The organism is Novosphingobium sp. FW305-C-30-35 (assembly GCF_058783135.1).
This window is the reverse complement of the sequence record NZ_JBYSYJ010000003.1, coordinates 282147-326599: the sequence shown is the minus strand read 5'-3', so window position 1 is coordinate 326599 and position 44453 is coordinate 282147. Positions and strand designations below refer to the sequence as shown.

The 44453-nt window shown below is 61.1% G+C and carries 40 protein-coding genes and 6 pseudogenes (1 of these 46 only partly in view); 32 read left to right on the top strand and 14 right to left on the bottom strand.

The genetic code is table 11. From position 1 onward, the window contains the following. The coding region (gene istA, locus AC3WLM_RS21100; protein WP_492478660.1) for an IS21 family transposase at nucleotides 1–1501 on the bottom strand (1501 nt) is incomplete at its 3' end. Between the two features lie 408 nt (nucleotides 1502–1909). Between istA (AC3WLM_RS21100) and AC3WLM_RS21095 the strand changes: the two genes are divergently transcribed. The 3 genes from AC3WLM_RS21095 to AC3WLM_RS21085 are packed head-to-tail and all read left to right on the top strand — an operon-like array spanning nucleotide 1910 to nucleotide 3765. Beyond that, the gene (locus AC3WLM_RS21095) at nucleotides 1910–2527 is read left to right on the top strand and encodes a ribonuclease D (RefSeq protein WP_118075535.1); all 618 of its coding nucleotides are present in this window, start codon (nucleotides 1910–1912) and stop codon (nucleotides 2525–2527) included. A 24-nt stretch (nucleotides 2528–2551) separates the two neighbouring features. Further along, complete coding sequence (gene lptC, locus AC3WLM_RS21090) at nucleotides 2552–3196, top strand: LPS export ABC transporter periplasmic protein LptC (RefSeq protein WP_492478655.1); 645 nt, start codon at nucleotides 2552–2554, stop codon at nucleotides 3194–3196. A gap of 26 nt (nucleotides 3197–3222) precedes the next feature. Further along, on the top strand, nucleotides 3223–3765 hold the full coding sequence (locus tag AC3WLM_RS21085; RefSeq protein WP_205525354.1) for an LptA/OstA family protein: 543 nt from the start codon (nucleotides 3223–3225) through the stop codon (nucleotides 3763–3765). A gap of 160 nt (nucleotides 3766–3925) precedes the next feature. On the opposite strand, the gene AC3WLM_RS21080 is transcribed toward AC3WLM_RS21085, so the two are convergent. Then, complete coding sequence (locus tag AC3WLM_RS21080) at nucleotides 3926–7294, bottom strand: SNF2-related protein (protein WP_492478654.1); 3369 nt, start codon at nucleotides 7292–7294, stop codon at nucleotides 3926–3928. A gap of 135 nt (nucleotides 7295–7429) precedes the next feature. Here AC3WLM_RS21080 and AC3WLM_RS21075 point away from each other — a divergent pair. From AC3WLM_RS21075 to rfbB, 5 genes and pseudogenes are all read left to right on the top strand, one after another. Further along, nucleotides 7430–7736, top strand: a pseudogene (locus tag AC3WLM_RS21075) (IS1380 family transposase); the annotation flags it as partial. A gap of 4 nt (nucleotides 7737–7740) precedes the next feature. Further along, on the top strand, nucleotides 7741–8628 hold the full coding sequence (locus AC3WLM_RS21070; protein WP_492478653.1) for a Hint domain-containing protein: 888 nt from the start codon (nucleotides 7741–7743) through the stop codon (nucleotides 8626–8628). Between the two features lie 81 nt (nucleotides 8629–8709). After that, a complete protein-coding gene (locus AC3WLM_RS21065) occupies nucleotides 8710–9063 on the top strand; it encodes a type II toxin-antitoxin system RelE/ParE family toxin (RefSeq protein WP_492478652.1) in 354 nt (117 codons plus the stop codon). Nucleotides 9064–9068: 5 nt separating this feature from the next. Further along, nucleotides 9069–9404, top strand: a complete 336-nt coding sequence (locus AC3WLM_RS21060; RefSeq protein WP_118076017.1) for an XRE family transcriptional regulator — start codon at nucleotides 9069–9071, stop codon at nucleotides 9402–9404. A gap of 593 nt (nucleotides 9405–9997) precedes the next feature. Beyond that, entirely contained in the window at nucleotides 9998–11071 is a 1074-nt protein-coding gene (gene rfbB / locus AC3WLM_RS21055; protein WP_492478651.1) for a dTDP-glucose 4,6-dehydratase, read from the top strand. A 498-nt stretch (nucleotides 11072–11569) separates the two neighbouring features. Here the strand turns inward: rfbB and AC3WLM_RS21050 are convergent, their stop codons facing one another. Beyond that, entirely contained in the window at nucleotides 11570–12043 is a 474-nt protein-coding gene (locus tag AC3WLM_RS21050) for a Ros/MucR family transcriptional regulator (protein WP_118075551.1), read from the bottom strand. A 698-nt stretch (nucleotides 12044–12741) separates the two neighbouring features. On the opposite strand from AC3WLM_RS21050, the gene AC3WLM_RS21045 reads away from it, so the two are divergent. From AC3WLM_RS21045 to AC3WLM_RS21020, 6 genes and pseudogenes are all read left to right on the top strand, one after another. Next, nucleotides 12742–13938 carry an IS256 family transposase gene (locus tag AC3WLM_RS21045; RefSeq protein WP_004207098.1) on the top strand — a complete coding sequence of 399 codons (1197 nt, stop codon included), beginning with the start codon at nucleotides 12742–12744 and terminating at the stop codon, nucleotides 13936–13938. Between the two features lie 417 nt (nucleotides 13939–14355). After that, on the top strand, nucleotides 14356–14925 hold the full coding sequence (locus tag AC3WLM_RS21040; RefSeq protein ID WP_492478650.1) for an outer membrane beta-barrel protein: 570 nt from the start codon (nucleotides 14356–14358) through the stop codon (nucleotides 14923–14925). 141 nt (nucleotides 14926–15066) lie between these two features. Continuing rightward, nucleotides 15067–15264, top strand: a complete 198-nt coding sequence (locus AC3WLM_RS21035; RefSeq protein WP_118075553.1) for a hypothetical protein — start codon at nucleotides 15067–15069, stop codon at nucleotides 15262–15264. An 815-nt stretch (nucleotides 15265–16079) separates the two neighbouring features. Further along, nucleotides 16080–17594: an IS21 family transposase gene (istA, locus tag AC3WLM_RS21030; RefSeq protein WP_492478074.1), complete on the top strand. Its 1515-nt coding sequence runs from the start codon at nucleotides 16080–16082 to the stop codon at nucleotides 17592–17594. Beyond that, on the top strand, nucleotides 17581–18309 hold the full coding sequence (gene istB, locus AC3WLM_RS21025) for an IS21-like element helper ATPase IstB (RefSeq protein WP_492478075.1): 729 nt from the start codon (nucleotides 17581–17583) through the stop codon (nucleotides 18307–18309). The genes istA (AC3WLM_RS21030) and istB overlap by 14 nt, the downstream gene beginning before the upstream one ends. Nucleotides 18310–18516: 207 nt before the next feature. Further along, a pseudogene (locus AC3WLM_RS21020) lies at nucleotides 18517–19194 on the top strand (transposase); the annotation flags it as partial. 1385 nt (nucleotides 19195–20579) lie between these two features. On the opposite strand, the gene AC3WLM_RS21015 reads toward AC3WLM_RS21020, so the two are convergent. Continuing rightward, nucleotides 20580–20741, bottom strand: coding sequence for a hypothetical protein (locus AC3WLM_RS21015; RefSeq protein WP_492478649.1), 162 nt, complete (start codon nucleotides 20739–20741; stop codon nucleotides 20580–20582). Between the two features lie 62 nt (nucleotides 20742–20803). Further along, complete coding sequence (locus tag AC3WLM_RS21010; protein ID WP_492478648.1) at nucleotides 20804–21298, bottom strand: hypothetical protein; 495 nt, start codon at nucleotides 21296–21298, stop codon at nucleotides 20804–20806. A 128-nt stretch (nucleotides 21299–21426) separates the two neighbouring features. Here AC3WLM_RS21010 and AC3WLM_RS21005 point away from each other — a divergent pair, with 128 nt between their 5' ends. Further along, nucleotides 21427–21582, top strand: coding sequence for a hypothetical protein (locus tag AC3WLM_RS21005; RefSeq protein WP_492478647.1), 156 nt, complete (start codon nucleotides 21427–21429; stop codon nucleotides 21580–21582). Here AC3WLM_RS21005 and AC3WLM_RS21000 read toward each other — a convergent pair. From AC3WLM_RS21000 to AC3WLM_RS20990, 3 genes are all read right to left on the bottom strand, one after another. After that, entirely contained in the window at nucleotides 21565–21813 is a 249-nt protein-coding gene (locus tag AC3WLM_RS21000; RefSeq protein WP_492478646.1) for a hypothetical protein, read from the bottom strand. The two genes, AC3WLM_RS21005 and AC3WLM_RS21000, sit on opposite strands and share 18 nt — an antisense overlap. Next, nucleotides 21798–21959, bottom strand: coding sequence for a hypothetical protein (locus tag AC3WLM_RS20995; RefSeq protein ID WP_156135919.1), 162 nt, complete (start codon nucleotides 21957–21959; stop codon nucleotides 21798–21800). The genes AC3WLM_RS21000 and AC3WLM_RS20995 overlap by 16 nt, the downstream gene beginning before the upstream one ends. A 275-nt stretch (nucleotides 21960–22234) precedes the next feature. Further along, a complete protein-coding gene (locus tag AC3WLM_RS20990; protein ID WP_492478645.1) occupies nucleotides 22235–22369 on the bottom strand; it encodes a hypothetical protein in 135 nt (44 codons plus the stop codon). Between the two features lie 51 nt (nucleotides 22370–22420). Here AC3WLM_RS20990 and AC3WLM_RS20985 point away from each other — a divergent pair, with 51 nt between their 5' ends. After that, the gene (locus AC3WLM_RS20985) at nucleotides 22421–22585 is read left to right on the top strand and encodes a helix-turn-helix domain-containing protein (RefSeq protein WP_231735508.1); all 165 of its coding nucleotides are present in this window, start codon (nucleotides 22421–22423) and stop codon (nucleotides 22583–22585) included. Between the two features lie 14 nt (nucleotides 22586–22599). Here the strand turns inward: AC3WLM_RS20985 and AC3WLM_RS20980 are convergent, their stop codons facing one another. Beyond that, nucleotides 22600–23436, bottom strand: coding sequence for an IS5 family transposase (locus tag AC3WLM_RS20980; protein WP_066554070.1), 837 nt, complete (start codon nucleotides 23434–23436; stop codon nucleotides 22600–22602). Between the two features lie 263 nt (nucleotides 23437–23699). Continuing rightward, a complete protein-coding gene (locus tag AC3WLM_RS20975; RefSeq protein ID WP_052242734.1) occupies nucleotides 23700–24404 on the bottom strand; it encodes an NUDIX hydrolase in 705 nt (234 codons plus the stop codon). A gap of 102 nt (nucleotides 24405–24506) precedes the next feature. Here AC3WLM_RS20975 and AC3WLM_RS20970 point away from each other — a divergent pair, with 102 nt between their 5' ends. The 14 genes and pseudogenes from AC3WLM_RS20970 (at nucleotide 24507) to AC3WLM_RS20905 (ending at nucleotide 38092) form a co-directional block, all read left to right on the top strand. Then, nucleotides 24507–25571, top strand: coding sequence for a bifunctional nicotinamide-nucleotide adenylyltransferase/Nudix hydroxylase (locus AC3WLM_RS20970; RefSeq protein WP_039338030.1), 1065 nt, complete (start codon nucleotides 24507–24509; stop codon nucleotides 25569–25571). Between the two features lie 59 nt (nucleotides 25572–25630). Then, entirely contained in the window at nucleotides 25631–27010 is a 1380-nt protein-coding gene (locus AC3WLM_RS20965; protein WP_039338029.1) for a nicotinate phosphoribosyltransferase, read from the top strand. A 354-nt stretch (nucleotides 27011–27364) separates the two neighbouring features. Next, the gene (locus AC3WLM_RS20960; RefSeq protein WP_156135956.1) at nucleotides 27365–28096 is read left to right on the top strand and encodes an alpha/beta hydrolase; all 732 of its coding nucleotides are present in this window, start codon (nucleotides 27365–27367) and stop codon (nucleotides 28094–28096) included. A gap of 613 nt (nucleotides 28097–28709) precedes the next feature. Then, nucleotides 28710–29252 carry a helix-turn-helix domain-containing protein gene (locus AC3WLM_RS20955; RefSeq protein ID WP_230487957.1) on the top strand — a complete coding sequence of 181 codons (543 nt, stop codon included), beginning with the start codon at nucleotides 28710–28712 and terminating at the stop codon, nucleotides 29250–29252. Beyond that, nucleotides 29249–30463, top strand: coding sequence for a type II toxin-antitoxin system HipA family toxin (locus AC3WLM_RS20950; RefSeq protein WP_039338718.1), 1215 nt, complete (start codon nucleotides 29249–29251; stop codon nucleotides 30461–30463). Before AC3WLM_RS20955 ends, AC3WLM_RS20950 begins: the two co-directional genes overlap by 4 nt. 159 nt (nucleotides 30464–30622) lie before the next feature. After that, nucleotides 30623–30892 (top strand): annotated as a pseudogene (locus AC3WLM_RS20945) (IS110 family transposase); the annotation flags it as partial. A gap of 157 nt (nucleotides 30893–31049) precedes the next feature. Further along, nucleotides 31050–32279 (top strand): site-specific integrase, encoded by a 1230-nt coding sequence (locus tag AC3WLM_RS20940; RefSeq protein ID WP_492478644.1) that lies wholly within the window; start codon nucleotides 31050–31052, stop codon nucleotides 32277–32279. Next, the gene (locus tag AC3WLM_RS20935; protein ID WP_039338740.1) at nucleotides 32276–33643 is read left to right on the top strand and encodes a tyrosine-type recombinase/integrase; all 1368 of its coding nucleotides are present in this window, start codon (nucleotides 32276–32278) and stop codon (nucleotides 33641–33643) included. Before AC3WLM_RS20940 ends, AC3WLM_RS20935 begins: the two co-directional genes overlap by 4 nt. Further along, nucleotides 33640–34644 (top strand): tyrosine-type recombinase/integrase, encoded by a 1005-nt coding sequence (locus tag AC3WLM_RS20930; RefSeq protein ID WP_039338739.1) that lies wholly within the window; start codon nucleotides 33640–33642, stop codon nucleotides 34642–34644. The genes AC3WLM_RS20935 and AC3WLM_RS20930 overlap by 4 nt, the downstream gene beginning before the upstream one ends. A gap of 84 nt (nucleotides 34645–34728) precedes the next feature. Then, nucleotides 34729–35526: pseudogene (locus AC3WLM_RS20925) on the top strand (IS110 family RNA-guided transposase); the annotation flags it as partial. A gap of 44 nt (nucleotides 35527–35570) precedes the next feature. Continuing rightward, nucleotides 35571–35816, top strand: a complete 246-nt coding sequence (locus AC3WLM_RS20920; protein WP_039338749.1) for a type II toxin-antitoxin system ParD family antitoxin — start codon at nucleotides 35571–35573, stop codon at nucleotides 35814–35816. A 2-nt stretch (nucleotides 35817–35818) separates the two neighbouring features. Beyond that, a complete protein-coding gene (locus AC3WLM_RS20915) occupies nucleotides 35819–36121 on the top strand; it encodes a type II toxin-antitoxin system RelE/ParE family toxin (RefSeq protein WP_039338748.1) in 303 nt (100 codons plus the stop codon). Nucleotides 36122–36695: 574 nt separating this feature from the next. After that, nucleotides 36696–37601, top strand: coding sequence for an alpha/beta fold hydrolase (locus AC3WLM_RS20910; RefSeq protein WP_066112287.1), 906 nt, complete (start codon nucleotides 36696–36698; stop codon nucleotides 37599–37601). Further along, nucleotides 37598–38092 (top strand): hotdog fold thioesterase, encoded by a 495-nt coding sequence (locus AC3WLM_RS20905; protein ID WP_082737004.1) that lies wholly within the window; start codon nucleotides 37598–37600, stop codon nucleotides 38090–38092. The genes AC3WLM_RS20910 and AC3WLM_RS20905 overlap by 4 nt, the downstream gene beginning before the upstream one ends. Here the strand turns inward: AC3WLM_RS20905 and AC3WLM_RS20900 are convergent. Genes AC3WLM_RS20900 through AC3WLM_RS20890 form a run of 3 tightly spaced genes read right to left on the bottom strand, consistent with a single transcriptional unit; the run spans nucleotide 38022 to nucleotide 42188 of the window. Further along, nucleotides 38022–39482 (bottom strand): efflux transporter outer membrane subunit, encoded by a 1461-nt coding sequence (locus tag AC3WLM_RS20900; protein ID WP_067512235.1) that lies wholly within the window; start codon nucleotides 39480–39482, stop codon nucleotides 38022–38024. The two genes, AC3WLM_RS20905 and AC3WLM_RS20900, sit on opposite strands and share 71 nt — an antisense overlap. 10 nt (nucleotides 39483–39492) lie before the next feature. Beyond that, nucleotides 39493–41064, bottom strand: coding sequence for an MDR family MFS transporter (locus AC3WLM_RS20895; RefSeq protein WP_051051489.1), 1572 nt, complete (start codon nucleotides 41062–41064; stop codon nucleotides 39493–39495). Then, nucleotides 41061–42188 (bottom strand): HlyD family secretion protein, encoded by a 1128-nt coding sequence (locus AC3WLM_RS20890; protein WP_066112284.1) that lies wholly within the window; start codon nucleotides 42186–42188, stop codon nucleotides 41061–41063. The genes AC3WLM_RS20895 and AC3WLM_RS20890 overlap by 4 nt, the downstream gene beginning before the upstream one ends. A gap of 102 nt (nucleotides 42189–42290) precedes the next feature. On the opposite strand from AC3WLM_RS20890, the pseudogene AC3WLM_RS20885 reads away from it, so the two are divergent. Continuing rightward, nucleotides 42291–42554, top strand: a pseudogene (locus AC3WLM_RS20885) (transposase); the annotation flags it as partial. 235 nt (nucleotides 42555–42789) lie between these two features. Here AC3WLM_RS20885 and AC3WLM_RS20880 read toward each other — a convergent pair. Then, nucleotides 42790–43842 (bottom strand): IS110 family RNA-guided transposase, encoded by a 1053-nt coding sequence (locus AC3WLM_RS20880; RefSeq protein ID WP_039338337.1) that lies wholly within the window; start codon nucleotides 43840–43842, stop codon nucleotides 42790–42792. A 60-nt stretch (nucleotides 43843–43902) separates the two neighbouring features. Here AC3WLM_RS20880 and AC3WLM_RS20875 point away from each other — a divergent pair. Next, nucleotides 43903–44453 (top strand): annotated as a pseudogene (locus AC3WLM_RS20875) (IS3 family transposase) (its annotated part continues 340 nt past the right edge of the window); the annotation flags it as partial.

Genomic DNA, 44453 nt, shown 5'->3' with positions numbered 1-44453 from the left:
CAAGGCCTCGCACCGTGTCGTAGCGCGCGCAGTCGGCAATGGGCGGATGCTTGAGCTTGAGGTCCACCACGACGTCGATGGGCTGCGCTACCTGCGGTTCGCGTCGGCGCGACAGGATATTGAGGACCACTTCGTCGTTGACCGCGCCTGCCGCCAAGGCTTCGCGTATCGCGCCCTCAACCGCGGCAAGGCCATCGTCGATCACGGCAGCCAGTACCCGCACAAAGCGCCGGTCGGCATCGTCGCTCCTGCCTAGCTTGCGACGCAGCTGTGCCAGTGCAGGCGGCAGCTCCCAGTCATGGAACGGCGCGCCGTTGCGCCAGGCGCCGGGCTTGCGCGCGAGCACTGGCAGATAATGCCAGGGATCCAGCACGGTCTGGTTGCGTCCGAACATGCGGGCATGCTCAGCGACCACCTTGCCGGCATGGCGGATCACGATCCGGTCGGCATAGGCGCGTACCTGCACCACCTGCCGAGCGGCACTGGCCATGACCGAGTAGCGGTTGCGATCGAAGCTGACGAGGCAGGTCGCGGTGGCAACATGTTCGCTCTCGAAGAACCCGTCGAACGGCACGGGCAGTGGCTGCAACATGGCGCGCTCCCTCTCCAGGGCCGCAGCGATGGTCGTGTCTTCCAGGTCCGGGTGGGCATAGCGCTCGGCCCAGCGCCGGCACTCGGCCTCCAGCCAGGCGTTCAACTCCTCGATAGTGGCAAAGCGCAGGCGAGGCTTGAACAGTCGCTCCCTGCCAGTCTGGACCTGGTTCTCGACCTGGCCCTTCTCCCACCCCGCCGCCGGACTGCAGGCCACAGGCTCCACGCCGTAGTGGTCGGTCATGATCAGGAACCGTCGGTTGAACATGCGCTCCTTGCCGGTGAACACGGTCGTCACCGCGGTCTTCATGTTGTCGTAGATGCCCCGGGTGGGCACACCGCCGAAGAAGGCAAAGCCGCGCACATGGGCATCGAACACCATCTCCTGCGTCTCGCGCGGATAGGCCCGTACGAACGGTGCGCGCGACCAGCACAGCCGCATATGGGCCACCTTCACCCGCATCGGCTTGCCTGCAATCTCGACGTCCTCGTGGCTCCAGTCGAACTGGTAGGCCTCGCCGGGGCGGAACAGCAGCGGGATGAACACCTTACTCATGTCCCCGGCATCCACCCGGCGTTCCCGCTTCCAGCGCGCCGCATACCGCCGGACCGCATCATAGGAACCGGTGAAGCCCTCCCGCTCCAGCAGATCGTGAAGCCGGGTCAACCGTAGCCGATCACGGCGGGGCCGTTCCTCGTTCTGTTCCAGTAACTCATCCAGGCGCTCCCGGAACGGGCCGGTCTGCGGACGTGGCTGCTCTCGCCGCTCATAACTGAACTGCGCCTCGGGTGCCCGGATCGCCTTGCGCACCGTATTGCGCGACAAATGCATATCCCGCGCGATCGCCTTGATCGGTTTACCCTGCCTCGCTTCTCGTCGGATCTTCGCCGTCGTCTCCACAATCAACATCCCCATCCCCCACCGCTTGGAAATCCCAAACGGCGGTGCCTCACACCCAGGAATGAAGGGGTCAATTTTAGACGCCGATCACCCCGCTATGGGGGTCAATTTTGCACGCCGCTCCACACACTTCCCGCTAGTCTGGCAAGCCTGCTCGCACACCATCGCAACCTGGTCATTGCGATCGATCAAAGTTGGCAAGGCACAGGATTGGCACGGCAAAAGGCCGGTACTGCGGCTGCGTGCCCGATGACGATCGCGAACCTGCCTCGCGCGCCGTGGCTAAATCTGTTCAAGCCCCGGACGACTTCCGCCCTTTGCCAGTTTCGTATTGGCGCAGCGTTGGCAGCGCGAGCAGGTGCCAGTGGGCTTCACACGTGACTTGCGAGAAGTTGACTTACCGCCTAAGCGACAGGAATGGCCGTTTATTTCCATGAAGAAGACCTACCCGAAGGCGTGCTTGCGCCCGGTGCCGTCGCCGTCGATACCGAGACGATGGGATTGATCACGCCGCGTGACCGCCTTTGCGTCGTGCAGATTTCGGACGGGCAGGGCGACGAACACCTCGTTCGCTTCTCCCCGGGCAGCAGCTATGCGGCGCCCAATCTGAAGGCTGTGCTCGCCGATCCTGCGCGGCTCAAGCTTTACCACTTTGCGCGGTTCGATCTGGCGGCGATCGAGCACTACCTTGGCGTGGTCGCCGCGCCCGTGTTCTGCACCAAGATCGCCTCGAAGCTGGTCCGGACCTATACCGATCGCCACGGTCTCAAGGACCTGGTGCGTGAACTGCTCGGAAAGGAAATCTCCAAGCAACAGCAGTCGAGCGACTGGGGCGGTCCGGTGCTGTCCGATGCGCAGCAGGAATACGCCGCATCCGACGTGCGTCACCTCCATGCCATGCACGCGATCCTCGTCGAGCGTCTGGAGCGCGAGGGCCGCACCGCAATGGCGCAGGCCTGCTTCGACTTCCTGCCGATGCGTGCGCGGCTCGACCTTGCCGGTTGGGCAGAGCGTGACGTGTTCAGCCACGAGTAAAGTGACAAGGGACAAGGGCGGGCGATGACTGTCGCGGCAGACACGATTCGCACACAGCGTCGCAGCTTTGCAGCGCCGGGCGGCTTCCATGACCGTCTCGTGCATTTTCTCGCGCGCGGCTTGCCAGCGCTGGTCGGGGCCCTGCTGGCGATCATGGTCATTACGCCGCTCTCGCCACGCGGCGAAATCAGTTTCCTGCTGGATCGTCGCAAGGTTGCCATGGTCAACGAACGCATGCAGGTTTCCAGTGCCATGTATCGCGGGCAGGACGATGAAGGTCGCAATTTTTCGATCACGGCAGGCTCGGCAGTCCAACGAACCAAGGCACAGCCCTTGATCGAGCTGGATCAGCTGACCGCACGGATCATGCTGGACAATGGCCCGGCCTTGCTCACCGCGGGCCGGGGCAACTACGATTTCGGGAAGGAGATCTTGGATATCGCAGGCCCGATCAACGTCCAGACCTCGGACGGCTATCGCATGACGGCTACAAACGTCGACATCGATCTTGGCAGCAAGATCCTCAAGAGTCGCGGGCCTGTCGAAGGGCGCATTCCTGCCGGAACCTTTTCCGCCGATCGGATCAACGCCGATCTGAACGAGCGTACGGTCGCGCTCGAGGGTAATGCCCGCCTCCGCATGGTACCGGGCAGGATGCAAATGCCATGAGCAGGACACCGATGAGCAAGTATCCCATGACTACACGCGAGATCATTCGCTCGGCCCGTCCGCTGCGCTGGGCCACCATCGGTTTTGCCGCATCGGCCGCGCTCATGGCAGGTGGTCAGCATCTTTGGGCGCAGGGCATCTCGGGACATGACAGCAATGCGCCTGTGAACTACGCGGCAGATCGCATCGAGGTGCAGGACAAGACAAAGCGCGTCGTCCTGTCCGGCAATGTCGACATCACCCAGTCGGATTTGCGCATGCAGGCCGCCCGGACAACCGTTGCCTACAGGAATGCCGGCGACATTCAGATCGACAGGATCGATGCGACCGGAGGTGTCATGGTCAACCGTGGCGGTGAAAGTGCGCGCGGCGATGTTGCTGTCTACGACTTCAACCGCAACATCATCACCATGACAGGGAACGTGGCGCTCCGTCGCAACGGCGATACGTTGAACGGCGGGCGCCTGGTCATCGATCTCGATTCTGGCCTGTCGAGCGTCGATGGGCGATCAGGTGGTGGTAGCGGCGGCCGCGTCAGCGGAACGTTCAACGTCAAGCGCAGGAACTGATCGGGTGGATTGATCCGCGCTCGACGATCCTGACCGGCCTGTCGTGCAGCATCCTTGCAAGCTGGCGAAGTTGCGCCGACGAGCCTCCTTGCCGACAGGTGGACGGGACTGCGAGACCATGTCCCAGAAGACCCGGTCCCGTTTGCGCGCCGATTGACATTCAATCGCCAAGAGGCGCGAACAAATCGTGGAGTGTGGTCTCGTCCAGAACAGCATAGGCTGTGTCGCTTTCAGCTTCGAAAAGGGCATCAGCCAAGGCTTGCTTGCGCTGCTGCATGTCGAGAATTCTCTCTTCGACTGTGCCGGCCGCCACGAGCCGATGGACAAAGACGGGCTTGGTCTGGCCGATCCGATGGGTCCGGTCCATAGCCTGACGCTCGACTGCCGGGTTCCACCAGGGATCATAGAGGATAACGGTATCGGCCTCAGTAAGGGTCAGGCCAACCCCTCCGGCCTTGAGGCTCAGGAGAAATACTGGAGCATTCCCGCTCGCGAATGCATCAAGCACTGATGCGCGGTCCCTGGTCTGTCCGGTCAGCGACAGGCAGGCAATGCCCTCCTCGGTCAGGTCGCGCTCGATCAGACGCAGCATTTCGACGAATTGCGAGAAGATCAGCACCCGGCGGCCTTCTGCGACAAGTTCCCTGACCAGTTCACGCAATCTGGCGCGCTTGGCACTGTCCGTGACGGACCGGGCAGCATCTGTCTTGACCAGTGCCGGATCGCAGCAGACCTGCCGCAGCTTCAGGAGAGCGTCGAGCACCGTGATGCGGGAGGCTGCCAGCCCCTTGGTTCTGATGGCCTCGCGCACGCGGGCATCCATCACGCTACGCACCGTTTCATAAAGTGCCTGCTGCGGTTTGGGGAGATCGACCCGCTCGAGGATCTCTGTCCTTGGCGGCAGTTCTGCTGCGACCTGTTCCTTTGTCCGGCGCAGCAGGAAGGGGCGCAAGCGCCGTTTGAGGCGGGCTTGCGCGCTGGCATCGCCATGCTTTTCAATAGGCGTGCGAAATAGCGTCTGAAACTGCTTGCGATCCCCCATCAGCCCGGGATTGACCCAGTCCATCAGCGTCCAAAGGTCCTGGAGCGAGTTTTCGAGCGGGGTTCCGGTCAGTGCAAGGCGCCCCTTGGCAGGGATTTCGCGAAGGGTCTTTGCCATCTGCGAGGCGGGGTTCTTGAGGGTCTGCGCCTCGTCAAGGATGACCAAGGGCCAATCATGGGCTGCCAGCCAGTCACGATCGCGGGCAAGCAGGGGGTACGTCGTGACAACGAGGTCAGCTTCCAATGCCGCTGCGCGGTAAGCGGCGCGCTCGTTGCCGTGCAGGACCACGAGACGCAGACAGGGCGTGAACTGTTCGGCCTGACTACGCCAGGTGTGCACCAAGCTGGTTGGCACGATCAGCAGCACCGGGCCTGCTGCTTCAGCTTCTCGCCTCGCCTGCAGGAGTGCAAGTGCCTGGACTGTCTTGCCGAGCCCCATGTCATCGGCAAGCACGCCACCGAAGCCCGCCTGCAGCAGCATCGCCATCCAGGCGACGCCATGGGCCTGATAGTCACGCAGCTGGGCCTTCAGACCGGCCGGGGCTGAATGAGCCTTGCCTGCGGTGAGAGCATGGAGGCCGCGCGCCAGTGGCAGGATTCCGGCATTGTCGGAGAAGCGCACATCGCTGCCTGCGAGCGCCTCTTCAGCCAGTTTGACCAGCCCTGCCTCTGCAGGATGCATCGCGCCCAGTTCCACCTGCTGGCACAGGAACAGGTGGAGCAAGGCGGCAATCGGGCTGAGGTCGACCGCGAGATAGCCCTGCTTGCCACGGTCAATGTAGACTGGCTGGCTGGCGAGGTGCTGTGTCAGCGCATGCACATCAGGCACCTGCTCCCACCCCTCTCGGTACTGTTCCAGGAATGCCGCAATCAGGGGCGCGACATCGATGGCCTTGCCCTCAAGCTCGACCTGAAAGCCAAGAGAAAACCAGTCATTTCCCTGGAATCCTGCACCCGGGGCGTTCTGCGTGGAAACCGACAGCGAAGCAGCTTCGGCGCTGAGACGGTAAGGCCATCTGCTGCTCTCGAGGATGTCCCAGCCCTCTGCGCGCAAGGCCGGGACCACCTGGAATGCGAAGTCCAGTGCATCATCGAGCCGGGAGACATCCATGAGCGACGTGCTCAGTTCACCATCGGCAAAGACAAGATCGCAATCCATCATGCGATCGCCGGGCCAGTGCGTCTCGAGCTCTTCCACCGGGATCGCACCGGCTTGCGTGAGACGTAGCAGGCAGGCGTCCTCCCACTCTGGGTCACGCAGCAAGGTGACCACCTCACCAGCCTGCACGATGCGCGGATCGGGGTCATAAGCGGAAACCTCCTGACCCTCATACACGAACGTCAGAGTGATTGTTGGAAGCTGCAGCGTTGTTCCCCAACGACCAGCATTCTCCCGCGCTGACTCCGTCCCCAGCATGAGACGGGCATGGCGTGTCCTGGGAGCGCGCGTCATCTGGCGAATAACGTGGGGGCGTGGCAAGACGAGGTTGGCCAGACGATCAGGAAGTGCAGCAGCGAGCACCGCTGCGTGTTCAGCCGAAACAAGTGGCGCTGTTTCGACCAGTCGCAAAGTCTCCGGTTTCACAGGCTCGGCGAGTGCCCCGATGCGGCCTGAATCCTGGTCAATCCAGAATGTCGCCCCTTCGAGCCCTTGCAGTTGCAGGGCCGCGCCCGACGGATCAACGAAACCGAGCTGTTGGGCGCCATCTGATAGAATTCGCCATTGTAACCTGACAGCGGGGCGGTCTTCAGACCAGGTGAGGCAAGCCTCAGGGGAAGCAGCATGGAGCAGCCTGCCCGTTTCACCAAGCCGCCGGATCAGGCTGATTGCCTGCTCACCGTTGAGGAGCAGGCAATCGGGTAGACCCGAACCAAAGCCATAGCCATAGCCATAGCGTGCGTCCCAGATTCCCGCCTGCACCAGCGCGGGGATCAGTTCCAGGTCCACCGGACGGATGAATGCGGGAACAGCACTTGCGCGGATAGCAGCGAGAAGATCATAGCGGCGCATGCTCTTGTTAAGCGTATCGCCTGCGGCGGCCATCCGCCCTTTGTAGACGTCCACCCGAAGGTCTGCACCGGCGAGCTGAAGGACATAAAGCAGCCGGTCTTTGATATTGCTCGGATATTCTTCGGGCCGTTCAGGTCTTGGAGCGGCAGATGTGGCATTCTGTCTGACACGGGCGAGCCAGGCCTCGACTGGTGCGGCGAGACTGACGGGGTTCTGGTGCTGTGCGGCAGCCAGATAGATCAATGCTGCCGCGACATGCTTGCAATTATGGCCCATTGGGCAGGAGCAGGCACCGAGAAGGGCATCGCCATGCAAGGCGATATGTTGATTGTAGGCCTGGCCGCGCCCGTTCGAGACGCGGCTTACAACAGCGCCGCCTTGCTCGGCCTCGACCTTTATGACCAGCCCGCGATCAACATAATCATGAGCGCGCTGCAGTGTCGAGGCAGCGAAATGATCGCTCAACTTGATCCACATAGCATTCCATTAGCCTGAATACTCACCGGGGCGCAGGTGAAGAGTTGGCGGTTGTAGCGTAAAGTTCTGTTCTGAAGCAGGAATCTGGTTGACCAGGTCTAGTCCTGCCCAGGACAGAAAATGTCATGAACCAGACCCGCCAGGAGTGACGATAGAGCGCCGGGACTTTCGTTTCCAGCGGTCCTCGGCAAGAAAGTCGCCGTCGCGATCGACTCTGGCCGACTGACCTCTCACGGCGGCGTGGTGCTGCGGTCTCAAGTCGAGGCCGCGATGGGGATTTGCCGGCGGTTTGCGGCTTGCATTGCCGATCCGCGTGACCCATCGCTTCGTTGACCTCGTCGCGTTGCGCGACGATCCGGGGTTGTGCCTGGCGCCAGGCAAGCTGCCGGGATCGGACGCGGGGCCTGCCGGCCAACCCACGATGAGCTGCTGCGAGAATGCTCTGAGTGCATGATCAGCAATGTCCCAGGATACATGTCGCAAACGATCCGGTAAATGGATTTGACCCAACCGGTGAGTCCTGTGAGCCGTTCGACGGCGGCGATAGCGGAGCATACTGCGATCACGACAATCCGCAGGATGATGGTCTGCCGATCGTCGTCACCGGCCAAAAGCCTGATGGCGGCATCACCGCTGGCGAGGTTGGAAACTTCCTCGGCAGGGCCGCTCTTGAATCGGCTCCTGGCGGCGCTGCGGTGGACTGCATGTTCATCTCCCAGTGCGATACCACCGACAAGGTGCTTGCAGCAGTCGATTTAGTTCCCGGCCTCGGTAAGCTTGGCAATTTCGGCAAGCTACGAAAGGTAAGAAAGTTGGGACGCGCTTGCGGCTGTGTCGTGGCAGGAACGCTGGTAGACACGCCGAAAGGCCTAGTCGCAATCGAGACTCTTGCCGCAGGTGACATGGTCCTCGCCTATGATGTGAAAACCGGTGAGGTTGAGCCCCAGTCGGTGCTCGACGTCCTGCGGACCGAACCGAAGCCAACCTACAATGTGATTCTCCGCGCTGCCAACGGCGAGACGGCTCAGTTCGAGGCCACCGATGATCATCCCTGGCTGAATGCTGCCAAAGAATGGCGCGACACGGATGAGCTGACTGTTGGCGACAGGTTGATCGCAGGCGATGGTGGGCGGTTCGAGGTGATCGAGGTTGGTCTGACCGGTAATGTCGAGGTGGCCTATGCCTTGCGGTGCGCGCTGTATGACAATGGGGGGTGCTATCTGCATCCCATGGAAACGGCAGGAAAGCGCCAATCACGCCCGTGCGTGAGGTGTATATCTGAATTATGGGTCCGATGCGTAGCATCGTGGCCCCTCCCACGATCCGGAAAATGATCCTGCCCGTGACGGTGAATGCCCGTTCGACCATAGCTTGTGGGCTATAGACAATTTATAGCCTGAAGGATATATAGCGGTATGGCCTGGACGGTTCTCTATCACGATGCGTTCCTTCCCGAACTGGAGGTGCTGTCGGAATCCGTGCAGGACGAGTTGCTGGCGTTGGTCGAACTGCTCACCGTGAGTGGCCCGACGCTGGGGCGGCCACACGTCGATACGCTGGCCGGATCGAAGCACGCCAACATGAAGGAGCTCCGGTTCACGGCGGATGACGGGGTGTGGCGGGCAGCGTTCGCGTTCGACCCCAAGCGCCGCGCCATCGTGCTGGTGGCGGGAGACAAGAGCGGGGTCGCGCAGAAGCGGTTCTACAAAGGCCTGATCGCCAAGGCTGATGCCCGGTTCGCCGAGCACCTCGAAACGTTGAAAGGATGAGCACCATGCCGGTTACCCATGAAGAGCTGATGGCGCGTCTTCCCAAGGATCGTCAGGCCCGCATCAAGGCCCGCGCCGCCGAACTGCACCGAGAGGTTGAAGGCCTCAAGGCGCTGCGCAAGCTCGCCCAGCGCAGCCAGGAGCAGATCGCCCAGAGTCTGGGAGTCAAGCAGCCCTCGGTGCTCAAGATCGAGCGTCAGGCCGACCTCTACCTCTCCACTCTGCGCCGGTTCGTCGAGGCCGCTGGCGGCACGCTGGAGCTGCGGGTCGAACTGCCCGGCACCGGCGCGTTCACGCTCACCGGCGTCGGTGAGATCGACGCCGCCAAACACGCCGCCTGACCTTCTTCCTCAGCCGCTTGCATCGTCGCACCCGCGCGCTAGGCTGCCCGCCGTGATGCTGCTGCAGCGCCTTGCGAGCGAGCCAGGCGCGATCCCGCGCGTTGCGTCCGCACGGCCCAGAACCGCCTCAAGGGCAAATCCGCCGCTCTCCCGCCAACTGCCGCCCCATGCGCGCACGAACGTCCGGTTCTACTGGAGAAATCGCCGTCAGTATGACTGGAGCGCGTCAAGCGGATCAGTTGTTCGTGTGAGCCCAGCCTCTCTCTCCCAATAATGGACTGAGTCCTTCTCGCTTTCATCGCCTGCCGCCTGGATCACAGCCCGGCACAAAGGTCGAAACGGGCGCGTCCGGACCCGGTAAAGTTGACGAGCCTGGTGCAGGTCGCTGCAAGCTCATCGACGAAGGGGAGCGTCAACGGAACACACGGCGCGCGATGAAACTGGCGATCTCGACGAGATCCACGTCCGCCGCAGGCGAAAACTCCAGACGCATCAGCTATCCGGAGCGCCAGCGGCGATAGCGGCAACACTTGGCGATCCCCACATCCACTGGCCCGCCCAGCTCAGGACAATGTTGAACGAGGAAAATACTCTTGGCTAACCTGCTTGTTACCGGCGGTGCCGGCTTCATTGGCGGCAACTTCGTTCGCTACTGGAGCAAGGAGCATCCCGACGATACGATCATCGTGCTCGATTGCCTGACTTATGCCGGCAACCGTTCGACCATTGCCGATGTCGAGCAGGCCGAACTCGTCGTCGGCGACATTCGCGACACAGCGCTTGTCGAGAAGCTGTTGCGCGAACACGGCGTGGCAACGCTCGTCCATTTTGCCGCTGAAAGCCATGTCGACCGCTCGATCACGGGGCCCGACGTCTTCATCGAGACGAATGTGATCGGCACGAGCAGCCTGCTCAAGGCCGCGCGCAAGGTCTGGCTTGACGAAGGCTCGGGCAAGGATCACCGCTTTCACCATATCTCGACCGACGAAGTCTATGGCTCGCTTGGCCCCGATGATCCGGCGTTCAGCGAAACCACGCCATACCAGCCCAATTCGCCCTACTCAGCGTCCAAGGCTGCTTCCGATCACCTGGTGCGTGCCTGGCATCATACCTATGGGCTGAATACGACGACGACCAATTGCTCCAACAACTACGGGCCGTACCATTACCCTGAAAAACTCATCCCGCTGTTCAACCTCAACGCGCTTTCCGGCAAGCCGCTGCCGATCTACGGCGACGGCCTGAATGTGCGGGACTGGCTCTATGTCGAAGACCATTGCCGTGGCATCGACGCAGCGCTCGAGCATGGCAAGCCCGGGGAAACCTACAATATCGGTGGCGGGGAGGAACTGCCCAACATGGCCGTGATCGACCGCATCTGCGCTGAAGTCGATCGCGCCTTTGCCGAGATCGACGGCCTTGCCGACCGCTACCCGCAGGCCCCTGCAGCGCGGGGCCGCGCCACCTGCGAACTCAAGACATTCGTTGCAGATCGCAAGGGCCATGACCGCCGCTACGCGATCGACGAGACCAGGGCCCGCACCGAGCTCGGCTATGTCCCGCAGCACGACTTTGCAACCGGGTTGCGCAGAACCTTGCGCTGGTACCTCGAAAATGAAGCCTGGTGGCGGCCGTTACGCGTTACAGGACGAAGTGCACTTTCCTGAACAAGCAGCATATGCCGCATGTTCGGGCGACGGGATGCGCACGATCGCACAGCTCGATGCAAGGGCTTGCCACGCGGCGTGGCGCCTTGGTCTGCCCACTGTCTCCTTACAGCCGAGACCCAGCCCCCAAAATCTCACATAGTGTGGTCCAAGCTTGCCGTATGGGCTTTGCAGATGCCCTGACAAATGAATGCGGGTGAAGCCTGCCGCCTCATTCGGGCAGACCTCAGGGAGAGACCCGAGACACACGCTCAACCGGGACATTCTCGCACAATGGAGAGTGAGCCAGGATCACGCGCTGCGGGCCCGCGTTCCGTGCCCGCGTTCCGTGCCCCCAAGGCCCTGCTTCGAAGGCCCACCGAGGTCAATTGGCGCAGTTCGAGCCGGATGCGACACGGCCTTCGGCCCGGACGCTTCTGCTGTCTCGCGCTATCGCAGCGAGAACAAGGCAGCCATTCCATCCGTGGGGCCCGACAGGCAAGTCGCTCGCGTAGCGTGTCAGGTCTGTGCCGCTTCAGCCTTCGCGGGCTTGCGGCCACGCTTGGCCATCGGATTGACGAGCTTGGTGCCGGGCTTGCGCCCCAGCCCAATTGCCTTGGCGAGTTCCCGGCGCTTTTCGGCATAGGCAGGGGCCACCATCGGATAGTCGGCAGGCAGGTTCCAGCGCGCACGATATTGTTCGGGTGTCATGTTGTAACGGTTCGCCAGATGGCGCTTGAGCATCTTCATCTTCTTGCCGTCTTCAAGGCAGACGATGTAGTCGTGCTTGACAGATGCCCGAACCGAAACTGCAGGCTCCGGAAGGGATTCGGGTACCTGCGCAGGCTTGTCGAGACCTGCAAGAGCGTTGTAGACGTTGGCGATGAGCGCAGGGAGGTCGCCCACTGCGACGGCGTTGTTGCTCACGTGAGCGGAGACAATATCCGACGTCAGTGTGACAAGCGTTTCGCGATCGGCAAGGTCATCTTGCATTCCAGTCAGCTCCCATGGTGGATTGCACTTTCAAATAATTCGTGAACTTCTAGCGCACGCTGACTTGCACGACCAGTCTTTCCTTATCCTTCGCGATGGTCGGCAGTGCATTTATTCAAAAAACTGGAAACGCAATGTTAATAAGTGGTTCGACAACGCGCGAGCGTAAGCATGTCCACGATATGATCGTGTCTTCAGGATACCGAGAAACTCAATAAAGTTCGAAAATTGCTCCCGCTCATGCTAGACCCTGGAAATCATCGTACCCCAAAAAACATATCGGGGGATCGAGATTGGTATCTGTGCTTAACTGCTTGCAGATTTGCCCAGGACCGGGTTGCGTTGCAGATGGGGTCCTGATCCATCAAGTGGATGGTTCCATCTCCCTTTTTCATAGCCGGTGCGAAGCAGCTTGGAGCAGGCCTTTGCCTGCGTATGGTGCGCCAACTGCGCGGATGTCAGAGCCGATTCCCGCATTTGAGGCGCTGGTTGGCTAACCGTACAAGACATCACCCCGATCCCAGGTCCCGCCAGCGACGACCCGATTTGGCAAGAACGGCGGCAAGGGGCGCCAGTTCATTGTCACCAAGAGTGGGTCGTGTCCCACGGGGTGGTGTAGGAAGGTTTCTCTGAGAGGGTGGCCACCGTCGATCTTCTGGTAGGGTTCGGATGCGAACTCGAACCTGGAGAAGAAGACGATGACCGACGACAGAATGGCCCTTGTTGAGCTGATTGAGCAAGGGGCAGACAGCGATTTGGTGCGCGATATGCTGGCATTTGCCGCCGAGCGCATGATGGATCTGGAGATTGAGGCCAGAACGGGTGCGGCTGCGGGCAGTCGCAGCCCGGCGCGGCTCAACCACCGCAACGGCTATCGCGAACGGGGCTGGGACACTCGGGCCGGCCGGATCGAGCTGGCGATCCCCAAGCTCAGGAAGGGCAGTTACTTCCCGAGCTTCCTTGAGCCACGCCGCACGGCTGAGAAGGCGTTGGCGGCGGTGATCCAGGAAGCCTACGTCCACGGTGTCTCGACTCGCTCGGTCGACGATCTGGTCAAGGCGATGGGCGCCAGCGGCGTCTCGAAGAGCCAGGTGAGCCGTCTGGTGGCCGAGATCGACGAACGGGTGAACGCCTTCCTGCAGCGGCCGATCGAGGGCGAGTGGCCCTACCTGTGGATCGACGCCACCTACCTCAAGGTCCGCGAGGGCGGGCGGATCGTCTCGACGGCGGCGATAATCGCCGTCGGCGTCAACACCGATGGTCGGCGCGAGGTTCTGGGCGTTGCCACCGGCCCTTCAGAAGCGGAACCCTTCTGGAAAGCCTTCCTGCGCTCGCTCGCCGACCGGGGACTTCGCGGGGTAAAGCTGGTCATCGCGGACGACCACAAGGGGTTGCGCGCCGCCGCCAGCAAGGTGTTCGCCGCGAGCCAGCAACGCTGCCGGGTCCACTGGATGCGCAATGCGCTGGCACATGCCGCGCCTAAGCAGCGACCGGCAGTCATCGCCATGATCAAGACGATCTTTGCGCAGGAAACGGCTGAAGCGGCTCACCAGCAATGGGAACAGGTCGCCGATGCCCTGCGCGAGAAGTTCCCGAAGCTGGCCGACATGATGGCCGGATCGCGCGAGGACGTGCTTGCCTACATGACCTTCCCGAAGGAGCACTGGGCGCAGATCGCGTCGACCAACCCGCTGGAAAGGGTGAACAAGGAGATCAAGCGAAGGGCCGATGTCATCGGCATCTTTCCGAATGACGCCGCCGTCGTCCGCCTCGTCGGAGCACTCATGCTGGAACAGAATGATGAGTGGGCGGTGTCACGCCGTTACATGACGCTGGAAACCCTCGGCTCGGTGAGCCATAACCCCATTGTCAGCCTGCCAGCTCTGGCTGCCTGACCCGAACCTGATCCTACTGCGGATCGACGGTTCCTACACCACCCCGTGGGACACGACCCAAGAGTGTGAAGAGCAAACGGCGGCCGCAGGGCGCCTGTCTGCAAGATTTCGCCCAGATCCCCGTAGTCGGGCTGGATGCAGGGACCTGGTCGGATGCCGGACGCCTAGCCTGGCCGTTGATCCCGACCGTTCAAGTGAGCAAGCGCACATTTCTGTGATCCTGGTGCGATTTTCCTGCAAGCATCGTTCGTGTCCCACGCCATCGCGACTTTTGTTGCATTGCGGCAACACCTTGTTTTTTCGCGATATCGCATGTCCTACTTTGCGGTTGCCCCCGACGGTCAATCCTCCGATTGCGCGCCGCCGCGGTGTCGCAGGAAACGCAATGAGAACCGCGATATGGCAAAAATGAGGAACATGATGAAGAAGATCTCGATCGCGCTCGCAGCCGTTGTTGCAGCTTGCGCCACGCCTGCATTTGCCGAGGCTCCCTCGGGCGTCCGCACCGAAGTGCTTGTTGGCTGGGATCGCGTCTCGCTCGACCTGAATGACTTTGGCCTCGGCACGTACAGCGAAGACGGTGTCGGTTTCGGTCTGGCTCTTGGCTATGACATTCCAACCACTGGCAACGTCGCCTTTGGCATCGATGCTGAAGTCTCGGATTCGTCGACCAGGTACGTTTATGACGATGGTGTCGATCGCGCGGTGATTTCGACCGGCCGTGACCTCTACGTCGGCGCTCGCGTGACCGCTGCGGTCAACCCGAAGCTGAATCTCTATGGCAAGGTTGGCTATACCAACGCCCGCATCAAGGGTGAGCTCAACGGCTTCAAGGATGGCGAGAACGGTGATGGCGTGCGCCTTGGCCTGGGCGCTCAGCTCGGCCTCGGCGGCAACAGCTACGGCCTCGTCGAATACCGCTACTCGAACTACGAATCGAGCTTCTCGCGCAACCAGGTGCTCGCAGGCGTCGGCCTGCGCTTCTGATCACTCCTGAGTGAACAGACTGGGGAAGGGCAGCGGCGCTGCCCTTCCCTTTTTTCCGCGGGTGCTCCAAGCCCGTTCTGGAGATATCCGGCAAGCCACGAGGCTTCTGCCGTGCGGTGGGCAGATTGCGGGATTGAAACCATGGGCAACAAGGCAATTGCCCTTGCCGGGTTTTGCCAGAAGCTTGCCTTTGGCATGACCGCCATCAGCCAGCGAAGGGTGGCGACCGGCTATGGCAGTCAGAACCCGCGGTCGTCCGGCATCGGTCAGAACGATTGGCAGAGCCAAGGTCAGCGCGGTGCACACCGCGTCCGGACGCGGACCGCCGCTATGGTTTGATTCCGGAAGTCTGCAGCCAGGCCACGCCGATCATCGACCCGGGGCTTGTCTCATTCTGAGGGACCGATAGCACTCCGCCTGGAGGCGAGTTCGGTTCCCAGGCGTCCACCTAGCCACAGCACAAGTTTATGGTTGCTGCAATGTTAACGCGATCTTAGGGGTACTTGCCTAGATCGCTTCGCAGGAGGGCATTGCGGCTCTGCCGAACGCACCAGCGCTGCGGTTCTGCCGAATGCCTTCCGATAGTCTCTTTTGCACCTGCCGCATGATGGCCGGTCATGTCGCAAAAGGTGGTGCGGAAAGCGTCGATCCACACCCGGACCGGTTCCGCTCTGGCAGCCAGAGCTGGAAGGCGGTCAACGCGATCATGGCTCGCAGAGCCGAGCATCTCCAGCGTCCTTCATCGGCGCGCTATCCCATCGCAAGACAATGGCAGCCCGAGCAGGATCCTCGATCGGCGTGCTGCCTCTGCCTCTGCCCTCTGATCCTGGAGTGTGAAGGGCATTGTTCCGGCAAAGGGCAATCTTCACAGCCGATGCCGCTTCTTGCACGGCACAGACCCGCCTGCGCGCTTCGGGACAGCGCGGGCCAGATCATGCGATGGAGCAATGCAATGTGATCCAGCACACGGACTTGTCAGCCTGGGGTCGGTAACCGTCGGGTCAGGATCTGCCCGAGGTAAAAATGAGCTTCTGGATGTGGAGCGGCGTGCAAAATTGACCCCCATAGCGGGGTGATCGGCGTCTAAAATTGACCCCTTCATTCCTGGGTGTGAGGCACCGCCGTTTGGGATTTCCAAGCGGTGGGGGATGGGGATGTTGATTGTGGAGACGACGGCGAAGATCCGACGAGAAGCGAGGCAGGGTAAACCGATCAAGGCGATCGCGCGGGATATGCATTTGTCGCGCAATACGGTGCGCAAGGCGATCCGGGCACCCGAGGCGCAGTTCAGTTATGAGCGGCGAGAGCAGCCACGTCCGCAGACCGGCCCGTTCCGGGAGCGCCTGGATGAGTTACTGGAACAGAACGAGGAACGGCCCCGCCGTGATCGGCTACGGTTGACCCGGCTTCACGATCTGCTGGAGCGGGAGGGCTTCACCGGTTCCTATGATGCGGTCCGGCGGTATGCGGCGCGCTGGAAGCGGGAACGCCGGGTGGATGCCGGGGACATGAGTAAGGTGTTCATCCCGCTGCTGTTCCGCCCCGGCGAGGCCTACCAGTTCGACTGGAGCCACGAGGACGTCGAGATTGCAGGCAAGCCGATGCGGGTGAAGGTGGCCCATATGCGGCTGTGCTGGTCGCGCGCACCGTTCGTACGGGCCTATCCGCGCGAGACGCAGGAGATGGTGTTCGATGCCCATGTGCGCGGCTTTGCCTTCTTCGGCGGTGTGCCCACCCGGGGCATCTACGACAACATGAAGACCGCGGTGACGACCGTGTTCACCGGCAAGGAGCGCATGTTCAACCGACGGTTCCTGATCATGACCGACCACTACGGCGTGGAGCCTGTGGCCTGCAGTCCGGCGGCGGGGTGGGAGAAGGGCCAGGTCGAGAACCAGGTCCAGACTGGCAGGGAGCGACTGTTCAAGCCTCGCCTGCGCTTTGCCACTATCGAGGAGTTGAACGCCTGGCTGGAGGCCGAGTGCCGGCGCTGGGCCGAGCGCTATGCCCACCCGGACCTGGAAGACACGACCATCGCTGCGGCCCTGGAGAGGGAGCGCGCCATGTTGCAGCCACTGCCCGTGCCGTTCGACGGGTTCTTCGAGAGCGAACATGTTGCCACCGCGACCTGCCTCGTCAGCTTCGATCGCAACCGCTACTCGGTCATGGCCAGTGCCGCTCGGCAGGTGGTGCAGGTACGCGCCTATGCCGACCGGATCGTGATCCGCCATGCCGGCAAGGTGGTCGCTGAGCATGCCCGCATGTTCGGACGCAACCAGACCGTGCTGGATCCCTGGCATTATCTGCCAGTGCTCGCGCGCAAGCCCGGCGCCTGGCGCAACGGCGCGCCGTTCCATGACTGGGAGCTGCCGCCTGCACTGGCACAGCTGCGTCGCAAGCTAGGCAGGAGCGACGATGCCGACCGGCGCTTTGTGCGGGTACTGGCTGCCGTGATCGACGATGGCCTTGCCGCGGTTGAGGGCGCGATACGCGAAGCCTTGGCGGCAGGCGCGGTCAACGACGAAGTGGTCCTCAATATCCTGTCGCGCCGACGCGAACCGCAGGTAGCGCAGCCCATCGACGTCGTGGTGGACCTCAAGCTCAAGCATCCGCCCATTGCCGACTGCGCGCGCTACGACACGGTGCGAGGCCTTGATGCAGCGGCATGAGATGATCAGCGCCCTGAAGGGGCTGGGCTTGAAGGGCATGGTCGCAGCCTTCGACGATGCGGTCACCCATGGCATCCGCCGCGACCGCTCCGTGATGGAGATGTTGGGCGACCTCCTGCATGCTGAAGTTGCACACCGCGAAGCAGCGTCGATCCGTTACCGCATGACCGCAGCCCGCCTGCCTGCGATCAAGGATCTGGATGGCTTCGTGTTCGACGATACACCGATCAATGAAGGGCTGGTTCGTTCTCTACACGCCGGATCGTTCCTGCCTGAACAGCGTAATATCGTGCTGGTCGGCGGCACCGGCACCGGCAAGACGCACCTGGCCCTTGCCATCGCTGCCGCCGTGGTCCGTGCCGGGGCACGAGGGCGGTTCTTTAACACCGTCGATCTGGTCAATCGGCTCGAGGAAGAGGCCCGTCAGGCCAAGGCAGGCAGCCTTGCAGCGCAACTAGCCCGGCTCGACCTCGTCGTGCTTGATGAGCTGGGATATCTGCCGTTCGCCCGATCAGGCGGCCAGATGCTGTTCCACCTGATCAGCAAGCTCTACGAAAAGACCTCGGTGATCATCACCACCAACCTGGCGTTCGGCGAATGGCCGAGCGTGTTCCACGATGCCAAAATGACGACGGCGCTGCTCGATCGCATTACCCACCATTGCGATATTATCGAGACGGGCAACGACAGCTGGCGGTTCAAACACCGCAGCTGAACCCCTTCCCCCGGACCCCCATCCCCGGCGGTTAACCCGGTGGGTCCACAGGTACCTCCCACGGACGCCGCCGCCAGCGCTCCTGACGGCGCGCGTCGTCGTCCGCGGGGCCCTCCTATGGACTACCGGGATAACCGCCAAAACAACAATCAGCTGGGGTCAATTTTGGACGCCGATAGGGGGTCAAATTTGCGCGCCGGTTGACACGCCAGGGGCGGCCAGATCATCGATGCTACCGTTGTGCCTGCCCCCAAGCAGCGGAACACCGAGGAGGAGAAGGCAGCGATCAAGGACGGCCGGATCCCGGAGGCATGGAAGGCAAAGCCAGCCCGGCTCCGTCAGAAGGATCGCGATGCCCGCTGGAGCGTGAAGTACACCAAGGCCAAGGTGAAGGAGGGTGCCGATCCCAAGGCCTTCAAGCCGGTCGATCTCGCCATCCCGATGTTCGGTTACAAGAACCACGTGGGCATCGACCGGGCTCACGGGTTGATCCGGACCTGGGATGCCAGCGCCGTCAATGCCAATGACGGCGCCCGGTTGCCGAATCTGATCAGCACGAGCAACACCGGCTCGGGCGTCTGGGCCGATACCGCCTACCGTTCGAAGAAGAACGAGGCCTTCCTTGAGAAGGGTATGTTCAAGAGCCACATCCACCAGCGCAAGCCGAACCGCCGTGCCATGCCCGAGCGTGTCGCCAGAGCCAATGCGAAGCGCTCAGCCATCCGCTCGGCAGTCGAACACGTCTTTGCCGGGCAAAAGCACCGCATGGGCCTGATCGTGCGCACCATTGGCATTGCCCACGCCCGCATCAAGATCGGCATGGCCAACCTTGCCTATAACTTCCAGAGGCTCGCCTGGCTTGAGGGGCGTAGTGCGCCTGCATAACGCGAAAACCTCGTTCGGAAGTCGGATCCACCAAGGAAATCAGCGGATCAGCCAACCAGCACCGAGGCTCACCATCCCCTCGCAGGCCATCGCGTCCCTATCATGCCGGAATCAGACGGTTCTTCGAACCGTCCACTTTTGTCGTCGCATTTCTGGACCTCGTTCAAGAGGTGGCAATAGCAGTGGGTTAGGCGACAAGATTGACCGTTTCGACATCGAATCCGGCTACTATCCGAAGGCGTCTGGGAAACTCGACGAGGCAGCTATTGCTGATGCTGAGCGAAAGATCGCGGTGAAAGCGGAAACGCAAAACAGGTAATGCCCTTGTAAGGTTCGACACTCACTCCAAACGAGTGTAGGAGATTGATGTCACCAGTCAGTTCGCCTGCTGGTGCTTGAGAGACCACCGCGCTCCCGGCATGCAACGGGACGCGTCAAATGCCTCTCCTGCCTGTAATCCTGATCGTTGTTGTCGGCCTGGCTGTGGCCTTGTTCCTGGCGGAAATCTTGTCTCGGAAATTCGTGTCGCCCGACCGAACCGAGGATGACGAATTTCCCAATTAATCAATGGGAAAGAACGCCTTAGTACACTGTTGAGACTCACATTTAGGTGAGCCGTCTGCAAGGCATTGTTGGCCTTGCAACTCGCAGTGAACGGCTAGGGACCCCATGAAGCTGCCAGATTGGAACGCTGCAGAGTGGGTGCTGGTCCTGACGCTTGCAGGACTTGGTTGCTTACTCGTCGGCATGCTTGCAGGCTTGGGGTTGTATTCCGATAAGCTGCCCTAGCCCTTGCTGGATCACCCAAGGGCTAGGGCATCACGACCAGGCGACTCAAGCCCCGTCGTGATGGCAAGATATTACCTTCGTTGAAGAACCCGGCAACGTTCGGCCTTCGCAGCATGTTTGCCATCCAAAAAACTCCGATCTGATGACCAGACCGGAGTATTTTGTGCAACTGGTAAAAGGGGCCGGATAAGGGGCGTCCGGCCTCTTCTACCAACAGCCCAATCGACCCTTCGTTCCCGTGGAGACAGGGGGGGCTTGTCATAACTAAAGTCAGTAGGCTTTAATGCGCCGCTCCAGAGTGACGACTCGCCGGAGGGCATCGTAATGCCGATCATACCAGTTCTCGCAATAGTCCTACTTGGATTTATCGTCGCATGGATAATCGCCGACATGATTTGCAAACGCTTCCTAAGCTCCGGTCAATTGGACGACGTGCGTAAGGGCGATCACAAATAATTCCAGCCACGTCCTATGCGGGCTCTGACGCAACGCTGCACAAGCAGGGCCGCAGCCTGATGATGATGTTCGTCGAGCCTTTGCTTAGGTGCTCGAAATGACGGGTGCAAGGATGTGCGGTGTGGGCCGATTTGGAAGGACTAGCCCGGTTCGGGTTCACCTTTGAGCCTCGCCAGCTTGATGCCGACCTCGTTTAAATCCTCCCAAGCCTGCGGCTCTTCGATGCTGGCTTCGTCGGGATCAACTTCCCAGATGTCGCGGGCCTGTTTGATCAAGGCTAACATTTCTACCATGTCATCCATTGCGGCCACCTCCTACTTGCGTTGACGCAACTAAGTCATTGCTCCGCATAGATTTTACCGAATCACACGCCTTGCCACCAGTCGCCCATGTCTTGGGGCTGAGTATCGCCTGCGAGCACGTCGACGAAGAACTGCGCCGATGCCGCGCCTTGCCCCGGCACAAGCCCTGTCATGTAGCCAGCAGCTTCCAGAGTGTTACGGGTTGCCCTCTTGGTTTCCCTGCCCTCAGCGGCCTTTCGAACGTCACCAGCGACACGCTCAAGCGATTCTGGGAGGCCTTGGATTCGCGAGAAGCGATAGCCGTAAGACCGATCGCCTGCGAGTTTGCGGCCGACCACAGGCACGATATCGCGCGCCAACGGGATAGGAGCCGCCAAACCATACACCGAAGTCTTGGCCGCCCATTCGGTCCAACTTTCCTCGTTGTCATCGTCAGGCCCTTGCCCTGACAGCAGCGCAGGCAGGATAGGAGCAACGACAGCCAGCAACAGGCCGCGCATCGCCAGTTCCGGCACCATCTCCCATTGCGGCTGCGAACAGCCTCTCCGGCGTCCCAAGCCAACTCCAGAAACCGCTGATAGTTCGCGAACTGGAACGAGTAGAACATCGTCAAGGACTTGCCCATCTCACCGGCAGGACCGCTCCCGCGCTGGATTGCAGCCAGATCCTTGGCAGCGCCCGCACCTTGGCTTTCACGGACGGCGGAGTCCGCTTCGTGCACCGCTTGGTCTTCGTCCATGCCCGCCGCGATGGCCTTGTTGTACGCGCCGATCCAGGTCGGAAAGACGACGAGGCGATCGAAGAAGCTGATGCCGGTGAACCTTTAGCGCTGCACCATTGAAGCAAGGTCAGTCTTGCCAGCGAAGCGGCGCACGCTTTCCCTGATGTCGCGGTCCAGCGTGTCGAAGCGGCTCTTGAGTTCAAGGCTACGATCGAGAGCGAAGGCACTGGCCTCTTTAGGATTGCGCAGCGTCGTGTTCATGCCCGCCGCGAACCAGTGAGGACCAATACGCTCCACCGAGCCGACATAGCCACCAAGCTGAGCGAACATCGTACCTAGGCGGTAAGCCATGCCGACGAGCGCTGTGTCGCCCGCATGAAGGCTTCCAGCTTGCTCATGCCCGCACGATCGTAAACCCATTCATTCGCGATGAATTGCAGCCATGGACGGAACAGGCCCGCAACGTCCGACCCCATCGTTTCCTCAACCGTTGCCAAGTTGACATTACCCTCAATCCCAGCAGTGGGTTTTTCAACACTATCGGTCGGCTGCTGTCGCAATGGATCAACGGATCGTGAGACGAAGCGGTCATTTGCGACGGACTCGGATTACGAGCAGTGTCGCTGTTGGCCTCCCTTCGATCGGTCGCGGCCCAGTGCGATTTAAAATCGCACAAGGCCGCAACTTCCTCGGCATTGGGAGCACTGACCTAAATCGCCGGGAAGTTCACTTCCGTGCCCGCAACGTTGTTGATCAGGTTGGTGAAGAAGATCTAGGCCAACACGGCGACGATTTCGGTGATCTGGCCTTCGCTGAACCCGGCTTCCTTCACCGCCTCGATATCCTCTGCCGAAACCTTGCCTCGAGCTTCGGCAACCTTGCGGGAAGGCGGAAGCGGCTGCGGCACGGGGATCGTCCGAGGTGCCCCGGCCAAACCCCGGCCAAGGCCATCGAGCAGATGCGTCTGGTTGCAGCGCGGCTGATGATCGAGGAGACCCGTCACCCGATGGACCAGATCGCGCTGGAATCGGGCTTCATCGACATCCGTCGTATGCGCGAGGCGTTCGTGCGCCAGTATGGCCAGCCACCACAGACCCCGCGTAGGCTGGCCAAGGCGGCTTAGAGTCGGATTCGAAACTAATTTGTTGAATGACAGTGTCTTGCGGCACGCCGGATGAAGGCTTGTACCGAGGCCGCGAAGAGCCAAGCGGTGGCAGATGCGATGGTCTGCTCGAAGTCCTTGGCAAGTCGGCGATTTCGGTTGAGCCAGGCGATTGTCCTTTCGACAACCCACCGGCGGGGCAAGACTTCGAAGCCCTTGACCGTGTCGGAGCGTTTGATGATTGCGATCATCCAGCTACCCAAAGGCTTCAGGGCATCCTTCAGTTTCTGGCCAGCATATCCGCCATCAGCGAACACGTGCCGCAGCCAGGGAAACCGCTTGATGACGCCGCCCAAGACCATCGGAGCTCCATCGCGATCCTGAATGTCAGCGGTATGGACGACGGCGTGAACCAGATTGCCCTCGGTGTCGGTTAGGATGTGACGCTTGCGGCCTTTGATCTTCTTTCCAGCATCGTAGCCCCGAGGTCCGCCACTTTCAGTGGTTTTGACGCTCTGGCTGTCGATCACACCGGCGCTGGGCGAGGCCTCACGCCCCTGTGCTTCACGGACCAGCATAAGAAGGCCATGGTTCAAGGCCTGCCATAGCCCAGTATCGCGCCATATGTAGAACCAGCGTCGCACCGTTGAGACCGGTGGAAAGCAAGGTGGCAGCATTCGCCATGGCAGCCCACCCCGGAGCAGATAGAAGATGGCCTCAACAATCCGGCGCATCTCCCACTTCCGTGGTCGACCTGTCTTTGCTGGTGGAGGAAGAAGTGGCTCGAAGAAAGCCCATTCGGCATCGGTTAAATCTGTTGGTAAAGCTAGCATGCTTCGCGCATGGAGAGCGCGAGTGGTATCGGTCCACATCGTTGTATCCCAGGTAGTTTTTGGCGAAACCCCTGAATCAACGACTGGGCGGGTCGTCAAGCTAACCCACTGATACCACTCAACTTAGTTTCGGATCGGGCTCTTAGATGCTAAATCTGGCTCGGTCGTCAAACGTTCGGCTCGCCCCTGTTGTATCACAGCTGAGCAGATCATGGTCTAGTTTTGGGTCGAGCTGCCATTTAGATGTTCATGGCCCTACGACTTTATTTGGTCGGAGACAGCACAAAACACTTTTGAAATTGTCAGGGCACCCTCGAGTATCGGCGGTCCAAGTCTCGTTGATAAACTTCACTGCTATCGGTGACACGCGCACTTATTCTGTAAAGCTCCGCCGGCCGAAACGGCGTGTCGCTCTCGCGCTGCCCTGTTGCTTCGATCCAGCCAGTGTCGAGCATGCGGCGACGGAAGGCGGGCTTGTTGAAGGTGCTGCCAGTGATGGCCTCATGCACGGCCTGGAGATCACGCAGAGTGAAGAGGTCAGGCAGCAGAGAGAAGGCAAGGGGAGCGTAGTCGAGCTTGCCGCGGAGCCGCCCATGCGCTGTTGCAATGATGGCGGTGTGGTCGAATGCGAGCAGCTCGCCAGGTTCTGTGACCGGGCGTAACGCAAGATCTGCTTTCGAAGTAACGGCCTGTTGTAGAACCGCATGTGGCAGCAGAGCAAAGTAGGCGACGCTCACTGTGCGCATCCGTGGATCGCGCTGCGGATCGCCGAAGGTGTACAGCTGCTCCAGCCAGGCGCTGTCCTGCGCGGCAACGCCTGCCTTGCCCACCAGCATGCGCCTTGCAGCATCGTCCAGCGTCTCCTCAATGCCAACGAACCCGCCCGGCAGCGCAAGCGCGTCGACGTAAGGCTCTTCGCCCCGGCGCTGCAGCAGGACCGACAGAACAGCGTCGACGACGGTCATCAGCACGAGGTCGACAGTGACGGCGAAGGGTGGATGGCTCATGACGTCCGTCTTATATCTTGACTGGATATAAGTCCAGTGTGTATAAGACTGGTGCGAGTCGGGGAGTCCGCCTCGCTACGATCATCTGGGGGAGCCTCGGATATGAGCAAGTTCGATTTCGGCGTCTTAATAGGACGCTTCCAGCCACTGCACGTCGGCCATGAACACGTCATCACGCGCACGCTCGAACAGGTCGAGCGGTTGTTCGTGCTGGTGGGGTCGGCCAATGTCGCGCGCGATCCGCGCAATCCCTTCACCTATGCCGAGCGGGAGGCGATGCTGCGTTCCGCTTTCCGGCACGAAGTGGCACAGGGCCGCCTGATCATCGCCCCCATCGACGATCACCTCTATTCCGACACCGCCTGGGTCACACAGGTCCAGCGCAAGGTTCGTTCCCTGGTGCTCGAGCATGGCAACGGTCACGGCTTCCAGAACCATGGGCTGAGCGATTTCCGTGTCGCTCTGGCCGGCTACGGCAAGGATGCCTCGTCCTATTACCTCAAGCTGTTCCCGGAGTGGGAGAACCTGCAGGTCGAGAGCCAGTACGGCACCTTCTCGTCGAGCGACGTGCGCCAGCGCTATTTCCAGCGCATCCCTGAAGTGCCCGCCGCCATCCTCTCTGCAGGTGTTGCAGAGTTCCTGCGCGAGTTCATGCTGGGCGAGACCTTCAAGGCGCTGCTTGAGGAAGCCGAGTTTCTGGCGGCTTATCCTGCGCAATGGGGGAGGGGGCCCTTCGTCACCGCCGATGCGGTCGTCGTCCAGTCGGGACACATCCTGCTGGTCGAACGGGGATGGGCACCGGGCAAGGGCCTGCTTGCACTGCCGGGTGGCTTCGTAAATCCGGCCGAGCGCATTCGCGACGCCGCGATCCGCGAGCTGCGCGAGGAAACCGCGATCAGCGACGGCAAGGGCCAGATCCCGCCGGCTATGCTCGCCAGCTTTATTGAGGATGCGCGTACGCGGGTGTTCGATGCGCCGAACCGTTCCTTGCGTGGTCGTATCATCACCCACGCCTTCCTGTTCCGCCTGCCCGAACGCCGCAAGCTGTTCAGCGTGAAGGGCGGTGACGATGCGGCGCACGCGCAGTGGTACCGCTTTGGCGATCTGTCGCCTGAAATGCTGTTCGAGGACCACTGGGCCATCATCGAGGAAATGGCCGACCTTTGAAGACGGAAGCGCCGCGCAGGGGAGTCCTGCACCCGGCGAAAATGTGAGGAGTTCACATCATGACCAACCTGCTCCTGGCAACCGACAGCTACAAGCACAGCCACTATCTGCAGTACCCGCCCGAGACCCGCGCGATCAGCGCCTATATCGAGGCTCGCCCCAACGACTTTGCTGACGAAGTGCTGTTCATGGGCCTGCAGCCCTATCTCATGGACTATCTCGGGCGGCCGATCACCCAGGCTGACATCGAAGAGGCCGAGGCAGTCTGCACCGCGCATGGCGTGCCCTTCAATCGCAAGGGCTGGCAGATCGTGCTCGACGAACATGGCGCCTACCTGCCGATCGAGATCCGCGCTCTGCCTGAAGGCATGATCGTGCCGACCGGGGTGCCGATGGTGCAGGTCGAAACGACAGACCCGCGCCTGCCGTGGCTGGCAACCTTCATCGAGACCGCGCTGCTTCGCGCAATCTGGTATCCGACTACGGTCGCCACGCTCAGCCGCCAGTGCCGCCTGATCATCCGTGCAGGGCTCGCGAAGACCAGCGAGGATGTGGAAGGCCAGCTTCCATTCAAGCTGCACGACTTCGGCGCCCGCGGCACCAGCAGCGGCGAGAGTGCAGGCCTTGGCGGCATGGCCCACCTTGTCAACTTCATGGGCACCGACACTATGGAAGGGCTGATCGCCGCCCGTCGCTATTACGGAGCGGACATGGCCGGCTTCTCGATCCCGGCGGCCGAGCACAGCACGATGACCAGCTGGGGGCGCGAGCGCGAGGAAGCGGCCTATGCCAACATGCTCGACGCCTTCGAGGGTGAAGGCAAGGTCGTCGCCGTGGTCTCGGACAGCTACGACCTCGATGCGGCGCTGACTGGAATCTGGGGCGGGAGCCTGCGCGACAAGGTGCTGGCGCGCAAGGGCACGCTCGTCGTCCGGCCCGACAGTGGCGACCCGGTGGAAACCCCGGTGCGGGCAGTCAAGACCTTGTGGGAGGCCTTCGGCGGCACGGTCAACGCCAAGGGCTATCGCGTGCTCGATCCCCACGTCCGCGTGATCCAGGGCGATGGCATGACGCCTGCCACGATTGCCCGTCTGATCGATCGGCTGATCGAGGAAGGCTTCGCCATCGACAACATCGCCTTCGGCATGGGCGGCGGCCTGCTCCAGCAGGTCAATCGCGACACCTTGCGCTTTGCGATGAAGGCCAACGCCATGGGCGATGCCGAAGGCGTGTGGCACGACGTGTCCAAGGCGCCTGCCACCGACCTCGGCAAGGCCAGCAAGGCGGGGCGGCAGGCGGTGGTGCTCGAAGCAGGCCACATGGTGGCGCGGCGGATGGACGACGTGGCCGATGCCGACAACCTGCTCCGCCCGGTCTGGCGCAACGGGACCATGCTGGTGCGCCACAGCTTTGACGAACTGCGGGCGCGGGCGGCTTGAGACTTGCACAGGGTGCGTCCGCGTTGGCGCCCCCTTTGCATTCTATGATGTCGCTTTGGCAGCTCTCGAAAGTAGCCGCCGTTCATAGATGGGCACCGAAGTGACTGGATTTGGTCGGCAGCCGTCGGTGGCGAATTTTGCATTCTGGTGGGAAGCGGACCGTCGCATGGCTGACCCCTCTAATGTAGGTTTGACGACCGCCCAAGTGGATGGCTATCCATCGCACTATGAGTTTCGAGGATTGGACATCGGCAGAAGCCGTCGTCCCTGGTCGGAGATGGGCAACTGGCGCGAAAGATCATTTTGGGCGCCGTTGGAGGGACCCTCCTGCTCTATTTGGCAAGCCTGACATGGTTGTACGTCAACCAGCGATCCTACATTTATCCTGGCGCAACTCATGCAGGCTCAAATGCGCTCGCCGATCCGGAAATGGTCAGCCTCAGGACGCCCGATGGGTTCGTTCTGCGTGCAATTTATCGGCCCGCTAGGGATGGGCAGCCGACGATCGTCTTTTTCCACGGTAACGGCGACACCAACGCGGGTAGCAGAGTAGCAACCCAAGCCTTCGCCCGAGCTGGATACGGCCTGCTCCTGCCGGAGTATCGAGGCTATGCCGGGAATCCCGGATCGCCCAGTGAGGAAGGATTGTACAACGACGGCAGAGCTGCACTTCAGTGGCTCATGAACCATGGCGTTCAGGGCCCGCAGATAGTCATTATGGGCAACTCGCTTGGATCGGGGGTCGCCACCGAAATGGCTATGGAGCACAGGGTCGCCGCCCTCATCCTTGTTTCCGGATTCACCAGCATGGTCGATGTGGTCCAATTGCAACTCCCATTCGTGCCTGCAGGCCTGCTTGTGCGCGACCGCTTCGATAACGAGCGGAAACTGGCGAGGATCGGCTGCCCGACGCTGATATTGCATGGGGGAATGGATACGCTCATTCCCGCGGCCCAAGGTGCTGCGCTGGCCGCGGCAAGCGGACACGCCCGCCTCGACATCTTTCCTGCCAAAGGGCATGAGCTGGCTTATACAGCCAGCTCGCAGGATCGAACGCTTGCTTGGCTGGCCAGCATTGCCAATTAGCGATCCGGCTTTGGCACGATAGCTCCACCAATTCACAAGTAAGCCGCGCGAAACGGCCCCGACGAAACGCTGCTACGACATTCTTCTGCCGGCCTAATGTCCGCCTTTGGGGCGGGAATCGCCAGTCTGGGATCACGAAAACAGGGCGCTGCGTTTTAGCGATGCTCATGGCCGCTTTCGGCCCGAACGGTCGTTCCCAGCCGCTGATGGGAACGGCTTGAGTTGGTCGGGACCCGCCAGTCCTACCTCCGCTCGACGTGCCGACCGCAGCCGCCAACATGGCGGACATTAACGGCTCCAGAGGTGCTGCATGTAAGTCTCCTTTGGTCCAGGTCGTGGCCACCCTTCCTGCCTGGACCAAATTCCACCCAAATCTGGAGGAAGCTGGCGGGCTTAGGCCACGGCAGTAGCCCTGCAAATTCGCCATTCTATATATGCAATTACAGATTAAATATGAAGAATATATGCAAAAACATATGAATCTTGAGGAAACTCCTAGAGCAGGATATGCAAAACCATATATTTTTAGTCCGGTATATGCAAAAGCAGATAAATGAGAGCAGGAATTAACGAGATAGCCGCCAGCGTTCGTGCGGCACGGCAGGCAAAGGCAATGACCCAGAAGGAACTGGGGCAGCGCGTTGGCCTGCCTCAAAGCCATATCTCCAAGATAGAGAAAGGCGCAGTTGACCTCCAGCTCTCAAGCCTTGTCGAAATCGCGCGCGCGCTCGACCTTGAGGTCAAGCTTGTCCCCCGCAAGGCTTTGCCCGCTGTGGAGGGCGCTGTTCGCGCCCACGGCACGACTGTCGAAACCAGTCGGGCCCTGAACTTGCTCAACGAGCAAGCGCAGCTTGCCGAGCGCATCAAAGGTAGCTTTCCCGATCTTTCGCAGATCGAGGGCTTTCAGAACGCGATCCGGAACATTCTAAAGCTGCAATTCGATGCCGCTCAACTGAAGGCTCTGGACGAAGCTTTGCAACCTGCAAAGCGTCTCAAATCCCTGGTCGAAGCTCAGGGCGCTGCATCCAAGCTGGCCAAGCAGCTTGAGGAGGCGACTTCATCGCTTAGGCACTTCCGCAACATTCAGGTGCACACACCGCTCATAGAGACACGGCGTCAGCTTCCCGCCTATCGGCTGGAGGAGGATGACGAATGATTGACGCATCCGCTCTCGACATACTCCTGTATGACCGCCGCATCGGGACGCTTGCCCGTCTCGATGGGGATCGCAGCATCTTCACGTTTGACGAGGTTTACCTCGCAGATGAGGATCGTTCGACGCTCTCGCTCGCCTACCGCGACCCTTATGGCGGCATCGTCAACGCGCCGCGCGCTTACCAGACCAAGATAGAGCCGTTCTTCTCCAACCTCCTGCCCGAGGGTACGCTGCGCGATTATTTGGCGCGGCGCGCTGGGGTCAAAGCTATTCGCGAATACCCGCTGCTCGCCCAACTCGGCGGCGACTTGCCAGGAGCCGTCAAAGCCGTTCCCGTTGAGGCACGCGATGCCCCGCCCGAGGATTCCGAAAATGACGGTGTCGCAGGGCAGGCCAAGCATGCCCTGCGTTTCTCCCTTGCAGGCGTTCAGCTCAAATTCTCGGCCTTGAAGACCCGAGGCAAAAATGGTGGACTCACCATTCCGGTAAGCGGCACAGGCGGCGACTGGATCGTAAAACTCCCATCAGCCCGTCACCCCGACGTACCGGAAAACGAGTACGCCGCCATGAGCTTGGCCTCCAAGCTCGGGATCGATGTCCCTGGCATCGATCTCGTGCCGCTCGATACGATTGAAGGATTGCCCGACGGCATCACCCGATACGGGGCGTCAGCCTACGCCATACGCCGCTTCGATCGTAGCGAGGAAGGCGCAATTCACGTCGAGGACTTTGCCCAGGTCTATGGCGTGTACCCCGACGATAAGTATGAGAATGCCAGCTACCGCCAAATCTTGTCTGTGCTCGCCATCGAGACAGACGAGGCAAGCGCCGTCGAGTTTGTCCGCCGCCTCACCTATTCCGTGCTGATCGGCAATGGTGACATGCACCTGAAAAACTGGTCGCTGATCTATCCCGACAAGCGCCGACCAATCCTCGCCCCCGCTTACGACCTCCTATCGACGGTTGCCTATATCCCCGAGGAAGATTCCGCTCTCAAATTCCATCGCTCGCGCGAATGGGAGTCGTTCACCTACCGCGAACTGGAAACAATCGCGGATAAGGCGCGGTTGCCCTCACACCTTGTCGTCTCGACGGCGAAAGAGACCGTCGAGCAATTTGACGCGCTTTGGGATCAAGAAAAGGCGCATCTGCCCTTTTCGGGAGAAGTCGTGGCCGCAATCGACAAGCATCGAAAGCGCCTTGCGGTCTAGGTATTCACTCCCCCCGCGCCTAGCAAAGCTTGGCCAGGCCTCGGACAGCTGGCGCCCCGAACCCGGTCGTTCGCGCTCAATTTTGACGTGATCGATTCTTGATGGGGTGGACGCCCCCCGACGGCTCTATGTCCCAAAGTGGAGGTGTTGAAACACCACTTGAGGAGGAGTCCGTCGTCGCAGGTTACCACAATCGGTCTGGATATCGCCAAGAACGTTTTTCACGCACATGGCGCCGACGAGCGCGGCGCCATGGTTTTCAGCCGCAAGCTGACCAGGGCAAAGCTGCTCAATTTCTTCGCCGGCCAGCCAGCCTGTGTCGTGGCTCTCGAAGCCTGTGGCGGCGCACATCACTGCGCGCGCGAGTTGGAGACCATGGGCCACGAAGTTCGGCTGATCTCGCCCGCCTACGTCAAACCGTTTGTCAAATTATGCTCACCTCGCCATAACTTCACTAATCACGAGGTCCCCATAATGCGGAGGAACGCGGCCTGATTGGCGGATTTTCGCCTTTCTTGGATCGACTTGCTTCGCATTATTTGGCGCAGAACCTCTGGGGGTCAATCGACCAGCAGAGGAGCCGCCCATGTCGGATAACCATCACGAACTAATCGCCGCACTCAAGTCGTCGCTTATCGGTCAGCGATACAGCCTGGTGGTGGCGAGGAACTACTGCGCCTACGCGTCTGGATTTCTCGATTATCTGGGGCAGCGGGGCATCCCCGTCGCGGACGTGATCGACGTGCATGTGGAACAATATCTGCGGCACGCAATCGTCCAGTTCGAAAAGCAGCGTGGTCGACGTCCCAGTGCGCGCTGGCGCGAGGTCCCACGCTCCGGAATTCACGCACTGTTGCGGCTTGTTCACGGCCAATGGCCGCCCGCCATCAAGCCAGCCTGCGAGGCCGATGAGGTCCGATTTTCAATCTGCGCCGAATACGAAATCTGGCTGCGTGAGGAACGCGGGTTGGCTTGTTCCAGCGTTGCAGCGCTGATGTGGGAAGCCCGGCACTTCCTTGCCTGGCAGATCGATCACGGGCTCAACGGTTTGGCGGTTCTGAGCGTGACTGACATTGACCACTACATGGATTTGCGCGCGCCGAAATTGAGGCGCTGCTCGTTGAAGTCTGTCACAGAGCGGCTTCGCGCGTTACTGCGCTACCTCCATATCACAGGTCGCGTTACGACGGATCTGTCCGGGCATGTCCTGGCACCGACGCTTTATGCATATGAAGGCGTACCTTCGGTCCTGGACCGCGGGCAGATCATCGCCGTGCTGGAAAGTGCCGAGAAGGACAAGTCACCGGCGGGGTTGCGGGATTATGCGATCCTGCAACTCCTCGCAGCCTATGGTCTGCGGTCAGGTGAAATCCGCCATCTCCGGATCGAGGATATCGACTGGCGAACGGAAGCCATCCATGTGCATCACCACAAAACGCGAGCCAGCACATTCCTGCCCCTTCTTGAGCCGGTCGGCGAAGCGGTGCTCGCCTATCTGCGCTCCGGGCGTCCCTCGACCGATGTCAGGGAGATCTTCGTGCGTACACGCGCGCCCTACCGAAAGCTCGATAAGCTTTACAGCATGGTTCGGCGGCGGCTCCGTGACGCTGGCGTCCAACCGGCTGGTAAGTGCGGCCCCCACATCTTCCGTCATGCGCGCGCGGTCGAAATGCTGCGCGCCGCGGTGCCTCAAAAGGTCATCGGCGACGTGCTGGGACATCGTTCGACAGGATCGACGGCTCCCTACCTCAAGCTTGCTACCGAAGACCTCAGGGCCATCGCGCTAGACGTGCCGGGAATGGAGTTGGTCGAATGACCGCGCGCTGGCCCGATCCCGACCGCGCGATCATTGGTCGCTATGTCGCGAGCCTTGATCTGCGCAGCACGAAAAGCCGAGCCGGCTATGCCCAAGTCTTGCATGGCTTGCAGGATGTCGTCGAACGTTTCGAGGCACTCGATCAGGAAGTTCTGCTGGCCTGGCTACGAGAATCGGCCGTTCGTCGAGCGCCGTCCACGCTCTTGCACCGCACCCGCATCGTTGACCGGTTCTTCGAACGCCTGGCCGAAATCGGCACGATCCAACGCAATCCCGTCGCCGCTCTGCGCGATGAGTGCAATATCAAGCAGTGCATGCCGATTTGGCGGGCATTGGCGTCGCGGAATCCGGAAAAGGCACTTGCCGAACTACGCCAGCCCAGACCGTTCGGCAGCGAGCTGGGCGAAATGATGGCCGAGCATGTCGCGATGATGCGGCGCAGAGGATACAAATACACATCGCAGTCCCAGTTGCTTCTGCGGTTCGACCGGTTCCTCCAGTTGCATCCGGGACCGGAAGCCGAGACGCTGAACTCCATGATAGATCGATGGCCAGCAACGAATGGCACGCGTCATCACGCCGAGGAATGCGAGAAGCTCAAGCGCGTCTTTGCGAAAATCCTTCGTCACCGCGACCCGTCGATACCTATGCGGCGACCAGACCCGAGACCGAGGAAGGAGGCCTCCAAGCAATGGCGAACGCCTCATATCTACTCGCCTGCCGACGTGCGGCGGATGCTCGAGATCGCACGTAACTACCCGTCGCCGCGGGCACCACTTCGCCCGCAGAGCATGTACACCATGCTGCTCCTCGCCTATTGCGCGGGCTTGCGGCGCGGTGAGCTTGCCCGTCTCGATCTTGGTGATGTTGACCTGCACGAGGGTACCATCACCATCCGACAGACCAAGTTCTTCAAGACCCGCATTTTGCCGCTACCGGACAGCGTCGTGGTCGCGCTTCGGGCCTACATCGATGCGCGCCGGTGTGCCGGTGGATCACAGGACGCGCGTTCGGGTCTGTTCTGGCACGAGCGAGGCGACGGCCATTACACCCCGGAAATGATCACCTGGCTGCTCACCGACGTCATACGCCGCGCTGGGTTGAAACCATTGCGAGGAAAAGCAGGCCCGCGCGTGCATGACCTGCGCCACTCGATGGTCGTGAACAGAATCCTCGAATGGTACCGAACGGGCATCAATCCGCAGGAGCGCTTGCCGTTCCTTGCGACTTACCTCGGCCATCGGGATATCAACTCCACGCTGGTCTACATCACGGTCACGCAGGAGTTGCTGCACCTCGCCAACGAGCGGTTCCGCACGATGGGCGCTCAATGCCTCAGCCTGGGGCGGGAGGCGCAGCCATGAGCAAGGCCGACCCGTTCCCGAAACTGCTGCGCGCGTTCTTCTACGAATGGCTGGTCGAGCAGCGCAACGCGTCCATCCATACGGTTCGCTCATACCGCGACACCTGGCGGCTGTTGCTGCGGTTCGTCGCACAGCGTGCGGGAAAGAAGGTGGTGGTGATCACGCTGGCCGATCTGACCGCCAGTACCGTCATTGCGTTCCTCGGCCACGCCGAACATGAACGCGGCGGCACAATCGGCACGCGCAACTGCCGGCTTGCCGCGATCCGCAGCTTCTTCCACTTCGTGTCCACCAAGGATCCCGCGTCGATCGCACAATGCGTCGAAATCCTCCATATCCCGATCAAGCGTGCTCCCGTGTCGGAGCCGAGCTATCTGGATCCGGCGGAAGTGACGGCGATTCTCGCTCAGCCAGACCGTTTGACCGTTGAGGGTGCGCGCGACCATGCACTGTTCTCGTTCCTCTACAACAGCGGCGCACGGATACAGGAAGCGCTAGATCTATGCCCCGAGGCAATCCGGTTCGAAAGCCCGAGCTGCGTGCGTCTGACCGGCAAGGGGCGGAAGGAACGCATCTGTCCGCTATGGCCAGAAACGGTCCTGTTGCTGCGCAAACTGCTCGAGCGGCAGCCACGGGCGCCTGACCAGCGGCTGTTCGTCAATCGCTATGGCGCCCCCCTCAGTGCCTCGGGGGTCCGATTCAAGCTTGCTGCCTACGTGAGGTCTGCGGCCGAAACCATGCCAACGCTATGTGCCAAGCATGTGACGCCACATGCCTTCCGCCACGCCACCGCCGTGCACCTCATCTCGTCGGGCGTCGACGTTACAATCATACGCAGCTGGCTCGGCCATGTGAGCCTCGATACAACCAACCACTATGCCAGGGCCAATCTGGAAACGAAGCGGAAAGCCCTGGAACAGGTCGCCGCTCCGACCACACCCGGAGGCAAACCATCCTGGAAGCGCGATGGAAGCGTGCTCGCCTGGCTCGACACGCTCTGAAATAATGAGGAGGAGCATGGCCAAGAATGGCGAAAATCCGCCAATCAGGCCGCGTTCCTCCGCATTATGGGGACCTCGTGATTAGTGAAGCGGAACAAGAACGATGCGATCGATGCAGAGGCGATCTGCGAAGCGGCGCAACGACCTGGCATGCGCTTCGTGGCGGTGAAGACCGAAGAGCAGCAGGCTGCAGGATTGGTGTTTCGCACACGGGACCTCGTTGTGCGTCAGCGCACCCAGTTGATCAACGCGATCCGCGGACATCTGGCAGAGTATGGCTGGGTGGCACCGCAGGGCACGGCAAACATGACGCTGCTGGCGTCACTCATCGACGAAGAGGAGATGGCCTCGACATTGCCGGCAGCGGCGCTGCCGATGTTCAAGCTCATGCTCGACTTGCTGGCCGAGTTGGACAATCGCGTCGCTACGCTCGACCGTGAAATCGCGCGGCGGGCAAAGGAGGATGAGGCAGCTCGCCGCCTGATGACCATTCCCGGCACTGGCCCCATCGCGGCCACTGCAATCCTGGCGCTTGCCCCGCCTGTCGAGACCTTCCGCAAGGGTCGCGACTTCGCCGCCTGGCTCGGCCTTACGCCGCGCCAGCACTCGACCGGTGGCAAACAGCGAATTGGCAGCATCGCAAGGATGGGCGAGCGCACAATCCGAAGGCTGCTGATCATTGGCGGTAGCTCGATGGTCCGCCAGGCGTCTCGCTTCGGGGCGCCCGCCGGTTCATGGCTGGAGAAAATGCTGGCGCGCAAGCCGCGCATGTTGGTCTCGGTGGCGCTCGCGAACCAAGTAGACCACGAAGGGAAGGGTACATTGCGTCGGCTGCACAACAGCCCTGTTCGCGGGGGCTGGCCGTCGCTGAGCACCAATTGACAACCTTTGCCAATCTTTGCTATTTTTTGGCCTTGGAGGTTGCCATGGCTACGATGAACATTTCACTGCCCGATCCGATGAAGCAATGGGTAGAAGCGCAAGCTGACACTGGTCGGTATAGCAATGCCAGCGACTATGTGCGCGATCTCATCCGTCGTGACCAGGAACGTGCTGACAAAGTCGCGGCCATGCAGCGCCTCGTCGATGAGGCCCGCGCCAGCGGTTTGAGCGACGAGACGATGGCGGACATCCGGACGCGAGCGATCAGCCAGGCTGACCTGCAAGCCTGACCGTGCCTCGCTTTCGCTTAACGCGCGCCGCCGCCGAAGATCTGACAGCCATCTTTCTCCAAGGCATCGAGCAGTTCGGACTGCCTCAGGCCGATACCTATCACGAAGGGCTGAGCGCGATCTTCGAGTTTCTTGCCGACTATCCCCAAGCTGCGCGATTGCGAGAGGAAATATCACCTCCTGTCCGCGTGCATCCCTACAAGGCGCATCTGGTGATTTATGATGTCGGAGATGAGGACAAGGTCATCATTCTGCGTGTCCGGCATGGTCGAGAAGATTGGATATCCTCGAATTACCACGGTTAGCCGTCGCAGGGTAAGCGCTGGCGGCCAATCCGAAGAGATCCCACCCGACTTGGCATTTCTCTGCCGACCAAACACGCCCTTCAGCAGTGGATCCTTGAAAGTCCGAAAATGCCGAAACTCGACATTGGCATATGCCAGCCCACCTTGGCAGCAGGCGCCTTGAACTCGGACATTCGATCATCAGTTTTTCGTGATCGATTCCTGCCCCTCGTTCAGCATGCTGTAGCAGTGGGGAAAAGACTTGGGTTGGGACTAACCGGCCATTCCCGCCTGACGAGTTCAACGGCAGGTTCATTGCCAAAACCCGCCACTCTGCCGTCTGCGCGCTGGGCACGAATTGCGACCGCTATTGGGCCGATAGCGGAAAGGCAGCTTTTATATCTTTGAGCGGATTATGCGGACAGCGACTGCTGACCGAATCGCAAGCCGGTGCATTAGAGAATGGTCTGGAAAAACCCCTCTTGGCATAGACTTTTGCCGTCGTTGAAACGCCCCTGCAGGACAGCCAACACGGAGCCGAGGGCCACAAACTAAATCGGTTTACTATTTAGCGCGCCTTTCCTACCATCCAGAGATGGCGAGAGAAACCTTTACGATTGAGGGCGCAGGCGCGATTTCTCTTACAGCCGAGGCTGAGGGGGATGCCTACGCCATACCCGTCCTTCTTGCGCACGGCGGCGGGCAGACACGGCGCGCGTGGAGAAGGGTGGTCAGCGAGCTGGCTCAAGCCGGCTTTCGCGCAATCGCCTTCGACATGCGCGGTCACGGAGACAGCGATTGGTCGCCATGCGGAGCTTATGAAATGCGCGACTTCGCGGCGGATCTGGTCGCTGCAGCGTCGCGCCTGGACCAGAAGCCAGCGCTGGTCGGCGCTTCACTGGGCGGGCTCGCTGGACTGATTGCCGCAGGGGAGCTTGCTCCAGGTAGCTTTGCTTCACTCACATTGGTCGACATTGCCCCGCGCATGGCGCCCAGCGGTGTAATGCGCGTGGTTGGTTTCATGGAAGAGCATGTCGATAGCGGCTTCGCCTCACCAGAGGAGGCGGCCGACGTGATCGCTCGCTACATGCCGCATCGTCCCAGGCGGGGCGCGAGCGATGGTCTGAAAAGCTATCTGAGGCAGAAGCCGGATGGGCGCTTCTATTGGCACTGGGACCCTGTGTTTATCCGTAATATAGTGTCAGCCAGACAAGGCGACCCAGACAGCCAAGAACGTCAATCGGCAATGCTCAGCCAAGCTGCGGCGAATCTCACGCTTCCGCTTCACCTCATCCGAGGCGCCTCTAGCGATCTTGTTTCCGAAGAGGCCGTATTGCATCTGCGACAACTCGCCCCCCATGCAGAATACACCGATATTGCCGATGCCACGCACATGGTCGTGGGCGATGCGAACGATGCCTTTTCCGCCGCTATCGTCGACTTCCTACGGCGCCATCACTCATCCGATACGGCTCAGCCACAGGGGACGAGGGAGCTATGATCGATCGAGAGCGCTTGCAGGAAATGCTGAATATCGCGCCGTTTCATCGATGGCTTGGGCTGGAGATTGCAACATGCTCCGACCAGGGAATCGCGATCACCATGCCATGGCGCGAAGAGATCGTGTCGAACCCGATGATTGGGTCGGCGCATGGAGGGGTCCTGGCTTCACTGGTCGACCTCACCGGGCTTTATACGCTGCTTGCCGGGGGCGTCGCGGCGAGAGCGACGGCCGATCTGCATGTCGATTACCACCGTCCTGCAACCTCAGGACCTCTCACTGCTCACGGACAGATCGTGAAGATCGGGCGACAGATTTCGGTGGCGGAAACCCGGGTTCTCGAGCCCGACGGCAAGTTGGTCGCCAGCGGCAGGGGCGCCTACTTCTCGTCAACCGGATCACTTGATCATCGCGGCGAGACTATTGATCTCGAACAGGCTCTTGCCACCCAAGGCCCAGCGACTTCTGCAGCGCGATCCACGCCAGCGTAAGGGCGCCTTTTGCCCGGACGAGGTCTGCTGAGGCCTGCTGCTGTTCTCGCAGGGCCCGGTTGAGGTCAGCCTTCGAGATCGCTCCTGCGGCAAAACGTTGGCGGTTCAGATCGGCGGCGCTATCCGCCTGGCTCTTGATCTGCGCGCTGGCTGCCAGCGCGACGCGTTGTTGGCCAAATCGTGCCAGAGCGCGCTCGGCATCCTGTAGCGCCGCGAGGACGGTTTGACGATAGTTGGCGACAGCTTCGTCGCGGACCGCCCCGGCGCGATCGACCGACGCGTCGACCCTTCCAAAATCGAGGAAGTTCCATTCCAGGCGGGGTATCGCCAATGCCGAAAATTCGCCTACATCGAAGATATCGTCGGGGGAAGATCCGCCAAGGCCCAGAATCCCCATAAAGGACAGCTTCGGGAACCTTGCCGCTTCGGCCACCCCGATCCTGGCCGTTGCAGCGGCGAGAGTGCGCTCAGCCGCCCTGATGTCGGGCCGACGCGCGATCAGACTCGCCGGATCGCCGACAGTAACCTCATCCGGGGGCAAAGGGATATCACGCGGCGTCGAAAGGTCTTCGTCCGTCGATCCCGGAATCCGCCCCGACAGGATCGCAAGCGCGTCTAGCAGGACGGCTGTATCGGCCTCCGCCTCGGCGAATTGGGATTTGAGCACCTCCAGCTCCGCGTTCGCATTGCCCACCGGGAACAGCGGCAGCGCGCCTTGCTGATACCGCTGATAAGTTAGGGCCAGGACTTCTTCCTGCAGCTTGATCTGCGTCCGGTATTGGTCGGCGCGGAACTGGGCCTCCCGCAAGTTGACGTAGTTATTGGCAACTTCGGCGGTCAGCTGAACCTTTGCGTCCTCCGCATTGGCGACCGTTGCCGCAGCCTGCGCTTTGCCGGCCTCGATACGCCTCCGGGAGCCGCCCGCGAACTCCAGCTCCCAGTTGGCATTGAGACCAACATTGTAAAAGCTGAGGGCATCGTCGCTTCCCGCCTCCGGATCGGGTTGCTGTGAGGATGGGGGTGCCCCCTCCTGAATTTCAAGGCCGGGAAGCTGGCCCTGAATAGTGGTGGCCTGGGTTCCGAGTGTCGGCATTCTGCCGGCCCGATCCTGCCTGACCGATGCCCGGGCCTGCGCGATGCGCGCCTGCGCTGCCTGGAGCGACGGATTTTCGGACAACGCAGTTTCGACCAGCCGGGTCAGTTCAGGATCGTCGAGCAGCACCCACCATTCGGCAAGGGCCGGGTCCATGACGACCACATCCTCGCCAGCGCGGACAAACCGATGGCCCGTATCCGCCGACAATATTTCCGGAGGGCCTGCGTAGTCCGGCCCAGCCGTACAGCCAGCCAGCAAGGCGATGAGGAGAAGCGATGGTATCGAACGGCGCATCATATAGGGCTCAGTGCATCGAAAGGGAGACATTTTTTGGAAGCGGCCTCAGGAAGAGGACCAGCGGAACCGTCGCGAGGGTCAGAATCCCCATAACCAGGAACACGTCATTGTAGGTCATTATGAACGCCTCGCGTTGGAGGGTGCGGCTCAGGACGGCCATCGCCCCCTCCATGCCGCCGAAGTTTCGCGCCAGCCCGTCGAGATAGTCCTGTAGCGAAACGCTGTTCGCATTCAGGGTCTCTTCCATCCGCCGGCTATGATGCCAGATCCGCTGGTCTTGGAACGATGCCAGAGCCGAAAGAGCGAAAGAGCCACCGAGATTGCGCGCCGCGTTGAAAATTCCCGAGGCGTCGCCGGCATCCTCCTTGGCGACCGAAGCCACCGTCGCCTGATTCAGGAACATCATCGACAAGATCATGCCGACACCGCGCAAGAGCTGGCTCTCGGTAAAAACGGCACCACCGGATTCTGCTGTAAGGCTGGTGCTGACAAAGCAGCTGACCGCCATCAGCAACATGCCGGCGCCGACGGCGATGCGAATGTCGATCTTCCGGATCATCAAGGGAAGCACAGGCATCAACAGGAAGGCCGGGACGCCCATCCAGAAGATCACCAGCCCGGTCTGAAGCGCGTTATAATCAGAAATGATCGCGAGGAACTGCGGGATGACGTAGGTCGAACCATACATCACCATACCCAGGGCGAGCGCCATGATCGCGACGCTGGCGAACTGTCGATTGAACAAGAGCTGCAACTTCAAGACTGGCTTGCGTGCCTTCACCTGTCCGTAGATCAGCGAGGCAAATCCGACGACTGTGATGATTGTGAGCCAGCGAATGAGAGAGGATTCAAACCATTCCTCGCGGTGGCCCTCCTCAAGGACGACCGTAAGTCCGCCCAGCCCCAAGATGAGCCCGACAATGCCCGCCCAATCCGCGTCAGTGAGATAATCCCACTTTGGCTTTTCGTGGGGCAAGCCAACGAACAGCAGGAGCAGCAGCAGGCCGCAGACCGGCACATTGACAAAGAAGGCATAGTGCCAGCTCAGATTCTCGGTCAGCCAACCCCCGATCAAAGGCCCCATCACGGGGCCGAGGATCACTGTCATGCCGAACAGGGCCATTCCGATGGGCTGCTGATGTGGCGGCAGCCTTTTGGCCACGATGGTCATTGCCGTCGGAATGAGCACGCCGCCCGTGAAGCCCTGACCCGTGCGGCCGATGATCATTGTCGTAAGGTCGGTTGCAATCCCGCACAGCACCGAAAAGGCGGTGAACGCGCTGACCGCGATGATGAGGAGGGTTCGCAGACCGAACAGCCGTTCCAGCCAAGCGCTCAGCGGAATGACGACAATCTCAGCAACGAGAAATGACGTAGCAATCCAGGTGCCTTCGGCGCCTGTGGCACCGATCTCGCCCTGAATGACGGGGAGTGCGGAATTGACGATTGATATGTCCAGCGTCGCGAGCATGGCGCCAAGCGCGCCCGCGGCCACAGCGACCCAGGCAGTAACGTCTGCGTTCTTTCGGCTCCCGGCCGGCCCGATCGAAGTGTCCTGCGCTGCCAGTATCTCGGTCATTGAGTCCGACTCGAGATCTCTTCCAATTCGCCGGCAGCATTCCGAGTGTCGACCGTAGCCACTACCGACATCCCGGGAACGAGCAGACGCCGCACTTCAGGGGGAGCATCGATAGCGATGCGGACGGGTATCCGTTGAACGATCTTGGTAAAGTTGCCGGTGGCATTTTCGGGGGGGAGGATGGAAAATTCCGCGCCCGTTCCCGGCGATATGCTGTCCACTCGTCCCGCGATCTCAAGGTCTGGCAGGGCGTCAACTTCGAGCCTGACGCTCTGGCCGGCCCGGATGAGGCCGACCTGCGTTTCTTTGAAGTTCGCGGTCACGTAGATCGCGCTCACCGGAACCACCGTCATCAAACGTTGACCCGGTTGCACGAACTGGCCCACCCTGACCGAGAGATCGCCGACGCGGCCGGCCTTGCTGGCGCGCAGCAAGGTCGATTCAACCGTAAGGTCGGCTGTTTCCAGCTGAGCGCGAGCAGCGTCCGCCTGCGCCTGGGTCTGGCTGATCTGCTCGAACAGGGTCCCCCGGCGAGCGGTCGCGGCAGCCACTGCCGCCTGCGCAGCGGCGAATTCGGCCCGCGCCTGCCGCGCCTGCGCCTCATACTGGTCTAGCTTTTCCCGCGGTTCGGCTCCTGTCGCGGCAAGGGGCCGATATCGCGCCACCTGGTCGTTCGCGAGGTCCAGTGCCGCGCTCGCGGCGGCGAGTTGGGCCCGCGCCTGGCGAATGGCTGCATCCTGTTCGGATACCTGAGAACGGATTGTGTCGGCACCGGCCAGGGTCGCAGCGATCTGTGCGCGCGCCTGCTGCGCTTGCGCCTGATAATCCCGCAGATCCAGTTGTACGAGGGCTCCGCCGCGAGCAACCTGCTCGTTCTCCCCCACGAAGACCTCTTCGACGTATCCCGCTACCTTGGAAGAGATAACGACGCTGTCGGCAGCGACATAGGCGTTATCGGTAGACTGAAAGTACTGTCCGTAGGTTACGTGCCGGTAGTACCACCAGATCCCGCCAAGCAGCACGGCAAGACCAACGATGATTAGCACGATGCGCAAGCTACGCCGCGATTGCGGTTTCGTTGGGGTTGTGCCCTCCTGCTCCGGTTGGTTGGAGGTATCGGTCATCTGACTCTTTCGACAGCTTCAGTAAAATGTGAACCCGATGACGTGCTCCCCTGAAATGTGACCGGTTTTTGGTAGAGTCCGACGCAAAGGAGTCGGACGAGAATGAAACGAAGCAGGTTCAGCGAAGAGCAGATCATCGCGGTATTGAAGGAGCAGGAGGCTGGGATGCCGACGGCAGAGGTGTGTCGTCGTCACGGCATTAGCTCCGCTACGTTCTACAAGTGGAAGTCGAAGTTCGGCGGGTTGGAGGTGTCGGATGCCCGGCGGCTGCGGACGCTCGAGCAGGAGAACAGCCGGCTGAAGAAGCTGCTGGCCGAGGCGATGCTGGACAACGTCGTGCTGAAGGATCTGGCATCAAAAAATGTATGACCCGCCCTGTCCATGCAAGGGTCGATCGGTGGTGACGGTGCCAGTCTGCACAAATGTATCCGGCCTCTCGCGAGTGGACCGCTGTTGCGGCCAGGCCTTGATGAGATCCGCGCGTATCGTTCTCGGATAAATGCTTCGGGCTGGTAGCCCGTTTTTTTGACGGAGCTTACGATACGCAGGTCAACTGTTTCGTCATCACGCTCACGAACCTCGCAGTCTGTAGCGGTCCAGATCAGCCGAAGGCTGGATCCCTCCGCTCGTAACTGGCACCGGGCTTCGTCAGCACGACCCACAAGATGCGGGCGATCTTGGCTGCCAAGGCGACGGTGACCTTGTTCTTATGCATTCGGCGTTCCAGCCCATCAAGCCATGGCCCCAGGCGGTCCCGGCTTCGGTCGAGATGCGTCACGCAGGATCTAGCTCCGTGGATGATCATGCGCCGGAGGTACTTGTTGCCACGTTTGCTGATGCCGAGCAGCCTCGTTTTGCCCCCAGTAGAGTACTCCCGTGGCACGAGCCCAAGCCATGCCGCCAGATCGCGAGCTTTGCGGAACTGACGCCCCGTGCCGGCCGATGCAAGCAAGGCGGTGGCCCCCAGTGGGCCGACACCGGGTACAGTCATTAAGCGACGGGCCGTATCGCTGCGCGCTGCGATAGCTTCGATCTCGCGGTTCATGGCGGCGATGCGCTGTTCGAGATCGCCGAGTTCCCCGAATACCTCAGTCAGCATTCGGCGCATGGCGGGCGTGAGCTCATTGTCCATATCCCCGAGCACCCGTGGCATGTCGGCTTTGAACTTGCCGGCACCTTGGTGGATTGCGATGCCGTATTCCAGGCAAAAGGCGCGCATCTGACTGATCAGTCGCGTGCGATGAGCGATCATCCTGTCCCGGACGCGGTGCAGAGCCTGCAGGTCAATCTGTTCCGGCGACCGGATCTCCACGAAGCGCATCGTCGGCCTGGTTACCGCTTCTGCGATGGCTTCGGCGTCGATGATATCGTTCTTGTTCGACTTCACGAACGGCTTCACGAACTGTGCCGGCACGATCCGCACAATGTGACCCATCGCTTGAAGTTTGCGCGCAAGCCACTGCGAACCGGGACACGCTTCCATCCCCACCAACACCGGCGACGCACGCTCAAAGAACTGCAGCAACGTCTCCCGTCTGAAGGTGGCTTTCTGGATCGGTGCGTGAGAAGCATCGAGGCCGACGACGTGAAAGACCGTCTTGCCGATGTCGATGCCGAACACGGCTGCATCTCTTGGCTTGTTCCGTATGCTCATTGCATCCTCCTTCTTGATCGCTCGACTGTGGATGGAAGGACAGGGCGGGTCATCCCATTAATGGTAACGCCCGGCGCGAAGCGGGAAGCCGTCGCCCATGCCCGTGGACAGCACGGGCTGAGCGAGCGTCGGGCGTGCAGTCTGGTCGGTGTGAGCCGCAGGGTGATCCGTTACGAGCCGACAAGGCCCGATGACGGGGCGCTACGGCAACGGTTGCGCGAGCTGGCGGCGGAACGTCGCCGGTTCGGCTATCGCCGCCTGGGCTACCTGCTGGCGCGGGAAGGCATGAAGCCCAACCACAAGAAGCTGCTGCGCATCTACCGCGAGGAAGGCCTCAGGGTGCGCCGCCGCGGTGGCCGGAAACGGGCGCTGGGCACGCGCAGGCCAATGGTGCTGCCGGATGGTCCGAACCAGCGCTGGAGCCTCGACTTCGTCTCCGACAGCCTGATCTGCGGCCGACGCTTCCGTATCCTGTGCGTGGTTGATGACTTCTCCCGGGAATGCCTGGCGCTGGCGGCTGATACGTCGCTGTCAGGCGCACGGGTGGCCCGGGAACTGACCAGCCTGATCGGGCAGCGCGGCAAACCGCATACGGTGGTCAGCGACAATGG

What these genes read in the sequence shown, in the direction of transcription:
- AC3WLM_RS21095 (WP_118075535.1), top strand. Translation starts at nt 1,910, where the DNA reads ATGGCCGTTTATTTCCATGAAGAAGACCTACCCGAAGGCGTGCTTGCG.
- lptC (WP_492478655.1), top strand. Translation starts at nt 2,552, where the DNA reads ATGACTGTCGCGGCAGACACGATTCGCACACAGCGTCGCAGCTTTGCA.
- AC3WLM_RS21085 (WP_205525354.1), top strand. Translation starts at nt 3,223, where the DNA reads ATGACTACACGCGAGATCATTCGCTCGGCCCGTCCGCTGCGCTGGGCC.
- AC3WLM_RS21080 (WP_492478654.1), bottom strand. Translation starts at nt 7,294, where the DNA reads ATGTGGATCAAGTTGAGCGATCATTTCGCTGCCTCGACACTGCAGCGC.
- AC3WLM_RS21065 (WP_492478652.1), top strand. Translation starts at nt 8,710, where the DNA reads ATGGCCTGGACGGTTCTCTATCACGATGCGTTCCTTCCCGAACTGGAG.
- AC3WLM_RS21060 (WP_118076017.1), top strand. Translation starts at nt 9,069, where the DNA reads ATGCCGGTTACCCATGAAGAGCTGATGGCGCGTCTTCCCAAGGATCGT.
- AC3WLM_RS21050 (WP_118075551.1), bottom strand. Translation starts at nt 12,043, where the DNA reads ATGCAAGATGACCTTGCCGATCGCGAAACGCTTGTCACACTGACGTCG.
- AC3WLM_RS21045 (WP_004207098.1), top strand. Translation starts at nt 12,742, where the DNA reads ATGACCGACGACAGAATGGCCCTTGTTGAGCTGATTGAGCAAGGGGCA.
- AC3WLM_RS21040 (WP_492478650.1), top strand. Translation starts at nt 14,356, where the DNA reads ATGATGAAGAAGATCTCGATCGCGCTCGCAGCCGTTGTTGCAGCTTGC.
- AC3WLM_RS21035 (WP_118075553.1), top strand. Translation starts at nt 15,067, where the DNA reads ATGGGCAACAAGGCAATTGCCCTTGCCGGGTTTTGCCAGAAGCTTGCC.
- istA (WP_492478074.1), top strand. Translation starts at nt 16,080, where the DNA reads ATGTTGATTGTGGAGACGACGGCGAAGATCCGACGAGAAGCGAGGCAG.
- istB (WP_492478075.1), top strand. Translation starts at nt 17,581, where the DNA reads ATGCAGCGGCATGAGATGATCAGCGCCCTGAAGGGGCTGGGCTTGAAG.
- AC3WLM_RS21015 (WP_492478649.1), bottom strand. Translation starts at nt 20,741, where the DNA reads ATGGATGACATGGTAGAAATGTTAGCCTTGATCAAACAGGCCCGCGAC.
- AC3WLM_RS21000 (WP_492478646.1), bottom strand. Translation starts at nt 21,813, where the DNA reads ATGGCTTACCGCCTAGGTACGATGTTCGCTCAGCTTGGTGGCTATGTC.
- AC3WLM_RS20985 (WP_231735508.1), top strand. Translation starts at nt 22,421, where the DNA reads ATGCGTCTGGTTGCAGCGCGGCTGATGATCGAGGAGACCCGTCACCCG.
- AC3WLM_RS20980 (WP_066554070.1), bottom strand. Translation starts at nt 23,436, where the DNA reads ATGTGGACCGATACCACTCGCGCTCTCCATGCGCGAAGCATGCTAGCT.
- AC3WLM_RS20975 (WP_052242734.1), bottom strand. Translation starts at nt 24,404, where the DNA reads ATGAGCCATCCACCCTTCGCCGTCACTGTCGACCTCGTGCTGATGACC.
- AC3WLM_RS20970 (WP_039338030.1), top strand. Translation starts at nt 24,507, where the DNA reads ATGAGCAAGTTCGATTTCGGCGTCTTAATAGGACGCTTCCAGCCACTG.
- AC3WLM_RS20965 (WP_039338029.1), top strand. Translation starts at nt 25,631, where the DNA reads ATGACCAACCTGCTCCTGGCAACCGACAGCTACAAGCACAGCCACTAT.
- AC3WLM_RS20955 (WP_230487957.1), top strand. Translation starts at nt 28,710, where the DNA reads ATGACCCAGAAGGAACTGGGGCAGCGCGTTGGCCTGCCTCAAAGCCAT.
- AC3WLM_RS20950 (WP_039338718.1), top strand. Translation starts at nt 29,249, where the DNA reads ATGATTGACGCATCCGCTCTCGACATACTCCTGTATGACCGCCGCATC.
- AC3WLM_RS20940 (WP_492478644.1), top strand. Translation starts at nt 31,050, where the DNA reads ATGTCGGATAACCATCACGAACTAATCGCCGCACTCAAGTCGTCGCTT.
- AC3WLM_RS20935 (WP_039338740.1), top strand. Translation starts at nt 32,276, where the DNA reads ATGACCGCGCGCTGGCCCGATCCCGACCGCGCGATCATTGGTCGCTAT.
- AC3WLM_RS20930 (WP_039338739.1), top strand. Translation starts at nt 33,640, where the DNA reads ATGAGCAAGGCCGACCCGTTCCCGAAACTGCTGCGCGCGTTCTTCTAC.
- AC3WLM_RS20920 (WP_039338749.1), top strand. Translation starts at nt 35,571, where the DNA reads ATGGCTACGATGAACATTTCACTGCCCGATCCGATGAAGCAATGGGTA.
- AC3WLM_RS20910 (WP_066112287.1), top strand. Translation starts at nt 36,696, where the DNA reads ATGGCGAGAGAAACCTTTACGATTGAGGGCGCAGGCGCGATTTCTCTT.
- AC3WLM_RS20905 (WP_082737004.1), top strand. Translation starts at nt 37,598, where the DNA reads ATGATCGATCGAGAGCGCTTGCAGGAAATGCTGAATATCGCGCCGTTT.
- AC3WLM_RS20900 (WP_067512235.1), bottom strand. Translation starts at nt 39,482, where the DNA reads ATGCGCCGTTCGATACCATCGCTTCTCCTCATCGCCTTGCTGGCTGGC.
- AC3WLM_RS20895 (WP_051051489.1), bottom strand. Translation starts at nt 41,064, where the DNA reads ATGACCGAGATACTGGCAGCGCAGGACACTTCGATCGGGCCGGCCGGG.
- AC3WLM_RS20890 (WP_066112284.1), bottom strand. Translation starts at nt 42,188, where the DNA reads ATGACCGATACCTCCAACCAACCGGAGCAGGAGGGCACAACCCCAACG.
- AC3WLM_RS20880 (WP_039338337.1), bottom strand. Translation starts at nt 43,842, where the DNA reads ATGAGCATACGGAACAAGCCAAGAGATGCAGCCGTGTTCGGCATCGAC.